This window comes from Nocardioides sp. JS614 (genome assembly GCF_000015265.1).
GTDB lineage: Bacteria > Actinomycetota > Actinomycetes > Propionibacteriales > Nocardioidaceae > Nocardioides.
Genome location: NC_008699.1, coordinates 4,117,782 through 4,174,852 on the forward strand (window position 1 = coordinate 4,117,782; position 57,071 = coordinate 4,174,852).

At 72.4% G+C, this 57,071-nt stretch carries 50 protein-coding genes and 2 pseudogenes (2 of these 52 cut by a window edge); 22 read left to right on the forward strand and 30 right to left on the reverse strand.

Features of this window, described 5'->3' with window-relative positions; translation table 11 throughout:
- Positions 1–471, reverse strand: partial view of a stage II sporulation protein M gene (locus NOCA_RS21250; protein WP_011757340.1) — the 5' end (the start) only. The gene continues 525 nt to the left of window position 1, outside the view; 471 of the gene's 996 nt are visible here — the first part of the coding sequence; its start codon is at positions 469–471; the stop codon falls past the left edge of the window.
- Positions 472–527: 56 nt separating this feature from the next.
- Here NOCA_RS21250 and NOCA_RS21255 point away from each other — a divergent pair, with 56 nt between their 5' ends.
- The 4 genes from NOCA_RS21255 to NOCA_RS21270 all read left to right on the forward strand — a co-directional run bounded on the left by NOCA_RS21255 (position 528) and on the right by NOCA_RS21270 (position 5,194).
- Positions 528–1,337, forward strand: a complete 810-nt coding sequence (locus NOCA_RS21255) for an RDD family protein (RefSeq protein ID WP_011757341.1) — start codon at positions 528–530, stop codon at positions 1,335–1,337.
- A gap of 354 nt (positions 1,338–1,691) precedes the next feature.
- On the forward strand, positions 1,692–3,065 hold the full coding sequence (locus NOCA_RS21260; protein ID WP_011757342.1) for an ABC transporter substrate-binding protein: 1,374 nt from the start codon (positions 1,692–1,694) through the stop codon (positions 3,063–3,065).
- A gap of 187 nt (positions 3,066–3,252) precedes the next feature.
- Entirely contained in the window at positions 3,253–4,215 is a 963-nt protein-coding gene (locus NOCA_RS21265) for a carbohydrate ABC transporter permease (protein WP_011757343.1), read from the forward strand.
- Positions 4,216–4,264: 49 nt separating this feature from the next.
- A complete protein-coding gene (locus NOCA_RS21270) occupies positions 4,265–5,194 on the forward strand; it encodes a carbohydrate ABC transporter permease (protein WP_011757344.1) in 930 nt (309 codons plus the stop codon).
- 38 nt (positions 5,195–5,232) lie between these two features.
- Here NOCA_RS21270 and NOCA_RS21275 read toward each other — a convergent pair whose 3' ends face one another.
- Positions 5,233–6,600, reverse strand: a complete 1,368-nt coding sequence (locus NOCA_RS21275) for a GH1 family beta-glucosidase (protein WP_011757345.1) — start codon at positions 6,598–6,600, stop codon at positions 5,233–5,235.
- A gap of 47 nt (positions 6,601–6,647) precedes the next feature.
- Here NOCA_RS21275 and NOCA_RS21280 point away from each other — a divergent pair, with 47 nt between their 5' ends.
- Positions 6,648–7,703, forward strand: coding sequence for a LacI family DNA-binding transcriptional regulator (locus NOCA_RS21280; protein WP_011757346.1), 1,056 nt, complete (start codon positions 6,648–6,650; stop codon positions 7,701–7,703).
- Here the strand turns inward: NOCA_RS21280 and trmB are convergent.
- On the reverse strand, positions 7,663–8,409 hold the full coding sequence (trmB, locus tag NOCA_RS21285; protein WP_011757347.1) for a tRNA (guanosine(46)-N7)-methyltransferase TrmB: 747 nt from the start codon (positions 8,407–8,409) through the stop codon (positions 7,663–7,665). The two genes, NOCA_RS21280 and trmB, sit on opposite strands and share 41 nt — an antisense overlap.
- Positions 8,410–8,571: 162 nt before the next feature.
- On the opposite strand from trmB, the gene NOCA_RS26095 reads away from it, so the two are divergent.
- Together NOCA_RS26095 and NOCA_RS21295 are read left to right on the forward strand one after the other, a co-directional pair.
- Positions 8,572–9,057 carry a GyrI-like domain-containing protein gene (locus NOCA_RS26095; RefSeq protein WP_011757348.1) on the forward strand — a complete coding sequence of 162 codons (486 nt, stop codon included), beginning with the start codon at positions 8,572–8,574 and terminating at the stop codon, positions 9,055–9,057.
- Positions 9,058–9,062: 5 nt separating this feature from the next.
- The gene (locus tag NOCA_RS21295) at positions 9,063–10,406 is read left to right on the forward strand and encodes an aspartate aminotransferase family protein (RefSeq protein ID WP_041546776.1); all 1,344 of its coding nucleotides are present in this window, start codon (positions 9,063–9,065) and stop codon (positions 10,404–10,406) included.
- Positions 10,407–10,692: 286 nt separating this feature from the next.
- Here NOCA_RS21295 and tuf read toward each other — a convergent pair whose 3' ends face one another.
- From tuf to NOCA_RS21330, 7 genes are all read right to left on the reverse strand, one after another.
- Positions 10,693–11,886, reverse strand: a complete 1,194-nt coding sequence (tuf, locus tag NOCA_RS21300; RefSeq protein ID WP_011757350.1) for an elongation factor Tu — start codon at positions 11,884–11,886, stop codon at positions 10,693–10,695.
- A gap of 82 nt (positions 11,887–11,968) precedes the next feature.
- Positions 11,969–14,080, reverse strand: a complete 2,112-nt coding sequence (gene fusA, locus NOCA_RS21305) for an elongation factor G (protein WP_011757351.1) — start codon at positions 14,078–14,080, stop codon at positions 11,969–11,971.
- Positions 14,081–14,165: 85 nt separating this feature from the next.
- Positions 14,166–14,636 carry a 30S ribosomal protein S7 gene (rpsG, locus tag NOCA_RS21310; RefSeq protein WP_011757352.1) on the reverse strand — a complete coding sequence of 157 codons (471 nt, stop codon included), beginning with the start codon at positions 14,634–14,636 and terminating at the stop codon, positions 14,166–14,168.
- A gap of 1 nt (position 14,637) precedes the next feature.
- Positions 14,638–15,012, reverse strand: coding sequence for a 30S ribosomal protein S12 (rpsL, locus tag NOCA_RS21315; RefSeq protein WP_011757353.1), 375 nt, complete (start codon positions 15,010–15,012; stop codon positions 14,638–14,640).
- Positions 15,013–15,142: 130 nt separating this feature from the next.
- Positions 15,143–16,516, reverse strand: coding sequence for an MFS transporter (locus tag NOCA_RS21320; protein WP_011757354.1), 1,374 nt, complete (start codon positions 16,514–16,516; stop codon positions 15,143–15,145).
- A 23-nt stretch (positions 16,517–16,539) separates the two neighbouring features.
- Positions 16,540–16,992 carry a MarR family winged helix-turn-helix transcriptional regulator gene (locus NOCA_RS21325; protein ID WP_041546777.1) on the reverse strand — a complete coding sequence of 151 codons (453 nt, stop codon included), beginning with the start codon at positions 16,990–16,992 and terminating at the stop codon, positions 16,540–16,542.
- 109 nt (positions 16,993–17,101) lie between these two features.
- Positions 17,102–18,577, reverse strand: coding sequence for an NCS2 family permease (locus NOCA_RS21330; protein ID WP_011757356.1), 1,476 nt, complete (start codon positions 18,575–18,577; stop codon positions 17,102–17,104).
- A gap of 36 nt (positions 18,578–18,613) precedes the next feature.
- Here NOCA_RS21330 and NOCA_RS21335 point away from each other — a divergent pair, with 36 nt between their 5' ends.
- Positions 18,614–18,916: a DUF2530 domain-containing protein gene (locus tag NOCA_RS21335; RefSeq protein WP_238383380.1), complete on the forward strand. Its 303-nt coding sequence runs from the start codon at positions 18,614–18,616 to the stop codon at positions 18,914–18,916.
- 129 nt (positions 18,917–19,045) lie between these two features.
- Here the strand turns inward: NOCA_RS21335 and NOCA_RS21340 are convergent, their stop codons facing one another.
- Entirely contained in the window at positions 19,046–19,840 is a 795-nt protein-coding gene (locus NOCA_RS21340; protein WP_011757358.1) for a DUF3027 domain-containing protein, read from the reverse strand.
- Between the two features lie 41 nt (positions 19,841–19,881).
- On the opposite strand from NOCA_RS21340, the gene NOCA_RS21345 reads away from it, so the two are divergent.
- Positions 19,882–21,231, forward strand: a complete 1,350-nt coding sequence (locus NOCA_RS21345) for an MFS transporter (RefSeq protein WP_011757359.1) — start codon at positions 19,882–19,884, stop codon at positions 21,229–21,231.
- 9 nt (positions 21,232–21,240) lie between these two features.
- Here NOCA_RS21345 and NOCA_RS21350 read toward each other — a convergent pair whose 3' ends face one another.
- Together NOCA_RS21350 and NOCA_RS21355 are read right to left on the reverse strand one after the other, a co-directional pair.
- On the reverse strand, positions 21,241–21,636 hold the full coding sequence (locus NOCA_RS21350; RefSeq protein WP_011757360.1) for a cold-shock protein: 396 nt from the start codon (positions 21,634–21,636) through the stop codon (positions 21,241–21,243).
- Positions 21,637–21,690: 54 nt separating this feature from the next.
- Complete coding sequence (locus tag NOCA_RS21355) at positions 21,691–23,109, reverse strand: HAD hydrolase-like protein (RefSeq protein ID WP_011757361.1); 1,419 nt, start codon at positions 23,107–23,109, stop codon at positions 21,691–21,693.
- A 284-nt stretch (positions 23,110–23,393) separates the two neighbouring features.
- On the opposite strand from NOCA_RS21355, the pseudogene NOCA_RS28680 reads away from it, so the two are divergent.
- Together NOCA_RS28680 and NOCA_RS21360 are read left to right on the forward strand one after the other, a co-directional pair.
- A pseudogene (locus tag NOCA_RS28680) lies at positions 23,394–23,552 on the forward strand (protease inhibitor I9 family protein); the annotation flags it as partial.
- A gap of 104 nt (positions 23,553–23,656) precedes the next feature.
- Complete coding sequence (locus tag NOCA_RS21360) at positions 23,657–25,315, forward strand: S8 family serine peptidase (protein ID WP_041546780.1); 1,659 nt, start codon at positions 23,657–23,659, stop codon at positions 25,313–25,315.
- Here the strand turns inward: NOCA_RS21360 and NOCA_RS21365 are convergent.
- The 9 genes from NOCA_RS21365 to NOCA_RS21405 form a co-directional block, all read right to left on the reverse strand.
- Positions 25,305–25,526 carry a putative signal transducing protein gene (locus NOCA_RS21365; RefSeq protein ID WP_011757362.1) on the reverse strand — a complete coding sequence of 74 codons (222 nt, stop codon included), beginning with the start codon at positions 25,524–25,526 and terminating at the stop codon, positions 25,305–25,307. The two genes, NOCA_RS21360 and NOCA_RS21365, sit on opposite strands and share 11 nt — an antisense overlap.
- 84 nt (positions 25,527–25,610) lie before the next feature.
- Positions 25,611–26,843: a phospholipase D-like domain-containing protein gene (locus NOCA_RS21370; RefSeq protein WP_041546782.1), complete on the reverse strand. Its 1,233-nt coding sequence runs from the start codon at positions 26,841–26,843 to the stop codon at positions 25,611–25,613.
- Between the two features lie 144 nt (positions 26,844–26,987).
- Positions 26,988–28,607 carry an AMP-binding protein gene (locus NOCA_RS21375; RefSeq protein WP_011757364.1) on the reverse strand — a complete coding sequence of 540 codons (1,620 nt, stop codon included), beginning with the start codon at positions 28,605–28,607 and terminating at the stop codon, positions 26,988–26,990.
- 50 nt (positions 28,608–28,657) lie between these two features.
- A complete protein-coding gene (locus NOCA_RS21380) occupies positions 28,658–29,068 on the reverse strand; it encodes an SRPBCC family protein (protein ID WP_011757365.1) in 411 nt (136 codons plus the stop codon).
- A gap of 298 nt (positions 29,069–29,366) precedes the next feature.
- A complete protein-coding gene (locus NOCA_RS21385) occupies positions 29,367–31,760 on the reverse strand; it encodes an immune inhibitor A domain-containing protein (RefSeq protein WP_041546783.1) in 2,394 nt (797 codons plus the stop codon).
- A 157-nt stretch (positions 31,761–31,917) separates the two neighbouring features.
- The gene (locus tag NOCA_RS21390; RefSeq protein ID WP_011757367.1) at positions 31,918–32,967 is read right to left on the reverse strand and encodes an RDD family protein; all 1,050 of its coding nucleotides are present in this window, start codon (positions 32,965–32,967) and stop codon (positions 31,918–31,920) included.
- Positions 32,964–34,013, reverse strand: coding sequence for an FHA domain-containing protein (locus tag NOCA_RS21395; protein ID WP_011757368.1), 1,050 nt, complete (start codon positions 34,011–34,013; stop codon positions 32,964–32,966). Before NOCA_RS21395 ends, NOCA_RS21390 begins: the two co-directional genes overlap by 4 nt.
- Positions 34,010–34,834, reverse strand: coding sequence for a PP2C family protein-serine/threonine phosphatase (locus NOCA_RS21400; protein WP_041548081.1), 825 nt, complete (start codon positions 34,832–34,834; stop codon positions 34,010–34,012). The genes NOCA_RS21395 and NOCA_RS21400 overlap by 4 nt, the downstream gene beginning before the upstream one ends.
- 120 nt (positions 34,835–34,954) lie before the next feature.
- Positions 34,955–36,112, reverse strand: a complete 1,158-nt coding sequence (locus tag NOCA_RS21405; protein ID WP_049774429.1) for a trans-sulfuration enzyme family protein — start codon at positions 36,110–36,112, stop codon at positions 34,955–34,957.
- Between the two features lie 109 nt (positions 36,113–36,221).
- Between NOCA_RS21405 and NOCA_RS21410 the strand changes: the two genes are divergently transcribed.
- From NOCA_RS21410 to NOCA_RS28355, 5 genes are all read left to right on the forward strand, one after another.
- Complete coding sequence (locus NOCA_RS21410) at positions 36,222–36,728, forward strand: Lrp/AsnC family transcriptional regulator (protein WP_011757371.1); 507 nt, start codon at positions 36,222–36,224, stop codon at positions 36,726–36,728.
- A gap of 96 nt (positions 36,729–36,824) precedes the next feature.
- Positions 36,825–39,101, forward strand: a complete 2,277-nt coding sequence (locus NOCA_RS21415; protein ID WP_011757372.1) for a helicase C-terminal domain-containing protein — start codon at positions 36,825–36,827, stop codon at positions 39,099–39,101.
- Between the two features lie 9 nt (positions 39,102–39,110).
- Positions 39,111–39,638 (forward strand): CGNR zinc finger domain-containing protein, encoded by a 528-nt coding sequence (locus tag NOCA_RS28350; protein ID WP_011757373.1) that lies wholly within the window; start codon positions 39,111–39,113, stop codon positions 39,636–39,638.
- Positions 39,639–39,781: 143 nt separating this feature from the next.
- Entirely contained in the window at positions 39,782–41,422 is a 1,641-nt protein-coding gene (locus tag NOCA_RS21425; protein ID WP_011757374.1) for a DNA repair helicase XPB, read from the forward strand.
- Between the two features lie 278 nt (positions 41,423–41,700).
- Entirely contained in the window at positions 41,701–42,597 is an 897-nt protein-coding gene (locus tag NOCA_RS28355) for a M23 family metallopeptidase (RefSeq protein ID WP_238383382.1), read from the forward strand.
- Between the two features lie 30 nt (positions 42,598–42,627).
- On the opposite strand, the gene NOCA_RS21435 is transcribed toward NOCA_RS28355, so the two are convergent.
- Positions 42,628–43,329, reverse strand: a complete 702-nt coding sequence (locus NOCA_RS21435) for a hypothetical protein (protein WP_041546785.1) — start codon at positions 43,327–43,329, stop codon at positions 42,628–42,630.
- 223 nt (positions 43,330–43,552) lie between these two features.
- Between NOCA_RS21435 and NOCA_RS21440 the strand changes: the two genes are divergently transcribed.
- Entirely contained in the window at positions 43,553–44,908 is a 1,356-nt protein-coding gene (locus NOCA_RS21440; RefSeq protein ID WP_011757376.1) for a TrpB-like pyridoxal phosphate-dependent enzyme, read from the forward strand.
- A 115-nt stretch (positions 44,909–45,023) separates the two neighbouring features.
- Here the strand turns inward: NOCA_RS21440 and NOCA_RS21445 are convergent, their stop codons facing one another.
- Positions 45,024–47,747: a secreted protein gene (locus tag NOCA_RS21445; protein WP_011757377.1), complete on the reverse strand. Its 2,724-nt coding sequence runs from the start codon at positions 47,745–47,747 to the stop codon at positions 45,024–45,026.
- Positions 47,748–47,911: 164 nt separating this feature from the next.
- On the opposite strand from NOCA_RS21445, the gene serA reads away from it, so the two are divergent.
- The 3 genes from serA (at position 47,912) to NOCA_RS21460 (ending at position 51,477) form a co-directional block, all read left to right on the forward strand.
- The gene (gene serA / locus NOCA_RS21450; RefSeq protein ID WP_011757378.1) at positions 47,912–49,105 is read left to right on the forward strand and encodes a phosphoglycerate dehydrogenase; all 1,194 of its coding nucleotides are present in this window, start codon (positions 47,912–47,914) and stop codon (positions 49,103–49,105) included.
- A gap of 183 nt (positions 49,106–49,288) precedes the next feature.
- A complete protein-coding gene (locus tag NOCA_RS21455; RefSeq protein WP_011757379.1) occupies positions 49,289–50,158 on the forward strand; it encodes an oxygenase MpaB family protein in 870 nt (289 codons plus the stop codon).
- A 56-nt stretch (positions 50,159–50,214) separates the two neighbouring features.
- Entirely contained in the window at positions 50,215–51,477 is a 1,263-nt protein-coding gene (locus NOCA_RS21460) for an MSCRAMM family protein (RefSeq protein WP_011757380.1), read from the forward strand.
- On the opposite strand, the gene NOCA_RS21465 is transcribed toward NOCA_RS21460, so the two are convergent.
- Positions 51,474–51,848, reverse strand: a complete 375-nt coding sequence (locus NOCA_RS21465) for a nuclear transport factor 2 family protein (protein ID WP_011757381.1) — start codon at positions 51,846–51,848, stop codon at positions 51,474–51,476. The two genes, NOCA_RS21460 and NOCA_RS21465, sit on opposite strands and share 4 nt — an antisense overlap.
- Positions 51,849–51,927: 79 nt before the next feature.
- Between NOCA_RS21465 and NOCA_RS21470 the strand changes: the two genes are divergently transcribed.
- Complete coding sequence (locus tag NOCA_RS21470; protein ID WP_011757382.1) at positions 51,928–52,533, forward strand: HD domain-containing protein; 606 nt, start codon at positions 51,928–51,930, stop codon at positions 52,531–52,533.
- A gap of 40 nt (positions 52,534–52,573) precedes the next feature.
- On the opposite strand, the gene NOCA_RS21475 is transcribed toward NOCA_RS21470, so the two are convergent.
- Both NOCA_RS21475 and NOCA_RS21480 read right to left on the reverse strand, forming a co-directional pair.
- A complete protein-coding gene (locus NOCA_RS21475) occupies positions 52,574–52,834 on the reverse strand; it encodes a DUF4031 domain-containing protein (protein ID WP_011757383.1) in 261 nt (86 codons plus the stop codon).
- Positions 52,831–53,574, reverse strand: coding sequence for a copper homeostasis protein CutC (locus tag NOCA_RS21480; protein WP_011757384.1), 744 nt, complete (start codon positions 53,572–53,574; stop codon positions 52,831–52,833). Before NOCA_RS21480 ends, NOCA_RS21475 begins: the two co-directional genes overlap by 4 nt.
- Before the next feature lie 74 nt (positions 53,575–53,648).
- On the opposite strand from NOCA_RS21480, the gene NOCA_RS21485 reads away from it, so the two are divergent.
- Positions 53,649–53,993 carry a hypothetical protein gene (locus NOCA_RS21485; RefSeq protein WP_140404083.1) on the forward strand — a complete coding sequence of 115 codons (345 nt, stop codon included), beginning with the start codon at positions 53,649–53,651 and terminating at the stop codon, positions 53,991–53,993.
- Between the two features lie 181 nt (positions 53,994–54,174).
- Here NOCA_RS21485 and NOCA_RS21490 read toward each other — a convergent pair whose 3' ends face one another.
- From NOCA_RS21490 to NOCA_RS21495, 3 genes and pseudogenes are all read right to left on the reverse strand, one after another.
- A complete protein-coding gene (locus NOCA_RS21490; protein WP_238383516.1) occupies positions 54,175–54,654 on the reverse strand; it encodes a GntR family transcriptional regulator in 480 nt (159 codons plus the stop codon).
- A gap of 30 nt (positions 54,655–54,684) precedes the next feature.
- Positions 54,685–54,903, reverse strand: a pseudogene (locus NOCA_RS28515) (GntR family transcriptional regulator); the annotation flags it as partial.
- A gap of 93 nt (positions 54,904–54,996) precedes the next feature.
- Positions 54,997–57,071: the 3' portion of an ABC transporter permease gene (locus tag NOCA_RS21495; protein ID WP_011757387.1), read on the reverse strand. It continues 463 nt past the right edge of the window; only the last 2,075 of its 2,538 coding nucleotides appear in the window; its start codon lies off the right edge, out of view; its stop codon occupies positions 54,997–54,999.

The window sequence follows — 57,071 nt, forward strand, 5'->3', positions numbered from 1 at the left end:
GGCGAAGTGACTCGCGGCGTACTCGCTGTAGTAGTCCTCGAAGTCGTGGGCGACCAACTGGTCGACCTGCTCGGGTGAGAGCAGGCTCTGCTCGACCGCCGGGTGGTCCAGCAACCACAGCATCATCACGGCGGTCACCGCGACGTTGGCCGCGAGCGTGCCGAGCCACCACCAGCGCAGCCGGTACAGCGCGGCCGGGAACCGGTCGACGAAGAAGAGGCGGACGCCGCGCCAGGTGCTCGTGCGGGTGCCCGTGGCCCGGTTGCGGGCCCGGGAGAGCAGGGCCGAGAGGTGGGCGACGACGGTGGCGTCCGGCGCGGAGGTGCGTACGACCGAGAGATGGGTGGCGACCCGCTGATAGCGCTCGACGAGCTCGTCGGCCTCGGCGCCCGTGAGCCGATGCTTGCGGGTCAGCTCCTCGAGCCGGCGCCACTCCGACGCGTGCGCGCCGACGTACGCGTCGAGGTCCATGACCAGGAGCCTAGGCTCCCCGCGCCGGGCCCCGGCCGCTCCTACACTGGGCGCCGATGGCGCCCCCCGAGTTCGCGACGCTCACCACCGACGACCTGGTCACCGGCGAGGCGGTCGCGCTCGACCTCCCGCCCGCGGGCCTCGGCCTGCGGATCGCCTCCGGCCTGGTCGACGTGCTCGTCACCGCCGGCGTCCTGGTCGCGCTGGTCCTCGGCCTGGTGATCGCCGCCCTCCAGGCGGACGAGGCGCTGCTCCAGGTCGCGATGCTGGCCGCCGTGATCGTCGCCTTCGTGGGTTTCCCGACCGCGCTGGAGACGCTGAGCGGCGGTCGCTCCCTGGGCAAGCTGGCGTTCGGGCTGCGCACGGTGCGCGACGACGCGGGGCCGATCTCCTTCCAGCACGCGTTCGTCCGGGCCCTGGTCGGCGTCGTCGAGATCTACCTGTTCTTCGGCGGGCCCGCGTTCTTCTCGGCGCTGCTGAGCGTCCGCGGCAAGCGGCTCGGCGACTTCGCCGCCGGGACGTACGTCGTCCGTGAGCGGGTCAAGCTGCAGCTCGGCCCGCCCGCGGCGATGCCGCCGCAGCTGGCGCGCTGGGCGGCCGGCGCCGACCTCGCCGCGCTGCCGACCGGCCTGGCCCTGGCCGTGCGCCAGTTCCTCGCGCGGCTCCCGCAGATCGACCCGGCTTCGCGGGCGAGCATCGGCGGCCGGCTGGCCGCGGCCGTCGAGGAGTACGTCGCCCCCGCGCCACCAGCGGGCACCCCACCCGAGGCGTTCCTCGCCGCGGTCGTGGCGGCCCGGCGCGACCGCGACGCGGCCCGGCTGGCGCGGCAGGCGGAGCTGCGCCGGCGGCTGACCCGCGACCGCTGAGCCCGCGGTCCCGGGCGAAGGTCACGGAACGTGACCACCGGCGGGCCCAAGGTCAACCGGTTCTGCTGTCCTTGGTCCCTCCCCCGCACCCGGGGGCGCGCCCACGATGGGCCCGTGCCGGCAGCATCCCGTTGCCGGCAGCGCATGGAGATCGTCCGGCTCCCCGACCCGGTCGCGGCGGAACCACGCCCGGTTGTGGGAGCGTTCCCATAGAAACGCGATGCGTGTTACGGAAACGTTACGGCTGGTCCTTGACGGGAGGGAGCGTAAACGTTTACATCGTGTTCGACGGAGCGGGTTTCGGGCACGCGGACCCAGGACGGACCTGCTGACAACGCAGAGAGGAAAGCACGCATGCGATCACGCAAGACGCGCCGGGGGATGGCAGTCGCTGCCGCTCTCGTGAGCGCAGGACTCGTTCTCGCCGGCTGTGGCGGGAGCGACGACGGTGGTAGTGGCGAGGCCAGCGGCAAGTCGCCGGGCGAGGGCAAGGCCGAGTGCGAGCAGCTCACGCAGTTCGGTGACCTGACCGGCAAGGACGTCACGGTCTACACCTCGATCGTGGCGCCCGAGGACAAGCCCCACATCGACTCCTGGAAGGTCTTCGAGGACTGCACCGGCGCCGATGTGAAGTACGAGGGCTCGAAGGAGTTCGAGACCCAGCTGCAGGTGCGCGTCCAGTCGGGCAACCCGCCGGACATCGCGTACGTCCCGCAGCCCGGCCTGCTCCAGACCCTGGTCGGCACCGGCAAGGTCGTCGAGGCCCCCGACACGGTCTCGGCCAACGTCGACAAGTGGTTCGGTGAGGACTGGCGCTCGTACGGCAGCGTGGACGGCAAGCTGTACGCCGCCCCGCTGGGCGCGAACGTGAAGTCCTTCGTGTGGTACTCCCCCAAGATGTTCGCCGAGAACGGCTGGGAGATCCCGACGACGTGGGACGACATGCTCGCCCTGTCCGACACGATCACCGCGACCGGCATCAAGCCGTGGTGCGCGGGCATCGAGTCCGGCGAGGCCACCGGCTGGCCGGCCACCGACTGGCTCGAGGACGTGCTGCTCCGCTCGGTCGGTCCGGACGTCTACGACCAGTGGGTCGCCCACGAGATCCCCTTCAACGACCCCGCGGTCGTCGAGAGCCTCGACAACGTCGGCGCGATCCTGAAGAACGACAAGTACGTCAACGGCGGCATCGGTGACGTCAGCTCGATCGCCACGACCGCGTTCCAGGACGGCGGCCTGCCGATCCTCGACGGCAAGTGCGCCCTGCACCGCCAGGCGAGCTTCTACGCCGCCAACTGGCCCGAGGGCACCGACGTCTCGGAGAACGGCGACGTGTTCGCGTTCTACCTGCCGGCCATGGGCGACGAGTTCGGCAACCCGGTCCTCGGCGGCGGCGAGTTCGTCGCAGCGTTCTCGGACGCGATCGAGGTCCAGGCCTTCCAGACCTACCTGTCCAGCGACCAGTGGGCCAACGAGAAGGCCAAGGCCACCCCGAACGGCGGCTGGGTCAGCGCGAACAAGGGCCTGGACATCGCCAACCTGGCGAGCCCGGTCGACAAGCTCTCCGGCGAGATCCTGCAGGACCCGGACGCGGTCTTCCGCTTCGACGGGTCCGACATGATGCCGGGTGAGGTCGGCGCTGGTTCGTTCTGGAAGGAAATGACCAACTGGATCACCGGCGAGAGCACCCAGGACGCGCTCGACAAGATCGAGGCCTCCTGGCCGTGACGGAGCTCCTCCCCGCCGGTCGCTGACCGGCGGGGAGGAACCGCTCTCGGCTCCATCTGCCAGGCCGCGACACCCCTGTCCCCCCGCGGGGCGGGTGTCGCGGCCCGGCCCGTCTCCACCACCACCTCACCGTCCGCCCGGCCGCCGAGCCGCCGCTCGCCGGCCCGAGTCCATCGGGAGTGCCTGTATGTCCACAGGTGAGAAGTTCATCCAGATGGTGATCGCGATCGCGGTGTTCTTCGCCGTGGTCGCGGTCATCTTGCTGCTCACCCAGCGGCTCCGGTCCCGCCGGGGCGAGCTGGTGCAGTCGGCGGCGTTCGTGCTGCCGGCGATCGCCCTGATCGGCGTCGGCCTGCTGTACCCCGCGGTCACGACGATCTACCAGTCGTTCCTGGACCGCACCGGCGACGCCGGGGTCGGGTTCGACAACTACAAGACCATCTTCACCGACGCCGACCAGCTCATCGTGCTGCGCAACACCGCGGCCTGGGTGATCCTGGTGCCGATCCTGTCCACGGTCATCGGCCTCGTGTACGCCGTGCTCGTGGACCGGTCCCGCTTCGAGAAGGTCGCGAAGGCGCTGATCTTCCTGCCGATGGCGATCTCGCTGGTCGGCGCCTCGATCATCTGGCGGTTCGTCTACGACTACCACGACAAGAGCCAGACCCAGATCGGCATCGCGAACGCCGTCCTCAAGGGGCTGGGCTTCGACACCTACAAGTTCATCCTCAACGATCCCTGGAACACGGTCTTCCTGATCGTCGTGATGATCTGGGTGCAGGCCGGCTTCGCGATGGTGATCCTCTCGGCCTCGATCAAGGCCATCCCCGACGACATCGTCGAGGCCGCCCGGCTCGACGGTGTGGGCGGGTTCCGGATGTTCCGCTACATCACCGTGCCGAGCATCCGCCCGTCCCTGATCGTCGTGCTCACCACGATCAGCATCACCACGCTGAAGGCCTTCGACATCGTGCGGACGATGACCGGCGGCAACTTCGACACCAGCGTGCTGGCCTACCAGTTCTACCGGGAGTACTTCGTCTCCGCGAACCAGGGCCTGGCCACGGCGATCGCGACGCTGATCTTCGTCCTGGTCATGCCGATCGTCATCTACAACGTCCGTCAGATGCGCAAGCTGGAGGCACGATGAACCACCCCACGCAACCGCTCGCTGCGCTCGCGCTTCCGGGGGGCCACCGATGAGCACCGCCGTCCCCGAGCAGAAGGGCGTCGAGGCCGTGGTGGCCCAGGAGCCCGTGACCGCCACCGCCAAGCGTGCGCTGAGCTCGCCGTGGGCATCGCTCGCGGCGATCATCATCGCCGTCCTGTGGACCATCCCGACCTTCGGCCTGCTGGTGACCTCGTTCCGGCCCGAGTCCGCGATCACGACCAGCGGCTGGTGGACGGCACTGTGGAACGGCGGCTGGACACTGGACAACTACGACCAGGTCCTCAACGGCAGTGACACCAACCTGGGCACGTACTTCGTGAACTCGCTGGTGATCACGGTCCCGTCCGTGCTGATCCCGATCAGCATCGCGGTGATGGCGGCCTACGCCTTCGCCTGGATGAAGTTCCCCGGCCGCGACTTCTTGTTCGTCGCGATCTTCGCGCTGCAGATCGTGCCGATCCAGGTCACGATGATCCCGCTGCTGAAGCTCTACGTGAACCAGGGTTTCGCCGGTTCCGAGGCACCCGGCGGCGGCTTCTACACGATCTGGCTGTCGCACTCGATCTTCGCGCTGCCCCTGGCGATCTACCTGCTGCACAACTTCATGAGCCAGATCCCCGGCGAGCTGATCGAGTCGGCGCGCGTCGACGGCGCCGCCCACGTCCAGATCTTCACCCGGATCATGCTGCCCCTGATGGCGCCCGCCATCGCCGCGTTCGGGATCTTCCAGTTCCTCTGGGTCTGGAACGACCTGCTCGTCGCGCTCGTCTTCGGCGGCGGCAGCCTGGAGATCTCGCCGCTCACCGTCCGGCTCGCCGAGCTGTCCGGCACCCGCGGCAACGACTGGTTCCTGCTGTCCGCCGGCGCCTTCGTCTCGCTGGTCATCCCGCTGATCGTGTTCCTGTCGCTGCAGCGGTACTTTGTCCGCGGCCTGCTGGCGGGCAGCGTCAAGGGGTAGGTCCAGGAACCACGGTCAGGACGGACGACATGAGGAGGTCAATGGGCCTCGGCGACGTGCTCGGCCAGCCAGTGGTAGGACGCCTTGGGGGTCCGGGTCTGGTCCTTCGGGTCCACGTGGACGACACCGAACGTCTTGGTGTAGCCCTCGGCCCACTCGAAGTTGTCCAGCAGGGTCCACACGATGTAGGCCCGCACGTCGGCACCGGCCGACCGGGCCCGCTCGGTCGCGGCGATGTGGTCGCGCAGGTAGGCGATCCGGTCCTGGTCGTCGATGACGCCGGCGGCACCCTCCCGGAGGGTGTCGTCGGCGTAGGCCGCGCCGTTCTCGGTCACGATCAGCGGCAGCCCGGTGCGCCGGTGCGTCTCGACGAGCAGCTCCTCCAGGCCACGGGCCTCGACCTCCCAGCCGATGTCGGTGCGCGGCTCGCGGACCACGAAGGACACCGGGGTGGCGCCGGGATAGGCGTCGACCTCCGGGTGGGTCTCGAGCGCGGGGTCGGCGAGGGTCGGCCGGAACGGCGTGTAGTAGTTGATCCCGATCCAGTCGGCCGAGCCGCGGACCAGCTCGAGGTCGCCCTCGTGGACCACGTCGGGGTCGGCCAGCTCGGGCGCGACGGCGAGCAGCCCGTCGTCGTACGCGCCGTCGACGAGCGGGCCGAGCCAGAGCCGGTTGCGGATGGCGTCGACCCCGTCCGCCGCGGCCACCGCGTCGGGCGACTCGGGCCAGAACGGCGCCAGGTTGAGGGCGATGCCGACGTCGCCGACCCCGGCCTCGTGCAGGCGGGCGGCGGCGAGGCCGTGGCCGAGCAGCAGGTGGTGGGCCGCCCGGTGGGCGGCGCCGCCCTCGCGCCGGCCGGGGGCGTGGATGCCGGCGGCGTAGCCGAGGTAGGCCGCACACCACGGCTCGTTGTGGGTCGCCCAGACGCCCACCCGGTCGCCGAGCCGCTCGTGGACGACCATCGCGTAGTCGGCGAAGGCCTCGGCGGTCGACCGCTCCAGCCACCCGCCCCGGTCCTCGAGGGCCTGCGGCAGGTCCCAGTGGTAGAGGGTCGCCGTCGGGGAGACGCCGCGCGCCAGCAGCGCGTCGACCAGGCGGTCGTAGTAGTCGAGGCCGCGCGGCTCGACCCGGCCGGTGCCCTCGGGCAGCACCCGCGGCCAGGCGATCGAGAAGCGGTACCACCCGACGCCGAGGCCGGCGACCAGGTCGGCGTCCTCCTCGTAGCGGTGGTAGGAGTCGCAGGCGACCGAGCCGTCCGAGCCGTCCCGGATGGCGCCGGGACGGGTTGTGAAGGTGTCCCAGATCGAGGCGCCGCGACCGTCCTCGGCGGTCGCTCCCTCGATCTGGTACGACGCGGTCGCGGCGCCGTAGGCGAGGGTGCTGGGGCTCGGCAGGTGCAGGCTCATGCGCTCCACGGTAGTGCGTGGGCCACCGGAGTGGGAGCGCTCCCGCTGTGACGGGCATCAAGGACGTCGCCCGCGAGGTCGAGATGTCGACCGCGACGGTCTCGCGCGCCCTGCGCGGCCTGCCCGGGGTCTCCGAGGAGACCCGGAGCCGGGTCCGGGAGACCGCCCGGCGGCTGGGCTACGTGCCCTCGCCGAGTGCGGCCGGCCTGGCCAGCGGGCAGACCCGGACGGTGGCCGTGATCGTCCCGTTCGTGACCCGTTGGTTCTTCGCCGCCGTCGTCCAGGGCGCCGAGGAGGTGCTCCGCGAGCGCGGCTACGACCTGTTGCTCTACAACCTCGCCGGCGACCCGTCGGCGCGGCACCGCGTCTTCGAGACCAGCCTGCTCACCAAGCGCGTCGACGCGGTCATCGTGCTCAGCCTCAAGCCCAGCCCGGACGAGCGGGCCCGACTGGAGAAGCTCGGGCGTCCGGTGACCATCGTGGGGGCGGACCTGCCGGGCTGGGCGACGGTCCGCATCGACGACCACCTGGCCGCGCAGACCGCCATGCGCCACCTGCTCGACCTCGGCCACGAGCGGATCGGGTACGTCGGCGGCGCCACCGAGGGGGTCCTCGACTTCACCGCGCCCACGGCCCGGCTGGCCGGCTACCGCGACTCCCTCGTCGAGGCCGGCCACGCCCTCGCGCCCGCGCTGGAGGCCAACGGCGAGTTCACGGTCACCGGCGGGATGCGGGCCGGCCGGGAGCTGCTGCAGCGCCCCGACCGCCCCACCGCCGTCTTCGCCGCCTCCGACGAGATGGCCATCGGCGTGCTCCGGGCCGCCCGTGAGCTCGGTCTCGCCGTGCCCGAGGAGCTGTCGGTGATCGGCATCGACGACCACGAGATGGCCGCGATCTTCGACCTCACCACGGTCGCGCAACCGGTCCACGAGCAGGGCCGGGTGGCCGCCCTGCAGGTCCTCGGCGCGCTCGGCCGGCGCGACTGGGAGCCCGAGCAGGTGCTGCTGCCGACCCGGCTGGTGGTACGTCGGACGACGGCCGCCCCGGCGCCCCGCCCGGGGCCTAGCGCGCGGCGCCGCGGCGGCGGTAGGCGAGGTCGGTGATCGCGCGCCCGGCCGCGATCCCCTTGCGCTCGAACTTCGTCACCGGACGCTCCGCCCACCGCTCCACGACGCCGCCCTCGAGCATCGGCTCGGCGTCGAGCACCTCGACCATCTGGTCGGCGTAGTCGGCCCAGTCGGTCGCCAGCCGCCACTCGGCACCGGGCGCCAGCCGCCCCGCGACGAGCCGGGCGAAGGACGCGGTGACCAGGCGTCGCTTGTGGTGCTTCGCCTTGTGCCAGGGGTCGGGGAAGAAGGTCCAGAGCGCCGCGAGGCTGTCGGGCTCCACCAGGTGCGCCATCGACCACACGGCGTCCACGCTGAGCAGCCGGACGTTGGACAGGCCGGCCGCGCCGATCCGGCCGAGCGTGTCCGCGACCCCGGGCCGCCAGACCTCGATCGCGACCACGTCGTGGTCGGGCCGCGCCGCCGCCAGGGCGACCGTCGACTCGCCGATGCCCGAGCCGATCTCGACGATGAGGGGCGCGCTGCGCTCGAAGCAGCCGGCCAGGGTGAAGCCGGGGTCGTCGACCGCCTCGTCGGGCACCCACCAGCGCTCGGCGTACGCGGCCCAGGCCTGCTGCTGACGAGGCGAGAACCGGCTGCCCCGACGCGAGTAGGTGAGCACCTCCCGCATCCGCCGCCCGTCCGCCGTGAGCTTGTGGTGCGGGCGCGCGGGGCGCACCCCGTCGGGGGCGTGTTCGGGCATGGCCCCATCCTCCCCCAGCCCCCGACCGGGACGCGGATCGGGAGGCGTGCCCGGGCGTCCCGGGCACCCGTGCCCTTCGGCCCTACTCGTGCCGAACCGGGTTTTCTAGCGTCGGAGACGAGGGAACCAACATCGGGTAGGCAGGTAGGCAGGTAGGTCGGCATGAACCACACCATCGACGACGTGCACGAGGCCGGGCGCAGGATCGCGGTCACGTCGTTCCCCTGGGACCACGAGGACATCAGCGAGCTGATGGCCGCGTCCTTCGGGACCGTGGCGCGGTACCTCGGGCGGATCGGGGTCCCGATCACCGGGCCGGCAGTGGGCTACTACACCAAGCAGGCCGACGGCCGCTTCCGCGTCTCGGCCGGCTTCGTGGTGGACGAGGCGTTCGAGGGTGACGGGACCGTGGAGCTGACGCGGCTGCCCGCCGGCCGGGTGATCACCACGGTGCACATCGGCCCCTACGAGCGGCTCACCGAGAGCTACGACACGCTCCAGGACTACGCCGCCCGCCACCATCTGGTGCTCGACCAGGAGGCCATGTGGGAGGAGTACCTCTCCGGCCCCGACGTCGACCCCGAGCAGGTCCACACCCGGGTGACCTGGCCGGCGACCCACGCGAACGTGCCCGTATCGGTACATTGACGGGCGTGCTGGACCGCCACCGCCTCGCCGAGCTCCGAACGACCGAGGAGGAGCGGTTCGTCGCCGCTCGTCCGCGCTCAGCCGCGCTGGCGGCACGGGCCCGCGGGCCGTTGCTGGCCGGCGTGCCGATGCCGTGGATGACCCGCTGGCCGGGCCGCTTCCCGGTGTTCTTCGAGTCCGCCACGGGCGCCCGACTCGTCGACGTCGACGGGCACGAGTACGTCGACCTGTGCCTGGGCGACACCGGCGCGATGACGGGGCACGCGCTGCCGCAGGTGGCCGACGCCCTGGCCGCCCGCGCCCGCAGTGGCATCACCACGATGCTCCCGTCGGCGGACGCCGTGTGGGTCGGCGAGGAGCTCGCCCGGCGCTTCGGGCTGCCGACGTGGCAGCTCGCGATGTCGGCGACCGACGCGAACCGGTTCGTGCTGCGCTTCGCCCGGCACCTGACCGGGCGACCGAGGATCGCGGTCATGGACTGGTGCTACCACGGCACGGTGGACGAGACTCTCGCCGTCCTCGACGGTGACCGAGTCGTCCCGCGTCCGGGCGCGCTCGGGCCGCAGGTGCCGGTCGCGGAGACGACGGCGGTGGTTCCCTTCAACGACGCCGAGGCGCTCGAGCGCCGGCTGGCCGTCGGGGACGTGGCGTGCCTCCTCATGGAGCCCGCGCTGACCAACATCGGCATCGTGCTGCCCGAACCGGGCTACCTCGAGGCCGTCCGCGAGATCACCCACCGCCATGGCGTGCTGCTGGTGATCGACGAGACCCACACCCTGTGCACCGGGCCCGGCGGCGCCACCGCCGCGTGGGGCCTGGAGCCGGACCTGGTCGTGGTCGGCAAGCCGATCGGCGGCGGGGTGCCGTGCGCGGCGTACGGCATGAGTGCCGCGGTCGCCGACCGGCTCTCCGGCCCGATGCTCGGCCACGAGATCGACGTCGCCGGCGTCGGCGGGACCCTCACCGGCAACGCCCTGGCCCTGGCCGCGATCCGGGCCACCCTGTCGACCTGCCTGCGCGAGGAGGACTTCACCGTCGCGATCCCGCTCGCCGAGCGCTTCACCGACGGCGTGGCCGGCGTGATCGCCGAGCACCGGCTGCCCTGGCACGTGCAGCGGCTCGGCTGCCGGGCGGAGTACTGGTTCTGCCCGCCCCCGCGCGACGGCGCGGCCGCGGCCGCCGCGGTCGACGAGGAGCTCGAGGGCTTCTTGCACCTGTGGTGCCTCAACCGGGGCGTGCTGCTCACCCCGTTCCACAACATGGCGCTGTTCTCCCCCGCCCACACCCCCGCCGACGTGGACCGGCACACCGAGGTCTTCGGCGAGGCCGTCGCCGCGCTGCTCGCCTGACGCCGAGTCGGCGCATCTTGCCCGCTCAGGGAGCTGGCGCACGGCTCATTGCCGCCGTCTCGCTGCGCTCGCCGGCTCGTGGTTAGGCGCGGGGTCACCGCCGCCGTCTCGCTGCGCTCGCCGGCTCGTGCGTACGGGTCGCCGAGTCGGCGCTATTTGCTCCTCCGCTGCGCTCCCCCGCAACTACCGCCGACTCGGCTCACAAGCGCGCAGGATGCCTGATCCAAAGCAAAGGGCCCCGAAAGCTGCTGCGCAGCTTTCGGGGCCCTTCGTTTGGATCAGGCGATCACTTCGTGATCTTGGTGACCCGGCCGGCGCCGACGGTGCGGCCGCCCTCGCGGATCGCGAAGCGCAGACCCTCGTCCATGGCGATCGGCTGGATCAGCTCGACGGCCATCTCGGTGTTGTCGCCCGGCATGACCATCTCGGTGCCCTCGGGGAGGGTCACCACGCCGGTCACGTCCGTGGTCCGGAAGTAGAACTGCGGGCGGTAGTTGTTGAAGAACGGCGTGTGGCGGCCGCCCTCCTCCTTCGAGAGGATGTAGACCGAGGCCTCGAAGTTGGTGTGCGGGGTCGTGGTGCCGGGCTTGGCGACGACCATGCCGCGCTCGACGTCCTCGCGCTTGGTGCCGCGGAGCAGCAGACCGACGTTCTCACCGGCCTGGCCCTCGTCGAGCAGCTTGCGGAACATCTCGACACCGGTGACGGTGCTCTTCTGCGAGGCCTCGCGGATGCCGAGGATCTCGACCTCCTCGCCGACCTTGACGATGCCGCGCTCGATCCGGCCGGTGATGACCGTGCCGCGACCGGTGATCGTGAAGACGTCCTCGACCGGCATCAGGAACGGCTTCTCGGTGTCGCGCTCCGGGGTCGGGATGTACTCGTCGACCGCGTTCATCAGCTCGAGGACCGACTCGCCCCACTTGGCGTCGCCGTTGAGGGCCGGGAAGGCCGCCACGCGCACGACCGGGATGTCGTCGCCCGGGAACTCGTACTCGGAGAGGAGCTCGCGCACCTCCATCTCGACGAGCTCGATGAGCTCCTCGTCGTCGACCATGTCGCACTTGTTGAGCGCGACGACCAGGGCGGGCACGCCGACCTGGCGGGCCAGCAGCACGTGCTCACGGGTCTGCGGCATCGGGCCGTCGGTGGCGGCGACCACGAGGATCGCGCCGTCCATCTGCGCGGCACCGGTGATCATGTTCTTGATGTAGTCCGCGTGACCCGGGCAGTCGACGTGCGCGTAGTGCCGCGACTCGGTCTGGTACTCGACGTGCGCGATCGAGATGGTGATACCGCGCTGACGCTCCTCAGGGGCCTTGTCGATCTCGTCGAACGGCGTGAAGGGGTTCAGGTCCGGGTACTTGTCGTGCAGCACCTTGGTGATCGCCGCCGTGAGCGTCGTCTTGCCGTGGTCGATGTGACCGATGGTGCCGATGTTGACGTGCGGCTTGGTCCGCTCGAACTTCGCCTTAGCCACTGTGGGCTCCTCCTGGTTGGGTTGTTACTTGACTCGTACTTGCTGGTGGTACTGCCGAGGGTCCGGACTGCAGCCGCTGGGGCTACTCGCCACGCACCTTCTTGATGATCTCGTCGGCGATGCCCTGGGGGACCTCGGCGTACGAGTCGAACTCCATCGAGTACGAAGCCTGGCCGGAGGTCTTCGACCTCAGGTCGCCAACGTACCCGAACATCTCTGAGAGCGGCACGAGGGCACTGATGACCATGTCACCGTGACGCTCCTCCTGGGCCTGGATGTGGCCGCGACGGCTGTTGATGTCGCCGATGACCGTGCCGAGGAAGGTCTCCGGCGTGGTCACCTCCACCGCGAACATCGGCTCGAGCAGCACGGGCTTGGCCTGCCGCGCGGCCTCCTTGAAGGCCTGGTTGCCGGCGATCTTGAACGCGAGCTCGGAGGAGTCGACGTCGTGGTAGGCGCCGTCCTCGAGGGTGACCTTCACGTCGACCATCGGGTAGCCGGCGAGCACGCCGAACTCCATCGCCTCCTGGGCGCCCTGGTCGACCGAGGGGATGTACTCGCGCGGCACGCGACCACCGGACACGTTGTTCACGAACTCGTAGCCCGCGCCCGTGTTGGTCTCGGGGTCGATGCTCGGCTCGAGCGAGATGATCACCTTCGCGAACTGGCCCGAACCACCGGTCTGCTTCTTGTGGGTGTAGCTGTGGTTCTCGACCTTGCGGCGGATGGTCTCGCGGTAGGCGACCTGCGGCTTGCCGACGGTGGCCTCGACGCGGAACTCGCGGCGCATCCGGTCGACCAGGATCTCCAGGTGCAGCTCGCCCATGCCGGCGATGATGGTCTGGCCGGTCTCCTCGTCGGACTTGACGGTGAACGTCGGGTCCTCGTCGGAGAGGCGCTGGATCGCCGTACCGAGCTTCTCCTGGTCGCTCTTGGTCTTGGGCTCGATCGCGACCTCGATCACCGGGGCGGGGAACGTCATCGACTCGAGGACGACCTGGTGCTGTGGGTCGGACAGGGTGTGCCCCGTCTTGGTGTCCTTGAGACCCATGACGGCCACGATCTGGCCGGCACCGACCGACGCGATCTCCTCACGCTTGTTGGCGTGCATCTGGTAGACCTTGCCGATCCGCTCCTTGCGGCCGTTGACCGAGTTGACCACGGTCGAGCCGGCCTCGAGCTTGCCGGAGTAGACCCGGATGTAGATCAGCTTGCCGAGGTGCGGGTCCGAGGCGATCTTGTAGGCCAGGCCGGAGAACGGCTCGCTGTCGGCGGGCTTGCGGGAGACCTTCTCGTTCTCGTCCTTGACGGAGTGACCGATGATCTCGCCGATGTCCAGCGGGGACGGCAGGAACTTCACGACCGCGTCGAGCAGGGGCTGCACGCCCTTGTTCTTGAACGCGGTGCCGCACAGGACCGGGTTGACCTTGTCGGCCAGGGTGGCGCGACGGATCGCGGCCTCGAGCTCCTCGACGGTGAAGTCCTCGCCCTCGAGGTACTTCTCCATGACGTCGTCGTCGGCCTCGGACAGGGTCTCGAGCAGCTTCTCGCGGTACTCCGCGGCCTGCTCGGCCAGCTCGGCCGGGATCTCCTCGACCTCGTAGTCCTCGCCCATCTTGGTCTCGCCGCGCCAGGTGAGCGCGCGCATCCCGACCAGGTCGACCACACCGAGGAAGTCCGACTCGGCGCCGATCGGGAGCTGGAGCACGAGCGGGGTGGAGTTGAGGCGCTCGACCATCATGTCGACGCAGCGGAAGAAGTCCGCGCCGGTGCGGTCGAGCTTGTTGACGAAGCACATCCGCGGGACGGCGTACTTGTTCGCCTGGCGCCACACGGTCATCGTCTGCGGCTCGACGCCGGCCACGCCATCGAAGACGGCGACCGCGCCGTCGAGGACGCGCAGCGAGCGCTCGACCTCGGCGGTGAAGTCCACGTGGCCCGGGGTGTCGATGATGTTGATCTGGTGGTCCTTCCACCAGCAGGTCGTCGCCGCGGACGTGATGGTGATGCCGCGCTCCTGCTCCTGCTCCATCCAGTCCATCGTGGCCGCGCCCTCGTGGACCTCACCGATCTTGTAGGTGATGCCGGTGTAGAACAGGATGCGCTCGGTCGTCGTCGTCTTGCCGGCGTCGATGTGCGCCATGATGCCGATGTTGCGGACCTTGTTGAGGTCGGTGGTGATGTCGACAGCCACTGTCTGTCCGATCCTTGGGAGTCGTAGGTAGTGCTGGGCGCGAGAGCGGGACCCGGCGAGTTGCGCCGCGGCCCGCTCCCCGCGATCACCAGCGGTAGTGCGCGAAGGCCTTGTTGGACTCGGCCATCTTGTGGGTGTCCTCACGCTTCTTCACCGCGGCACCGAGGCCGTTGGAGGCGTCGAGGATCTCGTTCATCAGCCGCTCGTGCATCGTCTTCTCGCGGCGGTCCTGGGCATAGCCGACCAGCCAGCGCAGCGCGAGCGTGGTGCCGCGCGTGCCCTTGACCTCGATCGGGACCTGGTAGGTCGCGCCACCCACGCGGCGGGACTTGACCTCGATCGCGGGCTTGACGTTGTCGAGCGCACGCTTCAGCGTGACGACCGGGTCGGTGCCGGTCTTCTCGCGGCACCCCTCGAGCGCGGTGTAGACGATGCGCTGGGCGACCTGCTTCTTGCCGTCCTGGAGCACCTTGGAGACCAGCTGGGAGACCAGCTGCGACCCGTAGACCGGGTCGATGTCGATCGGCCGCTTCGGGGCCGGACCCTTGCGCGGCATATCAGCTCTTCTCCTTCTTGGCGCCGTAGCGGCTGCGGGCCTGCTTGCGGTTCTTCACGCCCTGGGTGTCGAGCGTGCCGCGGATGATCTTGTAGCGGACGCCCGGGAGGTCCTTCACGCGGCCACCGCGGACGAGCACGATCGAGTGCTCCTGCAGGTTGTGGCCGACGCCCGGGATGTACGCCGTGACCTCGACGCCGCTCGACAGGCGCACGCGGGCGACCTTGCGGAGGGCGGAGTTCGGCTTCTTCGGAGTCGTGGTGTAGACGCGGGTGCACACACCGCGTCGCTGGGGCGAACCCTTGAGGGCAGGCGTCTTGTTCTTCGACACCTTGTCCTGGCGGCCCTTGCGGACCAACTGCTGAATGGTGGGCACCGGGTGGTTCCCCTTCTTTTCCGCTCTCAGTACGGGCGCTCTGCTCGCACGGTGTCTTGCTGCGTGTCCGGGTGGTGCTGGCCCTCGTCGCCACCCCCGAGGTCGGGCGTGTCGCCCGCTCCACACTGCTTCAGCGAGAACCGGTGAGGGCTTCCGCTGCTGGAGTTTCGGTGCCGGATCCGAGGACCTGACTCCCCGACTGCTTCCGGGCACGCGCGACGGCCTGGTTGTCCCAGACACGAGGAAAAAGGTTACCCGGGTGGTCTACCTCGGTCAAAACGGTGCGCACCCCGCCGCGGAGGCGGGAATGGGCGGCCAGCGCCAACAGTACGCCGAGGATGGTCAGCGTCCCGCCGATGATCAGGCCCCACCGGGCACCGAGGTGCTGGGCGACCCAGCCGATGATGGGCGCGCCGATCGGGGTGCCGCCCATCAGGATGGTCATGTAGAGGGCCATCACCCGGCCGCGGAACGCCGGGGCGGCCTCCAGCTGGAGGGTGGCGTTCGCCGAGCTGAGCAGGGTCAGCGTGAAGAACCCGATGACCGGTGAGAACAGCGCGAACAACAGGTACGACGGGAGCAGGCCACCGATGATCTCGGCGGTGCCGAAGCCGAGCGCGGCGAGCACCAGCAGCCGGACCCGGATCTGGACTCGCCGGGCGGTCAGCAGCGCCCCGGTCAGCGACCCGACCGCGAGCGCCGAGCCGAGGACGCCGTACTCCCCCGCGCCCTTGCCGAACACCTCGGTGGCCATCAGCGCCGACGTGATCTGGAAGTTCATGCCGAAGGTGCCGGCGAAGAAGACCATGATCAGGATCAGCACCATCTTGGGCTGGCTGCGCACGTAGCGGACGCCGTCGACGAGCATGCCGGGCGTGCGGTCCTGGATCTCGGCCGGATGCAGCAGCACCACGTCCATCCGCTGGAGCTGGCCGATCACGGCGAGGTACGACGCGGCGTTGACGAGGATCACCCAGCCGGTCGCCTGCGCGCCACCGCCGAGCGCGCCGATCATCAGGCCGGCGACGGCCGGGCCGAGGATCCGGGCGGCGTTGAAGCTCGCGGAGTTCAGGCCCACCGCGTTGGTGAGGTCCTCGGGGCCGACCATCTCGGAGACGAACGACTGTCGGGCCGGACCGTCGAAGGCCGCGCCGATGCCGAAGAGGAACGCGATCAGGTAGACGTGCCAGGTCTGCGCGACCCCGAGCACCGCGATCAGGCCGAGCGCCAGCGACGCGAGCGCCATCGTCGCCTGGGTGACCTGCAGCAGCCGGCGCTTCGGGAACCGGTCCGCGACGACCCCGGCGTAGGGGCTCAGCAGCAGGATCGGCAGGAACTGCAGCCCGGTGGTGATCCCGAGCTCGCTGCCGCTGTTGCCCGGCAGCTGGAGCACCAGCCAGTCCTGGGCCACCCGTTGCATCCAGGTCCCGGTGTTGGACACCAGGCTGCCGGCGAGGTAGCGCCGGTAGTTCGGGTTGCGCAGGGAGCGGAACGTGGGGCTCACAGTGTGGTGGTCAGTCCTTCTGGTCAGTCTCGTTGGGCAAGGTGCTCGAGGAGGGGGGCCGCCTGGCGGAGGATCGCCCGCTCGTCGGGCGTCAGCTCCTTGAGCCGCTGGGCCAGCCAGGCGTCCCGTCGGTCGCGGTCGGCGAGCACCCGGGCGCGGCCCTGGTCGGAGAGCTCGACCACGACCTGGCGGCCGTCGGTCTCGTGGGGACGCCGTACGACGTCGCCGGTCTCCTCCAGGCAGTTCACGGTGCGGGTCATCGAGGGCGGCTGCACCCGCTCGGCCGCCGCCAGCTCGCCGATGGTCAACCCGTCACCGGTCCGGTAAAGCACGCCGAGCACGCCCATCTGGTTGAGACTCAGCTCGTTGTCGGGGTGCCGCTCTCCGGCCAGCCGGCGGCGCAGGCGCATCACGCTGAGCCGGAGCTCCGCGGCGAGCCCGGCGTCAGTCCTGGAGACCTTCTGCAATGTCGGCATACCGTTAGCATAACTCATTACCTGTGCTAACGATTCCCTCTTCGGGCGCGAAATGCCGTCGACCCGCCCGGGAGGTCCGCGGGCGGGTCGACGACAGGGAACGGGTCGGTCAGGTGAGCCAGTTGGTGATCGGGTTGATCGCGAAGTACACGGCGAAGAGGGCGGCGACCACCCACAACAGCGGGTGCACCGCGGCGAACCGGCCCCGGATCACCTTGATCAGCACGAACGCGAGGAAGCCGGCGCCGATGCCGACCGAGATCGAGTAGGTGAACGGCATCAGCACGATGGTGAGGAACGCCGGGATCGCGATCTCGAGGTCGTCCCAGTCGATCCCCTTGACCTGCTGCATCATCAAGAAGCCGACCAGGACGAGCGCGGGGACCGCGGCCTCGGACGGGATGATCTCGACCACGGGCGCGACGAAGATCGCGGCCAGGAACAGCACGCCGGTGACGATCGAGGCCAGCCCGGTGCGCGCGCCCTCGCCGACCCCCGAGGCCGACTCGATGTAGGAGGTGTTCGAGGACACGCCCGCGGCGCCACCGGCGGCGGCGGCCAGGGAGTCGACCACGAGGATCCGGCGGGTGGCCGGCGGGGTGCCGTCCTCCTGGAGCAGGCCCGCCTCGGCGCCGATGGCTGTCATCGTGCCCATGGTGTCGAAGAAGTCCGCGAGCATCAGCGTGAAGATCAGCAGCAGCGCGGTGACGACGCCGGCGTTCTCCCACGAGCCGAGCAGGCTGAACTCGCCCAGGGTGTCGAAGTGCGGGGTCGCGATGATGTCGTCGGGCCACGACGGGACATTGAGGCTCCAGCCCTTCGGGTTCTCCGAGCTCGGCCCGAGGTCGGCGATCGCCTCGACGATGATCGCGAGCACGGTCGTGGCGATGATCGAGATCAGGATCGCGCCCCGCACCTTGAGCACCCACAGGCTGACGACGAGCACCAGCCCGATCGCGAAGACCAGGACCGGCCAGCCGGACAGCTGGCCGTTCTGCCCGAGCTGGACCGGCACCGTGCTGTGCGCCGCGTCGGGGATCCGGCGTACGAACCCGGCGTCGACGAACCCGATCAGCGCGATGAACAGGCCGATCCCGACCGAGATCGCGATCTTGAGCTGGGCCGGCACCGCGTGGAACACCGCCTCCCGGAACCCGGTGAGCACCAGGACCAGGATCACCAGGCCCTCGATGACCACCAGGCCCATCGCGTCCGCCCAGGTCATCTGGTTGGCGACCGAGAACGCGACGAACGCATTGAGGCCCAGGCCGGTCGCGAGCGCGAGCGGGTAGTTCGCCACGACCCCCATCAGGATCGTCATCACGCCGGCGACCAGGGCGGTGCCGGCCGCGATGGCGGCCAGGTTGGAGCCGTCACCGGACCCCCCGCCGAGGAACGAGCCGTCCTGGTCCGGCGCGAAGCCGAGGATCAGCGGGTTCAGCACGATGATGTAGGACATCGTGAAGAACGTGACGATCCCGCCACGCACCTCACGCTCCACGGTCGAGCCGCGCTCGGTGATCTTGAAGTAGCGGTCCAGGCCGCTCCGGTCCTTCGTCGCCTGTGTACTCACGCGCGGCAGCATCCCAGACCCGGGGCACCGTCGACTAGCGTGTCTCGCGTGGAGTTCCGCGACAACCAACCGCTGCAGCACGAGTTCGGCCGCCGGACGTTCTTCGTCGCCGACGTGGAGCCGCTCGACGTCGACGGGGTGCGCACCGTCGAGGTGGGCACCGCGCTGTGGCTCGTCGGGTTCGTCGCCCTGCTGCCGTTCTACGGTCGGCTCCAGGACTCCGGCAACGAGTGGTGGCTGTGGACCTGCCTGGCCGGGTTCGGGCTGGGCCTGTTCGGGCTCGACTACTGTCGCCGGCGTCGCAAGGCGCGGCGCGAGGTGGCCGAGGAGGGCGACGGGACCAGCCTCTGACTGATCCGGTCTCGAGCGGCTTCTGAGCGACTGGGTCTCGATACGCCCCTCGCGACCTCCTGCGTCGGTCGCGGGGCTACTCGACCTGGCTGCTGGATCCGAGCCTTCGCGAGCTCAGGCTCGGGCAGCTCAAAACCTCTCGAGGTCGTCGGGGTTGATGGTGTCGACGACCGGCTCGGGCAGCGGCTGCGGCTCGTGCCGCTTGGCCAGCCGCACCTCGGAGTGTGCACCGCAGCCGTGGTCGAAGGACACGATCCGCCCGTCGTCGTTGGCGTCGCCGTTCGCGCAGACGCCGAACAGCTCCGAGAGCGGGCCCGTGACGCGCACCAGGAAGCCGCAGGTGGTGCAGCTGTCCGGGGCGGATCGGGCCAACGGTGCTTCCGGCCCGCCGGCGCCGTCGTACCAGCGCTGGGCGGCGAGCTCGCGGCCCTCGGGTGAGAGCGTGCGGACCCGGCCGAGGCCGAGGTCCTGGGCGACCTGGCGGACCTGCGCCTTGTCGTCGGCGTCGAGCGGGTCGTCGCCGTAGGAGTACGTCGGGACCAGCCGCGGGTCGTCGTCGTCGACGGGCAGCAGGTCGCCCGGGGAGAGGTCGCCCGGCTTGATCCGCTCGCGGTAGGGCACCCACGGCGGGGCCACGATGGCCTCGGCGCCGGGGACCAGGACGACCTCGTCGACCGTCACCTGCTTCTGCCGCGGCGCCCGCGCGACCGTCACCGACCAGCGCCACCCGACGTACCCGGGCCGCTCGCAGGCGAACAGGTGGGTGACCACCCGCTCCCCCTCGACCAGGTGACCGAGGTGGTCGCCGACGTCGGCCGCGCCGGCCTGCTGGGCCAGGGCCGAACGGGCCAGGTCCACCGCCGCCACGGTGGCGGCGTCGGGCTTGGGGCGCGTGGTCGTGATCACCCCGGAATCATGACTCATGTCCGCCCGGACTGTCAGGTCGGGTGCGGCAGGATGGCCCCATGTCCGCGCCGTCGCCCGAAACGCCGACGACCCGGCGCGGGGCCAAGGTGATCCGCGGTCTCGGCGCGACCGCGCGGGCGACCCAGCGGTTCGGCCGCTTCACGATGCGCCAGGCCAAGCGGGCCGCGGAGGCCGAGGGCGCCGGCGAGTCCGGACTGTCCCGGCTGATCCAGATGCACACCTTCAACACCGCGGGAGACGCGGCGGTAGCGATCTCGCTGGCCGGCACGCTGTTCTTCCAGGTCCCCTCCGGGGAGGCGCGCGGCCAGGTGGCGCTGTTCCTGGGCCTGACCATGCTCCCGTTCGCGATCGTGGCGCCGCTGATCGGGCCGTTCCTCGACCGGTTCGCCCATGGTCGGCGCTGGGCGATCGGCACGACGATGGCGATCCGCGCCTTCCTGTGCTGGGTGCTCGCGGACGCGGTCGTGACCGAGTCGACGCTGCTGTTCCCCGCCGCCCTCGGCGTGCTCGTCGCGTCCAAGGCGTACGGCGTCACCAGGGCCGCCGCCGTACCCCGGCTGCTGCCGCAGGACTTCACCCTGGTCAAGGCCAACGGCCGGGTGTCGATGTCGGGCATCGTCGGGGTGGCGATCTCGGCGCCGATCGCCGGGCTCGCCTCGCTGGCCGGGCCCGAATGGGTGCTGCGGTACGCGTTCGTGCTGTTCGTCGTGGCCACCGTCGCCGCCATCCGGCTGCCGGCCCGGGTCGACTCGAACCAGGGCGAGGAGGAGCTGGTGCTCCGCGGCTCCTCGGAGCGACGCGGCGCGGGCCGCCGTACCCGGATCCCGCTCGCGGTCGCCTATGCCCTGCGCGCCAACTGCGGTCCGCGCTGGCTCTCGGGCTTCCTCATCATGTTCATGGCGTTCCTGCTGAGGGAGAACCCGATCGGCGACTGGAGCCCGCAGCTGCTGACCGGGATCGTGGTCGGAGCCGCCGGCCTCGGCAACTTCCTCGGCGTGGTGGCCGCATCGGTCCTCAAGCGGATCAGCCCGGCGATCACGGTCACGGCCGTGCTGGTCGCCGACGTCGCGGTCGCCGTCGTCGCGGCGCTGTTCTACGGCGTGCTCACCGTCGCGCTGCTGGGCCTGCTCGCCGGCCTCGGCCAGGCGTTGGCGAAGTTCTCCCTCGACGCGACCATCCAGCGCGACATCCCGCACCGCGTGCAGGCGAGCGCGTTCGCCCGCAGCGACACCACGCTCCAGCTCGCGTGGGTGATCGGCGGCTTCGTCGGCATCGCGCTGCCGCTCGATCCGCCTCGGCTCGGGCTAGGCGTCGCCGCGGTCGTGCTCGCCGCCTGGGCGGTGTTCGTGCTCGCCAACCACCCGCGCAGGTTGATCCGGGACTTCTGAGTCAAACGGTCAGTGCTCGAGCTCGTCGGCCAGGGCGCGGAGCAGCTTGGCGGCCGGGCGGGCGGTCTTGGGGTCGGGGTGCCGACCGTGGCGGTAGGCCTCGCCGACGCCGTCGAGCAGTCGGATCAGGTCCTCGACGATGGTGACCATCTCCTCGGGCTTCTTGCGCCGCGCGTCGCGCTGGTTGCGCGAGACCGACGCGGGCGCGTCCAGGATCCGCACCTGGAGGGCCTGGTCGCCGCGCCGGCCCTGGGCGATCCCGAACTCGACGCGGGTGCCGGCCTTGAGGCTCGACGTGCCGGCGGGGAGGGCCTCGCTGCGCACGTAGACGTCGGGACCGTTCTCCTGGGAGAGGAAGCCGAAGCCCTTCTCCGCGTCGAACCACTTCACCTTGCCAGTGGGCACGGACTGACCTCTTCTAGCTTGTTCGGGACCGCTGTCGGACCGGGGCGCTCCAGCCTATAGCGCCTCGTTCATCGACCCCGAACGGAACCCGCGCCGGTCCACCTCGGCACTCGCGAACCCGGCCCCGCGCACCGCGTCCAGCAGCCGGGCCTCCACGTCGGCGGCCAGCGGCAGCAGGGCCGCGTCGACCTCCACGCAGGCGCGCTCGCCGAGGTCACGGACCCGCAGGTTGCGCAGCCCGACGGCCGCCAGCAGCGCCCGCGCCGCGGTCTCGGCCCGCTCCACCCGGCCCAGTCGGTACGGCGTCACCTCGACGCCGTACGCGACCCGCGAGGACAGGCAGGCGGCCGCCGGCTTGTCCCAGGTCGGCAGGTCCCAGCGGCGGGAGGCCTCCCTGACCTGGGCCTTGGTCAGCCCGGCGTCGCGCAGGGGCGCGATCGCGCCGCGCTCGTCGGCTGCGCGGATGCCGGGCCGGAAGCCCGCGACGGCGTCGTCGGCGTTGGTGCCGGTGGCGACGTGGGCCAGCCCGCGACCGGCGGCGAGCGGGGTGAGCACGTCGAGCAGCTCGGCCTTGCAGAAGTAGCAGCGGTCCGCCCCGTTGGACCGGTAGCCCTCGCGCTCGATCTCGTGGGTGGCCGGGGTGAGCACCTCGACGCCGAGCGCGGCCGCGAAGTCGCGTGCCGGGTCACGCTCGGCCAGCGGCAGCGAGTGCGAGTAGCCGGTGGCGGCCGCGACGCGGTCGGCGCCCAGCGCGCGGACGGCAGCGGCCAGGAGGAACGCGCTGTCTGCGCCCCCGCTGTAGGCGACCAGCACCGAGCCACGCTCGCGCAGGTCGGCCGCGAGCGCGTCGAGCCGGGTCTGCAGCAGGTGCTCCTCGAGCCAGTCCGGGAACTCCGCGAGACTGCCGAGGAGCACGTCGGTGCCGGCCGCGACCAGCTCCTCCCGCGTCGACCCGCCGGTGAGCACCGAGACGCTCAGCGCGCCGGCGGCCTTGGCGCCCTCGACGTCGTGGACGTGGTCGCCGACGTAGATGGTCGCGCCCTCGCGGCGCAGCACGTCCGCCTTGCCGACGCCCCACACCCACCCCTCGAGGTGGTCCACCTCCACGCCGAGGTGATCGAGGTGCAGGCGCGCGTTGGCGGGGTACTTCCCGGTCACGACCAGCACCCGGCCACGGTGCCGGCGGACAGCCGCCAGGGCGTCCTCGGCGCCGGCGAGGAGCGGGACCGGGGCGATGGCGTGGTCGGGGTAGAGCGCCCGGAACCGGTCGCCGGCGGGCGCCACCGCGTCCGCGGCGAGGTGCTCCCCCAGCAGCAGGTCGAGCGGCGGTCCGAGACGGGTGATCAGGTCCTCGACCGGGAACTCGACGCCGAGCTCCGCGCCGAGCGCCAGCAGCGTCGCACTGAAGCCCGGCACGGTGTCGATCAGCGTCATGTCGAGGTCGAAACCGACCACCAGGGGCGCCGCGTGCATGGCCCCACCATAGGGATCCGGGGGAAGGGCACCGAAACTCCTGTCACAATGGTTCGTTCAGGCATCAGGGGGTGATGGCGATGAACCGACGGCGTACGACGCGCGCCGGGCTGGTCGCCGCCCTCGTCACCGCGACCCTGGCCGCCGCGACCCTGGGGGCCCTGGCGCCGGCGACCGGCCCCGCGGCCGCCGCGGAGCCGGACCGGGCGGACCCGCTCTACCTGGTGACCCTGGCCGGGCCCGGCACGGCAGGCGTCCACACGGACCTGCTCGCGGCCGCCCGGATGCGTGCCGAGCAGGACGCCGTGCTCGAGACCGTCGGCGGCCCGGAGCCCGCCTACCGCTGGACGACGGCGCTCAACGGGTTCGCGGTCCGGCTCCCGACCGCGGCGGTCGACGACCTCCGCGGCGACCCGAGGGTCGCGCTGGTCGAGCGGAACGCCGTACGCCCCCTCGCCGGTCACGCGACGGCCACCGGGCTGCGCGGCGCCACCGGGACGACACACGGCGGCGCGGGCGTGGTGGTCGGGCTGGTCGACTCCGGGCTGTGGCCGGACTCCCCCTGTTCTCGCCCATCGCGGGTCTCGGCCGGGCGGCGCGCGGCTTCACCGGCACCTGTGAGACCGGCGACGGCTGGCCGGAGTCCGCCTGCAACCGCAAGGTGCTGGGCGCCCGCTGGTTCGTCGACGGCTTCGGCACCGACCACCTCCGGTCGGCCTCGTCGCTCTCGCCGCTCGACGACGACGGCCACGGCACCCAGGTCGCCTCGATCGTCGCCGGCAACGCCGGCGTCCCGGCGCGGGTCCGCGGCCAGCGCCTGGGCACCTACGCGGGGATCGCGCCGCAGGCCCGGCTCGCGGTCTACAAGGCGTGCTGGTCCGCCCCCGACCCGCGCGACGACGGCTGCGCGACGGCCGACCTGGTCGCCGCGATCGACGCAGCCACCGCCGACGGCGTGGACGTGCTCAACCTCTCGGTCGGTGGCCCGGCGCGGATCGACACCGTCGAGCGTGCGCTGCTGGGCGCCACCGAGGGCGGCGTGGTCGTGGTCGGCGCCGCCGGCAACGCCGCCGGCACCCCCGCGGCGCACCGCGGCCCCTGGGTGACGACGGCCGGCGCGGCGACCGGTCCGGTACGCCGGGGTCGGGTCGTGCTGCCCGGAGGGACGTCGTACGCCGGGGCCATGGCCGCGGCGCGCGTCGTCGGGCCGGCCCGCGCGGTGCGGGCAGCCGACGCCCCGGCGACCGGCTCCGGCCGCGGCGCCGCACGCGTGTGCACCCCCGGCAGCCTGGACGCCGGCCGCGTGGCGGGCCGCATCGTGCTGTGCGAGCGCGGCGTCGTCGGCCGCGTCGACAAGTCCGCCGCCGTCGAGCTGGCCGGCGGGGTCGGCATGGTCCTCGCGAACGTCGCGCCGGGTGACCTCGTGGCCGACTTCCACCGGGTGCCGACCGTCCACGTGGACCGCGCCGCGGGCCGCGCGCTCGCCCAGTGGCTCGCCGGCCACCCGGACGCCCGGATCCGGCTCGAGCCGCGCGGCCTCGTGCGCACCCGGGCTCGCGTCGTCGCGTGGTCGAGTGCCGGTGCCCGGTCGGCGCCGGTCCTCAAGCCGGACCTGGTCGCGACCGGCGTCGGCGTCCTCGGCGCCGTGCCCCCCGACGGGACCGACGCCGGCTGGGACCTGCTCTCCGGGACCTCCGCGGCTGCCGCGATCACCAGCGGCGGCGCCGCCCTGGTGCTCTCCCGGCACGAGGACTGGTCGCCGGCGCGGGTCCGCTCCGCGCTGGCCACGTCCGCGCGACGGCTTCCCGGCGCCCCGGCCCTGCGCGCCGGCGCGGGCCTGGTCGACCCGGCCGCCGCCGTACGTCCCGGGCTCGCCTACGACGTCCCGGTCAACGACTACCGGGCCTGGCTCGACGGCCGCCTGGCGGAGCTGAACACCCCGTCGATCCGGATCGAGGGCGCGGGCAGCGTCGAGCGCACCGTCACCAACGTGACCTCCCGGCGCCTCTACTTCTCCTCGGCCGCCGCCGGGTTCGCCCACCACCAGGTGCGGGTCACACCCGCGGCGCTGCGGCTCGGCCCGGGCGAGAGCGCGACGTTCACCGTGACCGTCGCCCCCGGCGCGCGTCGGGCCGACGACGGCTGGATCACATGGCGCGGCGCGACCGGGACCCGCACCCGGATCCCGGTCCTCGTCAGCCGCTGAGCCAGTCCCCGAGCTCCGCTTCGGCCATCAGCTCACGGGCGTCGGCGGCGCGCTCGTCGGGCACCAGGATCCGCACCTTGATCACCTCGATCAGGCCGTCGAGCACGCTCATGTTCCGGTCGGCCACCTCGTAGGGGATCTCGGCGGACGTCAGCAGCCCCTCGACGACCGAGATCGCCACCGGGTCGTTGGTGCGGACCAGCTCTGCCATGGAGCCTCCAGTGCTCGGGGCTCCAGTGTCTCGCACACCGGGCGGGCGTGGCGCCCAGGGCCGGTTCGGGTCCCGCTGCGGGGCTCACGCGCTGTAGCGCGTCCAGACGGTCTCGAAGTGGCTGTTGTAGGCCGCGAGGGCCGACGCGAACGGGACCTGCACGGTGACCTCGTCGTTGTACCGCGAGACGTCGGACCAGTTCTCCGAGCCGGTCCACACCCCCTTGAACGGCTCCCCGGCCCAGGTCCCGGACAGCGACATCCACTTCTCGTGGGAGAAGACCTCCCATCCCGTCTCGTCGAAGCCCGTGAGCGGGTCGTCGTCGAGGTCGAGGGCGGACCTGCGGATGGCGACGCCCGACCGGTGCAGCACGGCGTGGACCCGGCGCCCGGCCCCGCTGACCAGCACCCGGACCCGGCACCCGGACCGCGACAGCGCCGCGACCTTGCGGGCCAGGAACAGGCCGCGCTCACCCACCCAGCCGTACATCATGATCCGGATCGTCGTGTGGCCTCGATCGCCGTACCCGGCCGGGGCCCGGCAGCCGACCTGGTCGAGGCGCTGGTAGACGTGGTCCTTCGACCCGGTGGCGCGCGGGTCGGATCCGAACTCGACGGCGTACTTGCCGTCCTGGACCGCCACGTAGGGGTCCTTGCGCCACTGGTCCTGCGCCATCTGGGCGAAGATCGTGCTGAAGTCGTCGAACATCCGCTGGTTGCCGAGCACCGTGTAGAGGTCGTTCCAGTGCACGTGGGCGGCGAAGCTCATCAGGTTGTTCGAGCCGAACATGACGACCGGCTTGCCGTTGCCGGACGCGGAGAACAGGTAGAACTTGCTGTGCTGGTTCGACCGGTCGCTGCCCAGCCGACAGGCGCCCTGGCACACCTTGGAGAAGCTCGGCACGGGGTACGGCTGGCGCCGCGGACCGTACTTCCTCGGGTGGCACCGGTCCTTCCACCTCGGCTGCGTCTTCTGGCCGAGGTAGCGCATCATCCGGTGGGCCTCGGCGCCGATCGCGTTGTCGTTGAGCACCAGCTGGACCGACACGCGCCGCTTGCAGGCCCGGATGAGGGCGTCACCGATGTCGCGGCGGTTGTAGGAGTAGACCGCGATCCTGATCACCCCGCCCCGCGGCACGCTGTCGATCGTGTTCCGGACCTTGGCCATGTTGACGTTGCGCGCGGCGTAGTCGCCCTGCGGGTTGTTCCAGGTCGGCCCGGGGCGCGGCGTGAACGAGGTCGCTGCGCCCACCGGACCCGACGACAGGGCTCCGAGCACGACAGCCAGGACAACGACCACGGCAACCCGCTTGAGCACCCGACCCCCTGCTTGCTCCCTGACGACCCCTGGATCGTAGGTGCGCGACGACGGCGCCGCGGGAGAATCGCCGGGGTCCTGGCAACAAGAGCGCCGTCTGTTCCCGGCCGGGCAACCGGTCGTCGTCAGGCCGGAGCGCCTTCCTCACGCACGGAGGCCGAGTCGCTTCGCGCTCTCCTCACGCATCTGCACCTTGCGGATCTTGCCGGTCACCGTCATCGGGAACTCGTCCACCACCAGGACGTAGCGGGGGATCTTGTAGTGCGAGAGCCGTCCGGTGGCGAACGCGCGCACGGCGTCCGCGTCGAGCGGCTCGGCCCCGGCACGCATCCGCACCCAGGCGCACAGCTCCTCGCCGTACCGCTCGTCCGGGACGCCGATCACCTGCACGTCCTCGATGTCGGGGTGCTGGTAGAGGAACTCCTCGATCTCACGCGGGTAGATGTTCTCCCCGCCCCGGATCACCATGTCCGTGATCCGTCCGACGATGTTGCAATAGCCGTCCTCGCGCATCTCGGCGAGGTCGCCGGTGTGCATCCAGCCGTCGGCATCGACCGCCTCGGCGGTCTTCTCGGGATCGTCCCAGTAGCCGAGCATCACCGAGTAGCCGCGGGTGCAGAACTCACCGGTTCGCCCCCGCTCGACGGTCTCGCCGCTCACCGGGTCGACGATCTTGATCTCGACGTACGGGTGCACCCGCCCGATGGTGGCGGTACGCCGCTCCAGGTCGTCGTCGGCACGCGTCTGGCAGGACACCGGGCTGGTCTCGGTCATGCCGTAGGCGATCGCGACCTCGGCCATGTGCATGTCATCGACGCAGCGCTTCATCACCTCGACCGGGCAGATCGAGCCGGCCATGATCCCGGTGCGCAGGCTGGAGAGGTCGTGCTCGGCGAAGGTCGGGTGGTTCTGCATCGCGATGAACATCGTGGGCACGCCGTACACGCCGGTGCAGCGCTCCGCGGCGATCGTGCGCAGGGTGATCTCGGGGTCGAAGCCCGGCGCGGGGATCACCATCGTGGTGCCGTGGCTGGTGCACCCGAGGTTGCCCATCACCATCCCGAAGCAGTGGTAGAAGGGCACCGGGATGCACAGCCGGTCCTCGGGGCCGAGGTGGATCAGCTCGGTGGTGAAGTAGCCGTTGTTGAGGATGTTGCGGTGGCTCAGGGTCGCGCCCTTGGGGTAGCCGGTCGTGCCCGACGTGTACTGGATGTTGATCGGCTCGTCGGGGGCGGTCTGCGCCAGCCGGTCCGCGACGACGCCCTCGGGCAGCGTCCGGCCGGCGTCGACGAGCTGCGCCCAGTCGTCGGTGTCGAGGTAGACGACCCGTTCGAGGGTCGGGGTCTGCGCCGCGGTCTCCTCGACCATCGCGCGGTAGTCACTGGTCTTGAACGTCGACGCGCTGATCAGCAGCCGCAGGCCGCTCTGGTTGACCGCGTAGGAGAACTCGTGCGTGCGGTACGCCGGGTTGACGTTGACCAGGATGATGCCGAGCTTGGCGGTCGCGTACTGGACGACCGTCCACTCCGCGCAGTTGGGCGCCCAGATCCCGACCCGGTCGCCCTTGCCGATCCCGGCGGCCACCAGCCCCCGCGCCAGGTCGTCGACGTCGCGGTCCAGCTCGGCCCAGGTCCAGCGCCGGCCGCTCGCCACCTCGACCAGCGCCTCGCGGTCGGCGTACGCGGTCACCGTCCGCTCGAAGCTCGCGCCGATGGTCTCCTCGAGGAGGGGCGGCTCGAGCTCGCCCTTCGCGTAGGCCTCCATGCCGGCAACCTACGCCCGACCGCGCGCGGCTGTCGTCGGTCGGGCAGGTGTCAGGGGCGCTTCTCGGCCATGGCGACCAGCGTCTCGAGCGCGCGCGGGGTGTCGGCGGTGACCATCGGCCCGACCTCCTCCGCCGCGGGGCCCTCGATGGTGGTGCGTACCGTGATCTCGGAGCCTTCGGCGGTCTCCTTGACCTGGTGGTCGATCCGGACCACCAGGTCGCCCAGGGTCACCCGATCGAGATAGCGCGCGCACGGCTCGACGATCTCGAGGATGAACGGCGCCTCCACGCCGCTGGTGAGCACCAGCGTGCCCGCAGCACCCTCGCCGAAGTGCCCCTCGATGGCGACCTGATCGACCGCCGGGTCCCAGCGATGCCAGCAGCCCACGTTGCTCCAGAGCGCCCAGACGTCGCCGGGAGTCGCGGTCGTGGTCACGGTGTGCTCGTACTCGAAGCTCATGCACAGCAACCTAATACGACCGGGCGCCCGGTGGGCCGGTTCGCAGCCGCCCATCAGCCGCCCGGATGTCGGCCCGGTCACTGGCCGGTCGGTGCCCGAGCCGAGTGCCGGTGATCGAGCCGGTGGAGATCCCCGCCACCCACCCAGGGGCTCACCGCCCTGCCTTCGCTTCCGGGGTCTCGACACGCTCGACCAACCGCGCTCCCCGATGATCGAGCCGGTCGAGAAGCTCGACCAACGGGTCGAACGAGAGCGGGCCCCGCCACGTGGTGGCGGGGCCCGCTGGGGATGGAGCAGATCAGCTGGAGGTGCCGACCCGGACGGTCATCACACCGGTCCTGCTGTTGACCTTGACCACGCGGATCGTGGTGCCGGTCTTGGGCACGTCGACGCTGTACCACTCGGGCTCGTAGAAGCCGGGGTGGTCGCCGGAGCCGTGCTCGTCGCCGCCGAACCACCAATCCAGGGTGTCGTCGAACAACGGCACCGCGGACTGGCTCTTCAGGGTGTAGGCGTGGCCGCGGTAGTGCAGCTTCTGCGACGGGCTCGGGCGCCGCGAGAACGTCGAGTCCGCGGTCAGCACCTTCGGGCGCAGGATCGACCCGTCGAAGGCGTGCTGGAACGTGGGACGCGCGTCCACGGGGAGCACCTCGCCGTGACCGGGGTGGTCGCCGACGTTGTTGTCGGCGTACGAGGTGTCCCAGTAGCTGATCAGCGCACCGGGCTGGTAAGCGAAGAAGTCGACCCAGTCGGGCCGCTTCTCGAAGCCCGCGAAGTTGTAGACGTGCGCGAGCACCCGGTCGCGGCCGACGTACTGCCGGTTGTCCACGAAGTAGGTGTTCAAGAACGCCCGGGTCTCCTCGGAGTGGACCGCCTCGAAGCCGTCCATCACCCAGCCCTCGTCGTCGGTCTCGGCGGTCCCGATCGACGCACCCGCGAGAGTGATGTTGTCGACCTGGAAGCCGGGGTACGCCGCCGCACCGTCGGTCAGGTAGCGCCAGCGCACCGCGTTGGTGCCGTCGGGCACGGTGGCCGTCAGGTCGACCCAGGCGCCGTCGGTGGTGCCGCTGATGCCGGTGCCGTCGGGGTTGAACGAGCCCTGGTCCGGCTCCGTGTAGCTCTCGCTGGTCGGGATCGAGGTCCAGGTCTCACCACCGTCGCTGGACACCTCGAGGAACGCGTAGTCCCAACCGGGCTCGATGTCGTAGCGCACCTTGGCGGTCAGCTCGCCGCCGCCCTCGACCGTGCGGGTCATGGTCTGGTCGAGGTTGTCGCCGCTGCCGCTGAAGTAGAAGCGCTCGCCGCACTCCGCGCAGGGCTCGCCGTACTGGAAGGTGACGTCCTTGTCCGGCAGCAGCACGATCAGGCCGTTGGCCTGCGAGCCGGTCGTCGAGGCGCCCGGACGCAGCCGGAAGGTGCCGGAGTGGCCGGCGTTGATGGTGTCGTAGTCGAGCCAGCCGAGCTGGAACTTCTCCCACGCGCCCATCGGCTGCGGGCGGTCGCCGATGCCGGCGTCCCGCTTCGCGGTGCCGCGGGACTGGGCCATCAGCGACCAGTGCTCGACGCTGTTGCTGGCACCGCCGGTGTTGCCGGAGGTGTCGTACAGGTCGGGGAGCTCGAGGTCGTGGGTGTACTCGTGGGCGAAGACGCTGAGGCCGCCGTTCTCGGGCTGCATCGTGTAGTCGCTGACCCACAGCCCGGTCGGGTTGTCGGGGAAGACCACGCCGCCGTCCGGCGCCGAGCCGTCGCTCTTGCCGCCCTCGCCGACCTGGATGCCGCCGATGGCCGGGCCCGGGCCCTCCCCGAGACCGTGCAGGGCGGCGTTGCCGCGGTGGCTCCAGATCGCGTCCGAGCCGTAGACCGGGTCACCGTCCGCCTCGTCGCCGCCCGCGTGGACGATCTGGAAGTGGTCGAGGTAGCCGTCCGGCTCGCGGAAGTCGCCGTCCCCGTCGAAGTCGTAGCGGTCCTGCACGTCGAAGGTCTTCAGGTAGTCCTGGATCCGCGCCATCGTCCAGCCGGCGTCGAGGCGACCCTGCACCCACTCCGAGAGCGCGTCCCGGATGAGGAAGTTGACGTTGCCGCAGACGATGTACCCGCAGTCCTTGTTGCTGCCGTAGCGGGCCTCGTTGAAGGGGACCTTCACCCAGGCGGTGACGTCACCGTCGATGGAGTACTGGCCGCTGGACTGGTCCTCGAAGAAGTCCCGCATCCGGTTGAAGTACATGTTCTGGAAGTAGGACCTGCTGAAGTCCGCGTTCCAGAGCGTCGAGTTGTCCTTCTTGCGGTTCGGCTTCGGGATCTGGTTGTGCAGCGGGCCGTCGTACCGCTGGGCGCCGGAGTCCGGGTCGTCCTGGTAGGCCTGGTGCCGGCGGTCGCCGAACTCGGCCAGCACGACGAAGATCCGGTCCTTGCCGGTCTGCGCGACCCGGCCGTAGACGCCCTTGCCGAGCTTCTCGGCCTGCCCCTTGCCGCCGGTGCGCAGCCGCTTCTCGAGGGCGGCCTGGGTCCGCTCGTGGTACTTCGTCTTCCAGCCCGGCGTGAGGACGTCCGAGGGGGTGCCCCGATCCGCCTTCGTGGCCCGGTCCGCAGCCGGCGGGGTGGCGCCGGCCTGGGGGGTGGTGGTGAGCGACAGCGCCGTGGCTGCCGCGATCAGTGATGCGGTCGCCGTGGCGGCGACCCGGGTCCTTCGCAAAAGATGCCTCCCGTGATGTCGGGGCGAGATACGCCCGAAAGCCTCCCGAGGTGCGCGACACACGGGTTGCGGTGCCGAGATCACCGACGGGGAGGAGAGCAGTCGACACGCCCGGCGCCAGACGACGGAAGAGGCGCTCGGGTTCGTTATCGGACCGTTATCGAACGGGCGGCCCGGCGTCGGGGCCGGCGTCGCGGTCGACGCGCATCTCCCGGTCGCCGAGGCGGACCAGGTCACCGTCGAGCAGGGTCGTCGACCGGCCGACCGGCAGCTCGCGGGCGGCACCCTGCCGGATCAGGATCGAGCCGTTGGTCGAGCCGCGGTCGGCGATCACGAGGACCCCGTCGGCGTCCACCTCCAGGTGCGCGTGCGTCTTCGACAGCGACATGTCCTCCGAAGGCAGTGCGACCAGGTGGACCACCGGCTCGCCGGCCCGCGGCTCCGGTCGGCGACCGACCAGCGCCGGCCCCTCCAGCACGAGGCTCTCGCCGGAGTCGAAGCCGATCCGCCACCGGCCCGGAGGAGCCGGGTCGGGCACCAGTGGGTGGCCGAGCCGCTGCCGCCCGGGCGGTGCGGCCGGCGGGGGTTGCGCCGGACGTGGGGGTGGCGGGGCGGGAGGGGGTGCGAGCGGTGGCGCCGGGGGTGGTGGGCCGGGTGGTGCGGTCGCGGCGGGGACCGGGACCAGCCGGAGCGCCGTCAGGTTCACGACGTGACGCGGGCCGAGCTCCACGGGCGCGGGCTCGGCCGGCGCTCGCCGTACGTCGACGACCTCGGAGCCGGCGATCCGGTCGTGCCAGGCGCGCCGCCGTCCGCCGGGGTCGGCCACCGCCGTCCAGGCGAGGACGGCGGCACCCAGGCCGAAGGTCGGCAGCGTCGCCAGGCCGAGCACCAGCTGGCGGCGCAGCGCGGCCGCGACGCCGATCGGGGCGCCGTCGTCGGCGCCGACGAGCCCGGTCGTGGTGGCGGCCCGGCCGGGCGAGCTGCCGGTGAGCCCGAGCACGACGGCGAACCCAGCCCCCACGAGCAGCACGCAACCGAGGATCACGAGGACACCCGCGAGCAGGTGACCACGGTCGATCAGGAGGCGGTAGGCGAGGTAGGCCGCGACCGCGTCGAGCGTCCACGCGGCCAGCCGGTCGACGACGAACGCGTAGAACCTCCGGTCCGGGTCGGCCGGCGGTCGGACCGGTACGGCGTGGTCGGTCATGGCGTGAGGACCCGGATGGTCACGCCGTCGCCCAGGTCGATGACCGCGCCGGGGATCAGCTGGACCGGGACCCCCGCGTGCAGGTCCTCCGGGGGCAGGCCGGGCTGGACGAGCAGGGTGCCGTTCGTGGAGCCGAGGTCGGTGACCACGGCCGAGCCGTGGTCGGCGCCTGAGCCGGGCCGGATCTCGAGGTGGGTCGAGGAGACCTCGTGGTGCGGGCTGCGCACGGCGACCAGTCGGGGCTCCTCCGTCAGCGTGTGCCGTCGGGGCTCGGGGGCACGACCGACGAGCACGAGCCGGTCGACATCGACGTGCTCGCCGCCGGAGAACAGCAGCCGGGCGACCGGTCGCGCGGTCACCGGCGGTGCGGGCGGCTGGCCCGGGATCCCCGGTCGGGCCGGGTCCGACGGCCCCGGGTCGGCCTCGCCGGCGCGGGTCAGGCCGTCGTGGTCGGCCCCGAGAAGCGGAGCGGCCGGGCCGGTCGGCCCCGGTGGCACCACCGGCATCGCCTCGGTCAGCGGCCCGTCGTCGAGCATGACGTCGAGCACGACGTCGAGGTCCGGGACCGGGTCGGCGGCCGCGCCCGCGACCGGGACCTCGGGGCGCGCGGCGACCGGCGGCCACTCGGCGACCGCGAGCCGGACCAGCCCGCCGGCGACCGCGAGCTCGTCGGATCCCGCTTCCTCGCCGACCTCGATCCGCACCCGGGTGACGCCGGTCAGGGTCCGCTCCACCCAGGTGGCCGCCGGATCGCCGTCGAGGTGCACGACGTCGTCGGCGGTGGCGAGGTCGACCCGGACGGCCCCGCGCAGCAGCATCCGCGTCCGGTCGCCGGCGCTGTCGACCAGCACGAAGCCCGGCAGGTCCCGCAGGCCGCCGCTGATCAGCGCGTCCAGGGTCTCGTCGAAGCCGGCCCCGTCGTCGACCAGCTCCCACAGCCCGGCGACCCGGGCCTTCTCCGAGGGTGGGAGGACCAGGATCAGGTGGGCACCGAAGACGCCGAACCAGTCGCCGCCCCGGACCGACCAGGTGGCGTGCTCGCTCACGGCCGCGCTCCCAGCTTCTCCTCGAGGCTCGCGCGCTGACGTTCGGAGTCGTAGCCGCTCTCGGGAGCCCACCCCACCACGTCGACGACCACGGCGGTCGCGTTGTCCTCACCTCCGGCCTCGAGGGCGGCCGCGACCAGCCGGTCGGCCGCGTCGCGCGGGTCCGGGCAGGCGCCGAGGATCTCGGCGACGTCGGCGTCACCGACCGGGCCGCTCACCCCGTCCGAGCAGAGCAGCAGCCGTTCGGCGTCCGCGAGCGACACCACGAAGAAGTCGGCGGGGCCTCCCGTGGAGTCGCCGAGGGCCCGGGTGATCACGTTGCGCTCGGGGTGGGTCGCGACCTCGTCGGCCCCGATCCGGCCGGCGTCGACGAGCGCCTGCACCAGGCTGTGGTCGACGCTGACCTGGGTCAGCCGCCGGTCGGCGTACCGGTAGATCCGGGAGTCGCCCAGGTTCACCAGCAGCCAGGCCGGCCCGTCGTCGTCCTCGATCAGCAGGGCCGCGACGACCGTGGTCCCCGCGGAGCGCCCGCGGGCCACGCCCTCGGCGCGCTGGACGCCGGCGTACTCGGTGATCCGCTCCTGGCAGGCCGCCAGGGTCGCGGTGACCGCGTCGACGCCCCGCCGCGGGTCGTAGCCGTCGGTCGCGAGCCGGCCGAACTCCTCGACCACGATGCGGCTGGCCACGTCGCCGCCCTCGTGGCCGCCCATGCCGTCGGCGACGACGAACACCGGGGGCGCGGCCAGGTAGGAGTCCTCGTTGACCTCGCGGACCAGGCCGACGTCGGTGGCCGCGCCATGGTGCAGCTCGACCTGCTTCATCACCACCCGGCCCCTCACGACTCGGCCACCTGTTCGCCCGCCGGCGCAGCCGGCAGGGCTCAGTGTCCTAGATGCCCCGGGTGTCGCCGGTCAAACCATCGACACCGCGGCACCGGGGAGTCAGCCCAGCGCGCGCTCCAGGTCGGCCCACAGGTCTTCGACGTCCTCGAGACCCACGGACAGCCGGAGCAGGGCCTCACCGGGACGGGCGGCGGCCTCGACGGGGCGGTGGGTCAGGCCTGCGGGGTGCTGGATCAGCGTGTCGACGCCGCCGAGCGAGACCGCGTGGGTGATCAGCCGGCACCGCTGGGCGGTGCCCGCGGCGGCGGCGTACCCTCCGGCGAGCTGGAAGGCCAGCAGGCTGCCGGGGCCGCTCATCTGGGTGCCGACCAGGCCGGTGGGGTCGCACTCCTTCAGGCCCGGGTACATCACCCGCGCCACCGAGGGGTGCTCCGCGAGCCGGCCGGCGAGCACGGCCGCCGACTCCTGCTGCGCCCGGACCCGCAACGGCAGGGTCTGCAGGCCGCGGTGCAGGTCGTACGCCGCGCGCGGGTGCAGGAGCCCGCCGGTCAGCGCGCGGACCTGGCGCAGCCGGACCTGCCACTCCTCGCCCGCGGCGACGACGCCGCCCATCACGTCACCGTGACCGCCCATGAACTTCGTCGCGGAGTGCAGCACCAGGGCCGCGCCGTGGGCGGCGGGTCGCTGCAGCACCGGGGTGGCGAAGGTGTTGTCGACCAGGACCGGCACGTCGCCCGCCTGGGCGACCACCGCCGTGAGGTCGACCAGGTCCACGGTCGGGTTGGCCGGGGTCTCGACGACCACCAGCCCGGTGTCGGTGCCGATCGCCTCGGCGATCCGGTCCGGCGCGGCCCAGGTGACCCGGGTCCCGAGCAGGCCGGTCGCGAGCACGTGGTCGGTGCCGCCGTACAACGGACGCACGCCGACGACATGCGGGCGGCCCGCGGCGACGGTCGCGACCAGCACGGCGCTGAGCGCGGCCATGCCGGAGGCGAACGCGACCGCACCGGGCAGGCTCTCGAGGCCGGCGACCGAGCGCTCGAACCGGTCGACGTTGGGGTTCCAGAGCCGCTGGTAGACGAGCGAGTCGGACGCCTCGGGGCGGCCGCCGGTGGCCAGTCGCTCATAGGCCGCGCCGCCGTCGTCGACGCTCGGCAGCGGGTAGGTCGTGGAGAGATCGAGTGGAGGCACGTGTGCGCCGCGCGCGGCGAGGTCCTCCCGGCCGAGGTGAACGGCGTCGGTGTCCATGCGGCTCATGCCCTCCAGCGTGGATCTGCGTGATCTCGGGGGCAACAGTCGCGCAGATCCTTCGTGAAGCAGCCGTCCTGCCGAGGGATCTTCGGAAACCGGCGGTAGGCTGGGTGGCGTGCCGAAGAACCCGCCGCGGCTGCCGCCCGGCCCGCCGCCCCGCGAGCGCCCGGTCCTCGACGAGGTCGACCGGGCCCTGGTCGCTGCGCTGCTGCGCGACGGCCGGACCCCCAACGTGGAGCTGGCCCGCGCGACCGGCATCGCGGAGTCGACGTGCCTGGCCCGGGTCCGCGGCCTGCGCGAGCGCGGCATCGTCACCGGGGTCACCGCCGACGTCGACCTGGCCCGCCTGGGACTGCCGGTGCAGGCCATGGTCACGGTGCGCTTCTCCGGCCACCTGCGCGCCGACGTGGACGCCTTCGCCGAGGAGGTGACCGGCCTGCCCGGCGTGCTGGCGGCGTACAACATCTCCGGCGCCAACGACTTCCTGGTGCACGTCGCGACCGGCACGCCGGAGGCCCTGCGGGACTTCGTGCTCGACAACCTGACCGGCCGGCCCGGTGTCGTGCACGCCGAGACCAGCCTGGTCTTCCACGCGACCCGGGGCCGCACCGTCCTCGCCTGAGCGAGGGTCGTGTGCCTGAGCACGCGCCATGGCGCGTGCTCAGGCACACGACCCGACCCCGTCCCGCGCCCGGCCCGGCCCGGTAGCGTTGCAGGGATGTCCACGACCGGGTTCCGCACCCTCGCCGACCAGCTGCGCAGCTGGCCGGACGAGCGGCTGTCGCGCCTGCTCGTCGCCCGGCCCGACCTCGCCACGCCGGCGCCGCACGACTCGGGCCAGCTGGCCTCGCGTGCCGCGACCCGGTCCTCGCTGCTGCGGGCGCTCGACCAGCTGACCCGTGCCGAGCTCGCCGTGCTCGACGCGCTCGTCGTCGTCGGCCAGACCACGCGCAGCGAGCTGGCCGAGGTGGTGCGCGCGAGCACCGCCTCCGTCGCCGCGGCGGTCGACCGGCTGCTCGACCTCGCCCTGGGCTGGGAGGCCCCCGCGGGCCTGCGGGCGCTCAGCGCCGTGGCGGACACGCTCGCCCAGAGCGGGGGCGCGGCGGGCGCCAGCGGGCTGCGCCCGGTCTCCGAGGACCCGCCACCACCCGAGGAGGTACGCCGGCGCCTGGACGAGCTGTCCCCCGCCGCGCGGGCGCTGCTCGAGCACGTGCTGGACTCCGGCGGGGAGGCGACCACTGGGTCGGCCCGGCACACGGTGCTGCCCGAGGAGGCCGCGAGCCCCGCGGAGGAGCTGCTCGCCCGGCGGCTCCTCGTGCCGCGCTCCGGGGGCGTGGTCGTGCTGCCCGGTGAGGTCGGCATCGCATTGCGCGGTGGGCGGACGACCACCGAGCCGATCGACGAGGAGCCCGCGCTGGCCACCTCCGAGCGTGGTCCCGCGATGGTGGAGCGCGCCGGGTCGGGCGCCGCCTTCGACGCGGTGCGCCGGGTCGAGCTGCTGCTCGACCACTGGGGCCTCCAGCCACCGACCGCGCTGCGCAGCGGCGGGCTCGGCGTCCGGGACCTGCGCGCGACGGCCGCCCACCTCCACGTCGACGAGCCGACCGCTGCGCTGCTGGTCGAGGTCGCCGCGGCAGCCGGCCTGCTCGCGACCGCCGCGGACCCGGACGGCAACCCTGCTTGGATCCCCACCGACGCCTTCGACCAGTGGGCCGCGCAGCCTGTGGTCGCCCGGTGGGGGGCCCTGGTCCGGGCCTGGCTGGACAGCCCGCGGCTGCCCGGCCTGGTCGGCACGCGGGACCCGGCCGGCAAGGCCTGGAACGCGCTGGCCCCCGAGCTGGCCGGCGTGCACCAGGTCGAGACCCGGCGGATGACCCTCGACGCGCTGCTCGAGCTGCCCGTGGGCGAGGTACTCGCGACCGGCACCGGGCTGCCGTCGCTGGTGGCCCGGATCGCCTGGCGCCGGCCGCGCCGGCCGCGGACCCGCGCCGACCAGGTGGGCTGGGCGGTCGCCGAGGCGACCGCCCTCGGGGTCGTGGCGCTCGGCGGGCTGCCGGCGTACTCCCGCCTCCTGCTCGGCGGCGACGAGCCCGCCGGGCTGGCCGCGCTCGCGGAGCTGATGCCCGAGCCGGTCGACCACGTGCTACTCCAGGCCGACCTGACCGCCGTCGCGCCGGGGCCGTTGGAGTCGCAGCTCGCCCGCCGCCTGCAGGTGGTCGCCGACGTGGAGTCGCGCGGCGGGGCGACGGTCTACCGGTTCACGCCCGACTCGGTACGCCGCGCCCTCGACACCGGCTGGACCGCGGCGGAGGTGCACGCCTTCGTCACCACGGTCTCGCGGACGCCGGTCCCCCAGCCGCTCACCTACCTCGTCGACGACACCGCCCGCACGTTCGGCAGCATCCGGGTCGGCCACGCCGAGGCGTTCCTGCGCGCCGACGACGAGGCCGCGCTCACCGAGCTGCTCCACCACCCGCGGTCGGCCGCGCTCGGGCTGCGCCGGATCGCGCCGACCGTCCTGGTCAGCTCGACCCCGCTGGACGTGCTGCTCCCCCGGCTGCGCGAGCTCGGCGCCGCGCCCGTGGTGGAGGCCGCCGACGGCACCGTGCACGTCGCCCGCCCCGACCTGCTGCGGGCGCGCACCCCCCGCGAGCACCGCGCCCGGGCCGCGCGGACCGCCCGGGAGACGGCCCACGCCGCGCACGCCGTCACCGCGATCCGGGCCGGCGACCGCGCCGAGTCGAGCCGGCCCGACAGCCCGGCGCGGGTCCTCACGCCGAGCGGCTCGATGGCGGCGCTACGCGAGGCGGCCGAGGCCGGCGAGACGGTGCTGATCGGCTACCTCGACAACCAGGGCACCCGCTCGGAGCGCCTGGTGGACCCGGTCCGGGTCGAGGGCGGGTCGCTGACGGCGTACGACCACCGCTCCGACGACGTCCGCACGTTCGCGGTGCATCGCATCACCACGGTCCGCGCAGTGACCGCCGATCCGTAAACTTGAAGCATGGACTTCCTCCGGTACGCCGAGGCCTCCGCGGCCCTCCTGAACGCCGACATGGCCGATGTCGACGACCTGGTGGCGTACCTCGACGGCCGCGACCGCCTGGTCGAGCGCGCCACCGACCGTGACTGCATGCTGCTGCGCAAGTTCCAGCGCGAGCTGCGGCCGGTGTTCGAGGCGGGCGCCACGGAGGACACCGCCGCCGTGGTCGAGCGGCTCAACGACCTGATGGCGCGGCACCCGGTCACCCCGCGGATCTCCGGACACGACGAGCACGACCTGCACCTCCACGTCGCCACCGCCAACGCCACCGTCGCCGACCTCCTGGTCGGTGAGTCACTCCTGGGCCTCGCCACGCTCGTGTGCGACCTGGGCCCGGACCGGTTGGGGGTGTGCGCCGCGCCGCCGTGCACGGACGTCTTCGTCGACACCTCGCCGAACCGGTCGCGACGCTACTGCTCCGAGCGGTGCTCCTCGCGCGCCAACGTCGCCGCCTTCCGGGCGCGGCGGAAGGCCGTCGCCTCGGCTTGAACGGCGCGCGCGAGTTTCATCGGCCGACCGACAGAACTCGTGCCTGGACGATGCAGCTTCATCGTCCAAGTGCGAGGTTCATCGGCCGACCGATGAAACTGGCCGGCCGCTCCGACCCCACCGCCACCACCTAGGATCGTGAAGTGAACGACGGCCCCCTGATCGTCCAGTCGGACAAGACGCTGCTGCTCGAGGTCGACCACGAGCGCGCCGCCGACTGCCGCAAGGCGATCGCGCCGTTCGCGGAGCTCGAGCGCTCCCCCGAGCACGTCCACACCTACCGGCTGACGCCGCTGGGCCTCTGGAACGCCCGCGCCGCCGGGCACGACGCCGAGCAGGTCGTCGACACGCTGCTGGAGTACAGCCGATACGCCGTACCGCACGCGTTGCTGGTCGACGTCGCCGAGACGATGGCGCGCTACGGCCGGCTGAGGCTGGAGAAGCACCCCGTCCACGGGCTGGTGCTGGTCAGCACCGACCGGCCGGTGCTCGAGGAGGTGCTGCGCGCGAAGAAGGTCGCGGGGATGCTCGGCGCGCGCATCGACGAGGACACGGTCGTCGTGCACGCCTCCGAGCGGGGCAACCTCAAGCAGGCGCTGCTCAAGCTCGGCTGGCCGGCGGAGGACTACGCGGGGTACGTCGACGGCGAGGCCCACCCGATCGCGCTCGACGAGACCGCGTGGCACCTGCGCGCCTACCAGCGCGAGGCGGCCGAGTCGTTCTGGCACGGCGGCTCCGGGGTCGTCGTCCTCCCCTGCGGGGCCGGCAAGACGCTGGTCGGTGCGGCCGCCATGGCCGAGGCGCAGGCGACCACGCTGATCCTGGTCACCAACACCGTGTCGGCGCGGCAGTGGAAGGACGAGCTGGTCCGGCGTACCTCCCTGACGCCAGCCGAGATCGGCGAGTACTCCGGGGCGGTCAAGGAGATCCGGCCGGTCACCATCGCGACGTACCAGGTGATGACGACCAAGCGGAAGGGCGTCTACCCCCATCTCGAGCTGCTCGACGCCCGGGACTGGGGGCTGATCGTCTACGACGAGGTGCACCTGCTGCCGGCGCCGATCTTCCGGATGACCGCGAACCTGCAGGCCCGGCGCCGGCTCGGCCTGACCGCGACCCTGGTGCGCGAGGACGGCCGCGAGGGCGACGTGTTCTCGCTGATCGGGCCGAAGCGGTACGACGCGCCCTGGAAGGACATCGAGGCGCAGGGCTGGATCGCCCCTGCCGACTGCGTCGAGGTGCGGGTCACGCTGCCCTCGGGCGAGCGGCTGGCGTACGCGACCGCGGAGCCCGAGGAGCGCTATCGGCTCGCGTCCTGCACCCACCACAAGATCGACGTCGTCGAGTCACTGGTCGCAGCCCACCCGGGCCAGCCGACGCTGGTGATCGGTCAGTACATCGAGCAGCTCGACGAGCTGGCTCTGGCCCTCGACGCGCCGGTGATCAAGGGCGAGACGAAGGTCGCCGAGCGGCAGCGGCTGTTCGACGCCTTCCGGCACGGCGAGATCGGGCTGCTGGTCGTCTCCAAGGTCGCGAACTTCTCCATCGACCTGCCCTCCGCCGAGGTCGCGATCCAGGTCTCCGGATCCTTCGGCTCCCGCCAGGAGGAGGCCCAGCGCCTGGGCCGGCTGCTGCGGCCCAAGACCGAGGGTCGCACCGCGCACTTCTACACGATCGTGTCCCGCGACACCGTCGACGCCGAGTTCGCCCAGAACCGGCAGCGCTTCCTCGCCGAGCAGGGCTACGCCTACCGGATCGTGGATGCGGAGGACCTGCCGGCGTAGGGCGGTCGGCCCGGCAGGCCCGGGGGTCGGTTTCCCCGGTGAACCGGGGAAACCGGAACTCTTGGGCCGGAACTTCGGGTCAACAGTTCCAACATCCCCGGTGAACCGGGGAAACCGACGGGCGGGCCTCGCTGAGCCACCGGGTGGCGGTGGCGATCTCGGCGGGGGCCGGTCCCTCAGCATCGGGCGCCACGTGCCGATGGGACGGGGGTAACGCCCCGTCCGTCTCGAGGTAGTCCGTGCCCGACCCCCGCCCGACCGGTGCATCCGCACCGAGCGTGACGAGTCGTCTCCACTCCTGGGCGGGCGTGGGCACCTTCCTCGTCGCGGCCGCCGTCACCGGGTACGCCGGCATCACGGTCGCGCAGGCTGTCTCTCTGGCCACGGCGGGGGACGTGGCGGTGACCGTCGTCGCGGATCCGCCGGTCCGGACGGCACCGACCCAGGCGGCGACGGCCGCCGACCCGGGCGGACCGTACCCGGCGGTGGTGGCGGAGGCACCGCAGCCGACACCGGCGACCGGGCGGCCGACCGGAGAGAAGAGCGGCCGGAAGACCGCCCAGCAGACCGACCCGTCGCGTGCCACCGGCAAGGACGCCGACCGCGGCCCCAGCCGCTCGTCCACGACCGCCCGCAAGGCCACGCCCGCCGCCGCCGAGCCGGAGAAGAACCCGACGCGCAGGGAACGGCTGGAGATCAAGCACGCGATGTGGGCGGATCGCCAGCTCGCGGCGATGCTGCGCGCGACCTCGCAGACGATGCAGTGGTTCGGCGGCGCACCGTGGACCACGCCCGTCGCCGACTACCACCTGACCGCCCGCTTCGGTGCGTCCGGCCGGCTGTGGTCCTCGACCCACACCGGCCTCGACTTCGCCGCGCCGACCGGCACGCCGGTGCGCGCCGCGACCGCCGGCACGGTCACCTCGGTCGCCTGGGCGGGCGCCTACGGCAACAAGGTCGAGATCACCCACCCCGACGGCACCGAGACCTGGTACGCCCACCTGTCGCGCACCGATGTCCGGGTCGGGGCCCGGGTCGGGACCGGCGCCGTGATCGGCGCCGTCGGCGCGACCGGCAACGTCACCGGCTCTCACCTGCACTTCGAGGTGCGGCCCGCAGGCGGCAGCCCGGTCGACCCGGAGAACGCCCTCGAGGAGCACGGCGTCGACCCCTGACCGCAGCACTTCGCGAGCCGGGGCGCTGCGTCAGCCGGTGACCCCAGGCAGGTCGGCGTCGACCTCGAGGATGTCGTTCTCGAGCCAGGGGCTCGCCGGGTCGCCTCCCACCGGCAGGCAGCGCACCACCACCCCGGTTGCGACATCGAGGGCGACGTCGTAGTGGTCGGGGTAGTCCTCGCCCGGCGGGTGGTACGCGTCGGCCGGGTCGGACACCTCGCACACCCGGCCGACCTCGCTCCAGAGCAGTTCGCAGCAGTTGCCGCCGCAACGCGGGTCGTAGCCGGGCAGCGCCTGCAGGTCCGCCCGCCACGCCGGCCGACCGGCCACCTCGTCGACGCGAAGGCGGTCCATGGCCACGTGGTGGCTGAGCTCGACGGGGTTCAGCGCGGCCACCCACCGGTAGTTGACCCACATCGGGTCATGGTCGCCGTACGCCGAGCCGTAGGCGGGCGGCGGAACCGGTTGCACACCGGGAACAGCATCGGGATCGAGACCGGCGTCGACGTCGACCGCGAACCCGATCGCGCGGCTGCTGCCCGCCTGCTCCACCACGCGGCGCTCCTGGCCGTCCGGCGTCCGCACGAGCAGCCGGCCCGGCCTGCGCAGCCATGCCTCCACCCCGTCCTCGACCAGAGTGGCCCGATGCCGGAAGTGCAGCGTCGTCCACCGCCACGGCGAGCTGCGCGCCAGGGCGTGGAAGGCATCCACGGTCGGGATGGTCGGGTTCACACCCGCCAGTGAGGCACGGCGAGTTCCGTGTGCGCAAAGGGTTTCCGGGCACCTACGGTACGGCGGCACCGGCCGACCGACCGCCGCTGACGCAAGGAGACGACCCGAGGCGGGACGGCTCGGGCTGATCCCCGCCAAGCCCCTGGGACGGGCTCGATGTGGCCCGCGTCTCGGCCGCCGGAGAGCACCGGCGGCCGGGGTGCGGGATCGCTACGCTGCCGCCATGAACGACGACCAGGTCATGTTCACGCTGGACGAGTCCGAGCAGGTCACCCACTGGTACAACATCGTGGCGGACCTGCCGACGCCGCCCCCGCCGCCGCTCCACCCCGGCACCCACGAGCCGGTCGGACCCGACGACCTGGCCGCACTGTTCCCGATGGAGCTGATCCTCCAGGAGGTCAGCGGCGAGCGGTACGTCGAGATCCCGGAGCCGGTGCGCGAGGTCTATCGCCAGTACCGGCCCAGCCCGCTCTACCGCGCCCGCCGCTGGGAGCAGAAGCTCGGCACCACGGCGCGGATCTACTACAAGTACGAGGGCGTCTCGCCCGCCGGGTCGCACAAGACCAACACCTCGGTGCCGCAGGTCTACTACAACTCCCTGCACGGGGTGCGCCGGCTCACGACCGAGACGGGCGCCGGCCAGTGGGGCACCGCGCTGGCCTACGCGTGCTCCCTGTTCGACGTGGAGTGCGAGGTCTGGCAGGTCGGCGCGTCGTACGACTCCAAGCCGCAGCGCCGGACGCTGATCGAGGTGTTCGGCGGCTCCGTGCACCGCTCCCCGAGCCGGCTCACCGAGTCCGGCAAGGCGTTCCCCGACGGACACCCGGGGTCACTGGGCATCGCGATCTCCGAGGCGGTCGAGGTCGCCGCCCAGGACGAGACGACCAAGTACGCCCTCGGCTCGGTGCTCAACCACGTGCTGCTGCACCAGACCGTGATCGGCGAGGAGACGCTGCGCCAGCTGGCCAAGGCCGGTGAGTCCGGCGCCGACCTCGTGGTCGGCTGCGCCGGCGGCGGGTCGAACTTCGCCGGCCTCGCCTTCCCGTTCCTGCGCGAGAAGCTGGCCGGCACGCAGGCTCCCCGGATCCTGGCGGTCGAGCCCACGTCCTGCCCGACCCTGACCCGGGGCGAGTACCGCTACGACTTCGGCGACACCGCCGGGCTGACACCCTTGATGAAGATGTACACGCTCGGCCACGACTTCGTGCCGTCGCCGATCCACGCGGGCGGGCTGCGCTACCACGGCATGGCGCCGCTGGTCTCGCACGCCGTGCACGAGGGCCTGATCGAGGCCACCGCGCTGCACCAGAGCGAGTGCTTCGAGGCTGGCCTGGAGTTCGCCCGCACCCAGGGCATCGTCGCGGCGCCCGAGTCCTCGCACGCGCTGGCCCAGGCCCGCCGCGAGGCGCTCGCCGCGACCGAGTCCGGGGCGGAGCCGGTGATCGTCGTCGGGCTCTCCGGGCACGGCCTGCTCGAGCTCGGTGCCTACGAGTCGTTCCTCTCCGGCCACCTCGAGGACGACCCGCTGTCCGACGCGGACCTCACCGCGGCGCTGGCGGGCATCCCGCAGGTCTGACCGACGCCGAGCCGGCCGGGACCTCCCGGCCAATACCGGAACTGTTCGGCCGAAGTTTCGGCCCAACAGTTCCGGTTTCCCCGGTTCACCGGGGAAACCGCCGGCCGCCGGCCCCTCAGGCCGAGGGCTTGACGTACACCGTCCGGGTGAACCGCTCCTTGCCGACGCGGAGCTGGAGGGTCAGCGACTCGCGGCCCTCGGCCACGCCGTCGCGACGCACCGGGATCGCGATCTCGAGGACGCGGACGCCGGCGCGCAGCCGCGCGAACACTATCGGCCGGAAGGTCCACAGCGGCTGGTCGAGGTCGGCGTCGGGGCCGAGGTGCTGGGCGATCCAGCGGGTGTCGACGTCGCCGGCGCTGACCGGGTGCCGCGGCCCGCGCACGACCCGGCCGCTGACGAACTGCTCGTAGTCGACGCCCTTGGCCATCGAGATCCGCCAGCGCGCGGACTCGCCCTCGCTGATGCCGCGCGCGACCGGGCGCACGGTGGTCCGCGGCGTCGGGTCGTCGTCGAGGACGGTCAGCCGGCCGACGTACGCATCGGTCATCACGTTGCGGGTGGCCCACACGGTGGCCGTGGTGATCGCGGCGCGGTAGTCGTCGGCGCGGTCCGGCTGGTAGGTGACGGGGATCTGCGCCGACGTCTGGCCCGGCGCCAGGTCGAGCGTGAAGCGTTGGGCCGACCCGCGGGCCTGTCCGGCCGTCATGACCACGAGCCGCGCCGGCCGGGTGATCTCGCCGACCACGTCGACCGGGAGGTACGCCGTCACCGGCGACCGGCCGTCGCCCTCGGGGATCCGCACGCTGCCGACGTCGACGGTCGGCAGCCGCAGGTCCGGCACCGACGCGAGCGCAGCCGGGGCGGCCGCCAGGTCGGCGACCCAGACCCGGCCCCGGTCGCTGGCGCTGACGAGGTCGACCCGGACGACCCGGGCCAGGTCCACGCCGGTGGCCCCGGCGGGGTCGACCACGAGGGTCTGCGCCCAGTACTTCTCGACGTCGGTGCCGCGGTCGATCGCCGGCAGGGCGCCATCCGCCGGGGCGAGCAGCGCGCTGGCGCCCTCGGCGTCGGTGATCCGGACCTGGAGGTCGGCCGGGCCGACCTCGGGGTCGACGATGGTGCGCAGCTCCAGGCGACCCGTGCTGAGGTCGAGCGGCTGCTCGAGGAGCAGCCCGCCGGCCTGGCCGGGCGCGGTCCACGACATCTCGAAGAACGTACGGGTGGGAACCCGCTCGTAGGCCTCGGGCCAGTGCGGCCGGATGCCGGCGTACCCGACGCCGCTGATGCACGCCGAGACCCGGTCGAAGGAGCTCATGCCCTGGCACAGCCGCGTGGTCGCGCCCTCGGGCAGCGCCCGGTCGACGCCGACGCCGGGGGCGCGCTCGTCCCGGCCGCCGCCGATGGCGTGGCTGAGCACCTGCGCGGCACCGGTCGAGGCCACCCGCGCCCGCGACCCGTCGAAGAGCGGCAGCAGGTCCTGCTCGTCGTCGGCGAACAGGTGCACCGCGCCGGCGACGTACGCCGTGCCGACCGCCTGCTGCTCCTCGGGGGAGAGCCGGTCCGGGTTGCGCTTGCCGCAGGTCGCCTTCGGCGCGCCACCCCAGTCGTCCCACGCAGGCGCCTGCGCGAGGCCGGGGGTCCACTCGGTGTTGAAGAAGTTGTGGTTGGCACCCATCACGAGCACCGAGCTCTTCAGCGAGGTGTCCCCCGCGACCAGGTCGCGGGCGCCGTCGGTGAACTTCTGGCCCTGGAGGTCGCTGACGTCGCCGTCGCAGGAGGGCAGCAGGGTGACGGTCGGGACGTACGCCGCGGTCTGCGCTCCGAAGTCCGTCGGTGCGATGAGGACCTGGCCGACGATCCGGTAGGGCGCGGTCAGCGGGATCTGGATGGCGGCGCGGTCGACCCCTTCGCCGCCACGGCTGTGCCCGACGAGCACGACCCGGCTCAGGTCGACCTGGTGGTCGGCCGCCAGGGTGACCCAGTGGTCGAGGTGCTGCTCGACGATCTCGGCGCGGGCGTCGGCGCCGCCGTCGGCGAGCCGCCAGTCCTGGCCGTTGATCCCGTTGACCCGCACGGACACGGTCGCGTAGCCCTGGGAGGCGAGCACCTGCTGGATGTAGTCGTAGCCGAGCTGGCTCGGGATCTCCTGCATCGGCGGCTGGCAGGGCCAGTCGCCGAACGCGTTCGCGTCCTGCGGGTCGTAGCAGACGCTGTGCCGGCCGTGCAGGAACAGCACCAGCGGACGCGGCCCGGTGGCGGCGTCGGCCGCGGGCTCCACCACGTGGCCGACCATCTCGACCGGCACCGGCATCCCGGCCAGCTTCACGGGGTCGAGCTCGTAGTCGCTGGAGGCCACGGCGTACGGCCCCGGCGTCGCCGGGTCGACCGGCAGGGTCTCGGTGCCGGGCAGGTCCAGGCCCCGGGCCGGGGTGGCCGCGGTGCGGTAGCGGTCGTCGCCGCGGGCGTCGAGCCGGTCCCCGGAGAGCAGCACGTCGAAGTCGGCCGGGTCGGGCCGGGTCGCGGCCGTGACCACCGCCCGTACGGTGCGCCCGTCGGCGGCGAGCTCCGGGGTGCCGACGAGCACGTCGGCCGGGCCCGCGATGGTCGGCCGGTCCGCGCCCAGGGGGAACGCGACGGGCGAGCGCCAGGAGACGACGTACCGGCCGGCCCCGAGGTCGAGGACGTGCCAGCTGCCGACGGTCGAGTCATCGAGACCGGTGCTCCCGGTGGCTGTCGCCGACCCGCCTCCTGGTGCGACGGCGAAGCTCGGCGTCGCGAGGCTGGCGGCGGCGAGTACCGCGAGTGCTGCAGCGGCGATCCGCCGGCGTGGTCCCATGCCGAGCAACTATGCCGGTGCCAGACGGCGCCCGTGGCGAAACCGGCGGGCTCGGCGGCGGTGTGATCCCTACGTCACCCCCACGCTCGTGGGCGAGGTCGCAGCGTCCCACCCTGCGGCGCCGGTTCGGTGCGGCCGTTGCCGCCGACCTAGGCTGGTGAGTCGTGAAGGTACTGCTGCTCGAGAACATCCACCCGGCCGCCGTCGAGATCCTCGAGGGCCATGGCTTCGAGGTCGAGCTGCGGTCCCGATCCCTCTCCGAGGCCGAGCTCATCGAAGAGCTGCCCGGGGTGTCGGTGCTGGGCATCCGGTCGAACACCCACCTCACCGCGCCCGTGCTGGAGGCGGCGACCGACCTGATGGCGGTCGGCTGCTTCTGCATCGGCACCAACCAGGTCGACCTGTCCGCGGCCAGCCGCCGCGGCGTGGCCGTGTTCAACGCGCCGTACTCCAACACCCGCAGCGTCGTGGAGCTGGTGATCGGCGAGATCATCGCGCTCGGGCGCCGGCTCACCGAGAAGACCCAGCGCATGCACGAGGGCGTGTGGGACAAGTCCGCCAAGGGCAGCCACGAGGTGCGCGGCCGGACCCTGGGCATCGTCGGGTACGGGAACATCGGCACCCAGCTCTCGAACGTCGCCGAGGCGCTGGGCCTGCGGGTGATCTTCTTCGACACCGCCGACCGGCTCGCCCACGGGAACGCGCAGCGGATGCGCAGCCTCGACGAGCTGCTCGCCGAGGCGGACGTCGTCAGCATCCACGTCGACGGGCGCCCCGGGAACGCCGGGCTGTTCGGCGCCGAGGAGTTCGCGAAGATGAAGCCGCGCAGCCTGTTCATCAACGCCTCGCGCGGGATGGTCGTCGACGACGTCGCGCTGCGCGAGCACGTCCTGTCGGGGCACATCGCCGGCGCGGCCATCGACGTCTTCCCGATCGAGCCGAAGGCCCAGGGCGACCCGTTCGAGTCGGTGCTGCGCGGCCTCGACAACGTGATCCTCACCCCGCACGTCGGCGGCTCCACCCAGGAGGCGCAGGAGGAGATCGGCCACTTCGTCTCCGGCAAGCTGGCCGCGTTCACCCGGCAGGGCCGCACCGAGCTGTCGGTGAACCTGCCGACGGTCCAGGCCCCCGAGCTCGAGGTCGGCCACCGGATCGGCTTCCTCCACGACAACGTCCCCGGCGTGCTCGCGAGCGTCAACGACCTGCTGGCCGACGCCAACGCGAACGTCACCGGGCAGTACCTCTCGACCCGGGGCCAGCAGGGGTACGTCGTCACCGACACCCTCGACCCGCTGCCCCAGGACGCCCTGGCCAAGCTCGCCGAGGCCGACCACACCATCTGGCTGCGCACCTGGTGAGCTGCCCGAGCCCGAGGCCCCCGGCGGTTTCCCCGGTGAACCGGGGAAACCGGAACTTCTGGCCCGAAACTTCGGGTCAACAGTTCCAACATCCCCGGTGAACCGGGGAAACCGCCCCCGCGCGATGCCGCACCCGGATCGCCGATCAAGGGTGTGCGCGGGATCGGAACGTACGCTCGAGGCATGCCGGGAGTGCGCGAGCGGTTGGGCAGGGAGCTGTTCCGACGGGTGGCGGGACCGGACGGCGCCAAGCACGCCGCGCGCATCCACGGGCGGCCCGGGCCGCGGTGGTTCGAGCCGGACAGCCCGATCGCCCGGGTCCACGGCGACGCCTCGATGTTCGTCGGCGGCATCCGCGCCCTGCTGCTCCAGACCCTGCACCCGGCGGCGATGCGCGGGGTCGCGGAGCACTCCGGCTACCGCGGCGACATGTGGGGCCGGCTCGCCCGCACCAGCCGGTTCCTGGCGGTGACCACCTTCGGTCACGCCGAGGACGCGCAGCGGGCGGTCGACGTGGTCCGAGCGATCCACGAGCGCGTGGTCGGCACGATGCCGGACGGGACGCCGTACGCCGCCTCCGACCCGCACCTGCTCGGCTGGGTCCACGTGGCCGAGGTCGACAGCTTCCTGCGGGCGCACACCGTCTACGGCAAGGAGCCGCTCGCCGGCGCCGACCGGGACCGGTACGTCGCGCAGACCGCCGAGGTCGCCCGGCGGCTCGGCGTGGTCGACCCACCCACCACGGAGGCCGGGCTGGCGGCGGCGCTGGCGGCGTACCGCCCGGAGCTGCGCGCGACGCCCGAGGCCCGCGAGGCCGTGTCCTACCTGCTGCTGCGCCCCCCGCTGCCGGTGGCCGCGCGGGCGCCGTACGGCGTGCTGGTGGCGGCTGCCGTCGCGCTGATGCCGCGCTGGACCCGGCGGCCGCTCCGGCTGCCGTGGCTGCCGGTCTCGGAGCGGACCGTGGTGCGGGCGCTCGGCACGATCGCGACCGGCACCATCCGGTGGGCGATGGCCCCCGGGCGGGAGCAGCGGACCGGCCGCCGGGCTTCTTGAGCAAACGCTGATCTGTGCTTGAGCGCGACTGAAGGGGCCGCTCCTACGATGAGCACATGCTCCCGCCCATCCGTCCGTCGCGCGCCGCGGTGCTGTCGCTCGTCGTGGGGCTGCTCGCCGCGGTGCTGGCCGTCGGCGCCGCTCCGGGGGCGCAGGCACGGGCGGACAAGGGCCTGGCGAACGGGGGGATCACCTGTCCGAGGCTGGCGAAGTGCCCGAGCCTCAAGCTGCTGTGGTTCGACCAGGACTGGAACTACGTCGGCCAGCGAAAGTTGGGCAGCACGCGCAGTTACTCGCTCACCCTGGGCCCCGGGACCTACTACCTCCAGTTCGTCGACCAGCGGCCGGCGTACGACGTGTCCAAGTTCGCCCCCACCGACGTGATGGTGACCGTCCGCGCGAACGACCTCACCACCCGCAACGTCACGATGCAGGCCGGCGCGGCCATCACCGGCAGGGCCGTCAACCGCCAGGGCCGGCCGCTGAACGGCGCCACCGTCGTGGCCGCCAATCGCGGTCGCCAGTCCTTCTCGACCGTCGCGGACAAGCGCGGCCGGTTCGCGGTCGGCGGGCTGCCCCAGAGCCAGTACTCGGTGTTCACCTTCGACAAGGCGCGGACCTGGGTCGGCAAGAGCACCTGGGCCGGTGCGGTGAAGCCCGGCCAGATCAAGGACATCCGGATCGAGCTCCCGACCCGGGCCGGGGAGCTGACCGTCTACGTCTTCACGCCGAACGGGCTGCTGGGCCGCAAGGCGACACTGACCGTGATGAGCAAGCAGACCGGCCAGTGGTGGACCGACACGTCGAGCAACGGCACCTTCGTCTTCAAGGGCGCCTATCCCGGCGGCTACACCGCGAAGTTCGACGGGGCCGGGGTGTGGTTCGCCGCGGAGGGCGCGGTCAAGAACGCCACGGTGCGCTCCGGCCGGCCGGCCTTCGGCAAGTTCCGGCTCACCAAGCGCGGCGGGTGGGTCACGGGCACGCTGGTCGACGGCGGCGATCCGACCTTCGCGCTGGCGCCGCCCTTCGAGGGCGCCAAGGGCGCCACCGTGACCCTCTACAACGCGGACGGCGACCCGATCGCAACGGGGTTCAGCGACGCCGAAGGCAACTTCAAGGTCGAAGGCCAGATCGCGACCCAGTCGGGCCTGGTGATCGACGTGCAGCCCACCGAGCAGAGTGGTGGATTCATGATTGGCGAGCGGTGGTGCCACTTCGAGCAGGCGTCGTTCCCGGCCGAGGGCTCCTACGGCGTCACCTCGGGCCAGGAGACCTTCGTCGGTGACCTCGCGGTCCCCCGCACCAGCGAGAACTGCTAACCGATCACCAGATCCTCGTCGCCCCAGTAGGCGCGCATGCTGGTGATCCGGCCGTCGTCGTCGAAGGCCATCACGTCGACCGGTGCGAGCGTGTAGGTGGCGCCGTCGGCGAGCGTCACGACCTCGAAGTGGAAGGCCGCCTCGCCGCCGGCGATCCGCACCGCCAGCAGCCGGGTCCGCTGGTCCAGGCCGTCCAGGGTCGAGTAGAGCTCGCGGATCGCCGCGTGTCCCACCCGGGGCTCCGATCCGACCGGGTCCTCGACGACCGCGTCCTCGGCGTACAGCGCGACGATGTCGTCCGCGGACCCTGAGGCGACCAGCTCGACGTAGCGCTCCACGACCTCGCGGACCCGCGCTCTGCTCGCGACCATCGACCCTCCCTTTCTAGAACACGTTCTCGTTGAGGGACCACCGTAGCGGGCGCCCGCGCGCACGGTCTTCAATGAGCCCGTGGACCTGCTGCTCGCCTGGCCGCTGGCCGGCGCCCGTGAGCTCGCCGCGCGGCTGGTGGCGGCCTACGCCCACCCCGAGCGGCACTACCACGACACCCGGCACCTGGCCGAGGTTCTCGAGCGGGTCCACGAGCTGTCCGCGCGTGGCGAGGCCTTCGACCGGATGCCGGTGGTGCTCGCCGCCTGGTTCCACGACGGCGTGTACGACGGGCGCCCGCAGGCGGAGGCCCGCTCGGCAGCCTGGGCCGCCGAGGCGCTGCCGGCGCTGGTCGCGCCCGACATCGTCGACGAGGTGGTACGGCTGGTGCGGCTGACCGAGCGGCACCGCCCGGCCCGCGGCGACCGCAACGGCGCTGCGCTCTGCGACGCCGACCTCGCCATCCTCGCGGCGCCGGCCGAGCGCTACGCGGCGTACGTCGCGTCGGTCCGCCGGGAGTACGCCGAGGTCCCCGACGAGCAGTTCGCCCGGGGCCGCGCCGCCGTGCTCGGCGACCTGCTCGCCAAGCCGCACCTCTTCCACACCGCCCACGCCCGGGCCGCCTGGGAGGACGCCGCCCGCGTCAACGTGGAGCGCGAGCTCACCTCCCTGGCCGGTAGTCCCTGACGGTTGCGGGGTCGACCCGCCGGCACGGAGCCCGCAACCGTCAGGGACTACCCTTCCGGCGCCGCAGGCCGGCCGCGATCAGGCGGTGCACGAGCTCGCGGGAGGAGACCGGGGTCGCGCCGGCGGCGAGCAGGTCGTGGTAGCGCTCGGCCGGGACGTCGTAGTGGTCGCGGTCGAACCCGCGCGCGGGGATCCCGAGGGCGGCCGCGAAGGCGTGCAGCTCGTCGTAGGACACGTCGCTCGCCAGGTGCGACCAGAGCCGACCGTGCCCGGCTGCGTTGGGCGGGTCGATGAGGATCATCCGGCGGGGCGCGCCGCCCGCGCGTGCTCCCGGCGCGCAGCCTCGTCGACCACGTCGTCCAGCAGCAGCCGCCACGAGCGCACGTGGCCGGCGTCGACGAACGACTTGTACGACGCGCCCGGGCGCACCTGCGCCCCGAGGTGGAACTGGCGCACCCCGGCGCGCACCAGCCACGGGACGTGCTCGGCCAGCAGCCCGCCGCCCGGCATCAGCAGCCGGGCCACCGCAGGATCGCCGGACGCCAGCGCCAGGAGCTCGTCGTACCCGGCCTCCAGCCCGCGCGGCGAGCCCGCCGACCGGACGCCCACGAGGCCGGGGAGGTCGAGGAGGCGGCGCCAGGACCGGCGCAGGTCCAAGGTGTCGTCGATGGCCCGCCCGAACGTCCAGGGCACGTTCGGCAGCGCACCCGCGAGGTGGGCGCACACGTCCCGGTCGACCTCGAGGTCGGAGTCGAGGAAGCCGAACGCCACGCCGGTCGCGCCGCAGCCCAGGTAGTCCTCGGCGAGCCCGACCAGCCGGGTCAGCTCGCCGCCGGTCGTCGTCCAGGTCTGGTTGAGCCGTAGCAGGACGAAGACCGGCAGCTCGCTCTCGCGGCACACGCCGGAGACCAGCGCTGGCTCGGGCGAGGTGGCCGCCGGCGTACCGCGGGCGACCACGTGGAGGCGGTCCGCGCCACCCTCCGCGGCACCGGGGACGTCGCGCGGGTCGAGGACCGTCACCTCGAGGAGCGCCTGGCTCATGGGAAAATGGTAGGCCCCGGGGGCGCCCGGATCGAGACGCCGCGCGCTACCGGCCGCGGGGCATGATGGGGGCCATGGACAACGCCCTGCTGTTCGACGCGCGTGCCCGGGTGCTCGCCGACCTGCAGGCCCGCCAGCACGCGACGGCGGCCGCGGTCTCGGCGCTGGAGGACGCGGTCGCCCAGCGCAAGTGGTGGGCGGAGCAGTGGCCCGAGGGCGAGCAGTACGTCGCCGGCCTGGTCGCCCAGGACGTGCAGGACGCGCTGTTCGAGAGCGTCGGGCGCTGGCCGGTCTGCCTGCAGTGCGGCGAGCACGCGCCGGTGCACGCGCTCTACATCCAGCCCGACCTCGGCGGCCCCGACCCGGTGTGGGTCTGCGAGGAGACCGGCGACGTCGTCGCGCCGCTGGGTGGGCTGTGAACAACGTCGCCGCAAACGGACTTGCCGGCGGCGCTCCGGCTCGGGGTCGGTTTCCCCGGTTCACCGGGGAAGTTGGAACTTCTCGGCCGAAGTTTCGGGCCAACAGTTCCGGTTTCCCCGGTTACCCGGGGAAACCGACCCGCCGTGGAGCCAGCAAGCGGCGACCCAGCCGAGGGACGACCTAGCTCTCCGAGCCCACCTGGATCCACATGGTGAACCGGTCGGCCCGGTAGACCGTGCGCGAGACCTCGACGACCTTCTCCCCGCACAGCGCGCGACGCGAGTGGCGCAGCACCGGGGTGCCGGCGGTGATGTCCAGCAGGCCGGCCTCCTCCTCGCTGGCCACGTCGGCGTTGATCGAGTCCTCGGCCCAGTTCGGGCGCAGGGCGCGGGAGTCCAGCGCGTCGTACAGGCTGGTCGGCATGCCGCTCTGCAGGAAGCCGGGCAGCAGCACCTCGTTGAGGTAGGCGTCCTCCACGCACATCGGCGCGCTGTCCGCCCGGCGGAGCCGCCGCCAATGGATGACCGCGTCCCCCTCCGTCACGTTCAGCGCCCGCGCCACGCCGGGCCCGGCCTGCTCGCGCCGCGCGAGGAGGGTCTGCGACTCGGCCAGCAGGCCGCGTCGCGCCATCTCCTCGGTGTAGCTCGTCAATCGGCTCACGGCCCGCCGCGGGCGGGCCACGAAAGTGCCCCGCCCGGGAATCCGCTCGAGAAGGCCCTCGACCACGAGGGCATCCATAGCTTGTCTCACCGTCATGCGGGCGACCCCGAACCGATGCACCAGCTCACGCTCAGACGGTGCAGGTGAACCGGGTGCCGCCCCCGTGACGAGAGTGCGCACATATTCGCGCACCTGAACGTGCTTGAGTGCACGCCCCTCAGTCACCAGCAACTCGTCCACAAGGGGCACTTTAGGCAGACATCGACCTCCGCGTCCCCAGATCGGGGGGAACGACGTGGACTCGAGGGATCAAGACCGAGGGATCCGTCGCATCATCAGGGCTCACTCTGCCGCAATTGCCTGCAGTACGTCGAGACGTGCGGCCCGGCGGGCCGGGAACACGGCGGCCAGGAACCCGATGACGATCGAGAGCACCAAGAAAACCACGAGCTGGACGCCCGGGACGCTGATCACCTCGAGCCCCTCGTCGCGCAGGGCGTACATCAGCACCACACCGAAGCACAGGCCGAGGAGCAGCCCGAGCACCGCCCCGAGCACCGCGATCACCACCGACTCGAGGCCGATCATCCGGCGCAGCTGACGGCGGCTGACGCCGATCGCCCGCAGCAGCCCGAGCTCGCGGGTGCGCTCGATGACCGAGAGCGCGAGGGTGTTGACGATGCCGAGCACCGCGATCACCAGGGCCAGCCCGAGCAGCGCGTAGATCATCAGCACCAGCTGGTCGATGGGCTCGCGCTGCTCCGCCGCGAACTCCGCCTGGTCCTTGACCGAGACGACCGGCAGGTCCGCGACCACCGCGTCGAGCCGCTCGTGGACCCCCGGCGACCCGTCGGTGTCGATGATCAGCTGGTTGTCGCTCTCGGGGTAGCCGGCCGCGACCAGGGTCGGCAGCGTCGTGACGATGCCGGTGCCGATCAGCGGGTTCTCCTCGAACTCGCCCACGACGGGGTGCCTGTCGGTGCCGGCGGGCGTGTCGAGCTCGATCTGGTCGCCGACGGCCACGCCGTGGTCGGCGGCGTACTCCTCGGACACCAGCACGGACCCGTCGACCAGGTCGTCGCGGCTGCCCTCGGTCATCGTCAGGTCGAGCAGCCCGGAGAGGTCGTGCGGGTCGACGCCGGACACGTAGGTGTCGTCGCCGTCGACCTCCATCGGCACGTAGCGCTGCCGCACGACGGCCTCGACCCCGTCGACCCGCGCCATCTGGTCGCCGATCGCGGGCGAGAAGCCCTGGCCGACCACGTTGCCGACGACGAAGTCGCCGACGAAGTTGTCCTCGATGATGCGGTCGACACTGGCCTTCGCCGAGGCGCCGAGGATTGCCATCGTCGTGGCCAGCGCGAGGCCGATCATCAACGCCGAGGCGGTCGCGGTGGTACGCCGGGGGTTGCGCCGCGCATTCTCCCCCGCCAGGTTGCCGACCGGGCCGAACGCGCGGCGGTACAGCACGCCGAACAGGTGCAGCACCGGCCGCGCGATCACCGGGCTGGCCGTGGCCACCCCGAGGAAGATCAGCAGCACGCCGACGCCGACCAGCCACCCGGCCCGCGGGACGTCGAAGAACAGCCCGGCGGTGAGCGCGACCGCGCCCACGACCAGCTGCACGACCCCGGCCACCAGGCGCCGGTGGATCGAGGATTCCGGGAGCGCCACGTCGTCGCGGAGCGCCTGCACCGGCGCGATCCGCGCCGTACGGCGAGCCGGCAGCCAGGCGGCCGCCATCGTGATCAGCACGCCCACGGCGTAGCCGGCGATCACCGTGCGCGGGGCGAAGATGATCCCCTGGCCGGAGAGGTCCAGGCCGACCTGCTCGAACATCGCCCGGATCGCCAGCGCGAGCAGCACCCCGAGGCCGAGTCCCAGCGTGGAACCCAGCGCCCCGACGACGGCGGCCTCGACCAGGACCGAGCGGGTGACCTGCCGCTGGGAGGCGCCCAGGGCGCGCAGCAGCGCCAGCTCGCGGCTGCGCTGCGCGACCAGGATCGAGAACGTGTTGGCGATGAGGAACGCGCCCACCACGAGCGCGATGCCGGCGAAGATCAGCAGGAAGGTCGTGATGAACGAGACGGCCTCGAGCAGCAGGTTGCCGCTCTCGTCGGCCGCGTCGTCGCCGGTGATCGCCTCCAGGTCGCCGGGCAGCACCTCGCGCACCCGGTCGCGCAGCTCGGCCTGGGAGGTGCCACCCTCGGCGGTGACCCACACGTCGGTGTAGGCGTCCTCGCCCCCGAGGAACAGGTCCCGGGCCGTGGTCGTGTCGAAGACCGTGAGCGTGGCGCCGTTGAGCGAGCCGCCGTCCGCGAAGTCGACCAGGCCGACCAGCTCGGGCTGCAGCACCGGGGTGTCGGTCGAGGTGATCACCCGGATCGTGTCGCCGACGGCGTACCCCGCCTTGTCGG

What these genes read in the sequence shown, in the direction of transcription:
- NOCA_RS21455 (WP_011757379.1), top strand. Translation starts at nt 49,289, where the DNA reads ATGCCGGGAGTGCGCGAGCGGTTGGGCAGGGAGCTGTTCCGACGGGTG.
- NOCA_RS21375 (WP_011757364.1), bottom strand. Translation starts at nt 28,607, where the DNA reads ATGGAGGCCTACGCGAAGGGCGAGCTCGAGCCGCCCCTCCTCGAGGAG.
- NOCA_RS21445 (WP_011757377.1), bottom strand. Translation starts at nt 47,747, where the DNA reads ATGGGACCACGCCGGCGGATCGCCGCTGCAGCACTCGCGGTACTCGCC.
- NOCA_RS21380 (WP_011757365.1), bottom strand. Translation starts at nt 29,068, where the DNA reads ATGAGCTTCGAGTACGAGCACACCGTGACCACGACCGCGACTCCCGGC.
- NOCA_RS21365 (WP_011757362.1), bottom strand. Translation starts at nt 25,526, where the DNA reads ATGGCAGAGCTGGTCCGCACCAACGACCCGGTGGCGATCTCGGTCGTC.
- NOCA_RS21330 (WP_011757356.1), bottom strand. Translation starts at nt 18,577, where the DNA reads ATGCTGCCGCGCGTGAGTACACAGGCGACGAAGGACCGGAGCGGCCTG.
- NOCA_RS21390 (WP_011757367.1), bottom strand. Translation starts at nt 32,967, where the DNA reads ATGACCGACCACGCCGTACCGGTCCGACCGCCGGCCGACCCGGACCGG.
- NOCA_RS26095 (WP_011757348.1), top strand. Translation starts at nt 8,572, where the DNA reads ATGAACCACACCATCGACGACGTGCACGAGGCCGGGCGCAGGATCGCG.
- NOCA_RS21465 (WP_011757381.1), bottom strand. Translation starts at nt 51,848, where the DNA reads ATGGTCGCGAGCAGAGCGCGGGTCCGCGAGGTCGTGGAGCGCTACGTC.
- NOCA_RS21480 (WP_011757384.1), bottom strand. Translation starts at nt 53,574, where the DNA reads ATGAGCCAGGCGCTCCTCGAGGTGACGGTCCTCGACCCGCGCGACGTC.
- NOCA_RS21325 (WP_041546777.1), bottom strand. Translation starts at nt 16,992, where the DNA reads ATGCCGACATTGCAGAAGGTCTCCAGGACTGACGCCGGGCTCGCCGCG.
- NOCA_RS21270 (WP_011757344.1), top strand. Translation starts at nt 4,265, where the DNA reads ATGAGCACCGCCGTCCCCGAGCAGAAGGGCGTCGAGGCCGTGGTGGCC.
- NOCA_RS21355 (WP_011757361.1), bottom strand. Translation starts at nt 23,109, where the DNA reads ATGCACGCGGCGCCCCTGGTGGTCGGTTTCGACCTCGACATGACGCTG.
- NOCA_RS21340 (WP_011757358.1), bottom strand. Translation starts at nt 19,840, where the DNA reads ATGAGTCATGATTCCGGGGTGATCACGACCACGCGCCCCAAGCCCGAC.
- NOCA_RS21485 (WP_140404083.1), top strand. Translation starts at nt 53,649, where the DNA reads ATGGACAACGCCCTGCTGTTCGACGCGCGTGCCCGGGTGCTCGCCGAC.
- NOCA_RS28350 (WP_011757373.1), top strand. Translation starts at nt 39,111, where the DNA reads ATGGACTTCCTCCGGTACGCCGAGGCCTCCGCGGCCCTCCTGAACGCC.
- NOCA_RS21265 (WP_011757343.1), top strand. Translation starts at nt 3,253, where the DNA reads ATGTCCACAGGTGAGAAGTTCATCCAGATGGTGATCGCGATCGCGGTG.
- NOCA_RS21460 (WP_011757380.1), top strand. Translation starts at nt 50,215, where the DNA reads ATGCTCCCGCCCATCCGTCCGTCGCGCGCCGCGGTGCTGTCGCTCGTC.
- NOCA_RS21405 (WP_049774429.1), bottom strand. Translation starts at nt 36,112, where the DNA reads ATGAGCCGCATGGACACCGACGCCGTTCACCTCGGCCGGGAGGACCTC.
- NOCA_RS21275 (WP_011757345.1), bottom strand. Translation starts at nt 6,600, where the DNA reads ATGAGCCTGCACCTGCCGAGCCCCAGCACCCTCGCCTACGGCGCCGCG.
- NOCA_RS21255 (WP_011757341.1), top strand. Translation starts at nt 528, where the DNA reads ATGGCGCCCCCCGAGTTCGCGACGCTCACCACCGACGACCTGGTCACC.
- NOCA_RS21345 (WP_011757359.1), top strand. Translation starts at nt 19,882, where the DNA reads ATGTCCGCGCCGTCGCCCGAAACGCCGACGACCCGGCGCGGGGCCAAG.
- NOCA_RS21440 (WP_011757376.1), top strand. Translation starts at nt 43,553, where the DNA reads ATGAACGACGACCAGGTCATGTTCACGCTGGACGAGTCCGAGCAGGTC.
- trmB (WP_011757347.1), bottom strand. Translation starts at nt 8,409, where the DNA reads ATGCCCGAACACGCCCCCGACGGGGTGCGCCCCGCGCGCCCGCACCAC.
- NOCA_RS21415 (WP_011757372.1), top strand. Translation starts at nt 36,825, where the DNA reads ATGTCCACGACCGGGTTCCGCACCCTCGCCGACCAGCTGCGCAGCTGG.
- NOCA_RS21475 (WP_011757383.1), bottom strand. Translation starts at nt 52,834, where the DNA reads ATGATCCTCATCGACCCGCCCAACGCAGCCGGGCACGGTCGGCTCTGG.
- NOCA_RS21400 (WP_041548081.1), bottom strand. Translation starts at nt 34,834, where the DNA reads ATGAAGCAGGTCGAGCTGCACCATGGCGCGGCCACCGACGTCGGCCTG.
- rpsG (WP_011757352.1), bottom strand. Translation starts at nt 14,636, where the DNA reads ATGCCGCGCAAGGGTCCGGCCCCGAAGCGGCCGATCGACATCGACCCG.
- NOCA_RS21260 (WP_011757342.1), top strand. Translation starts at nt 1,692, where the DNA reads ATGCGATCACGCAAGACGCGCCGGGGGATGGCAGTCGCTGCCGCTCTC.